General features: G+C 52.5%; 23 protein-coding genes and 1 pseudogene. 12 read left to right on the top strand and 12 right to left on the bottom strand.

Going from position 1 to position 42548, the window contains the following annotated elements:
• Positions 1-126 precede the first annotated feature (126 nt).
• A pseudogene (locus tag KOR42_RS28140) lies at positions 127-273 on the top strand (IS5 family transposase); the annotation flags it as partial.
• A gap of 20 nt (positions 274-293) precedes the next feature.
• Here KOR42_RS28140 and KOR42_RS20745 read toward each other — a convergent pair.
• Positions 294-1325 carry a DUF1559 domain-containing protein gene (locus tag KOR42_RS20745; RefSeq protein ID WP_390620908.1) on the bottom strand — a complete coding sequence of 344 codons (1032 nt, stop codon included), beginning with the start codon at positions 1323-1325 and terminating at the stop codon, positions 294-296.
• Positions 1326-1658: 333 nt separating this feature from the next.
• Here KOR42_RS20745 and KOR42_RS20740 point away from each other — a divergent pair, with 333 nt between their 5' ends.
• The 4 genes from KOR42_RS20740 to KOR42_RS20725 all read left to right on the top strand — a co-directional run bounded on the left by KOR42_RS20740 (position 1659) and on the right by KOR42_RS20725 (position 8687).
• Positions 1659-3029: a sensor histidine kinase gene (locus tag KOR42_RS20740; protein WP_146511748.1), complete on the top strand. Its 1371-nt coding sequence runs from the start codon at positions 1659-1661 to the stop codon at positions 3027-3029.
• A 198-nt stretch (positions 3030-3227) separates the two neighbouring features.
• Entirely contained in the window at positions 3228-4634 is a 1407-nt protein-coding gene (locus KOR42_RS20735) for a sigma-54-dependent transcriptional regulator (protein WP_146511747.1), read from the top strand.
• A 215-nt stretch (positions 4635-4849) separates the two neighbouring features.
• Positions 4850-7279 carry a DUF1553 domain-containing protein gene (locus tag KOR42_RS20730; RefSeq protein ID WP_146511746.1) on the top strand — a complete coding sequence of 810 codons (2430 nt, stop codon included), beginning with the start codon at positions 4850-4852 and terminating at the stop codon, positions 7277-7279.
• 121 nt (positions 7280-7400) lie between these two features.
• Positions 7401-8687 (top strand): DUF1501 domain-containing protein, encoded by a 1287-nt coding sequence (locus KOR42_RS20725; protein ID WP_231741046.1) that lies wholly within the window; start codon positions 7401-7403, stop codon positions 8685-8687.
• A gap of 865 nt (positions 8688-9552) precedes the next feature.
• On the opposite strand, the gene KOR42_RS20720 is transcribed toward KOR42_RS20725, so the two are convergent.
• Positions 9553-10947 (bottom strand): DUF1501 domain-containing protein, encoded by a 1395-nt coding sequence (locus KOR42_RS20720; protein ID WP_146511753.1) that lies wholly within the window; start codon positions 10945-10947, stop codon positions 9553-9555.
• A gap of 141 nt (positions 10948-11088) precedes the next feature.
• A complete protein-coding gene (locus tag KOR42_RS20715) occupies positions 11089-14094 on the bottom strand; it encodes a PSD1 and planctomycete cytochrome C domain-containing protein (RefSeq protein WP_146511752.1) in 3006 nt (1001 codons plus the stop codon).
• A gap of 342 nt (positions 14095-14436) precedes the next feature.
• Here KOR42_RS20715 and KOR42_RS20710 point away from each other — a divergent pair, with 342 nt between their 5' ends.
• From KOR42_RS20710 to KOR42_RS20690, 5 genes are all read left to right on the top strand, one after another.
• Entirely contained in the window at positions 14437-15639 is a 1203-nt protein-coding gene (locus tag KOR42_RS20710; RefSeq protein WP_146511744.1) for an AraC family transcriptional regulator, read from the top strand.
• A gap of 363 nt (positions 15640-16002) precedes the next feature.
• Entirely contained in the window at positions 16003-16902 is a 900-nt protein-coding gene (locus tag KOR42_RS20705) for a ThuA domain-containing protein (protein ID WP_146511743.1), read from the top strand.
• An 87-nt stretch (positions 16903-16989) separates the two neighbouring features.
• Positions 16990-18234, top strand: a complete 1245-nt coding sequence (locus KOR42_RS20700) for an SGNH/GDSL hydrolase family protein (RefSeq protein ID WP_146511742.1) — start codon at positions 16990-16992, stop codon at positions 18232-18234.
• A 137-nt stretch (positions 18235-18371) separates the two neighbouring features.
• The gene (locus KOR42_RS20695; protein WP_146511741.1) at positions 18372-21791 is read left to right on the top strand and encodes a PVC-type heme-binding CxxCH protein; all 3420 of its coding nucleotides are present in this window, start codon (positions 18372-18374) and stop codon (positions 21789-21791) included.
• A gap of 197 nt (positions 21792-21988) precedes the next feature.
• The gene (locus tag KOR42_RS20690) at positions 21989-23461 is read left to right on the top strand and encodes a sulfatase family protein (RefSeq protein WP_390620907.1); all 1473 of its coding nucleotides are present in this window, start codon (positions 21989-21991) and stop codon (positions 23459-23461) included.
• 145 nt (positions 23462-23606) lie between these two features.
• On the opposite strand, the gene KOR42_RS20685 is transcribed toward KOR42_RS20690, so the two are convergent.
• Positions 23607-24233 carry an SOUL family heme-binding protein gene (locus KOR42_RS20685; protein ID WP_231741043.1) on the bottom strand — a complete coding sequence of 209 codons (627 nt, stop codon included), beginning with the start codon at positions 24231-24233 and terminating at the stop codon, positions 23607-23609.
• 238 nt (positions 24234-24471) lie between these two features.
• On the opposite strand from KOR42_RS20685, the gene KOR42_RS20680 reads away from it, so the two are divergent.
• A complete protein-coding gene (locus KOR42_RS20680) occupies positions 24472-28800 on the top strand; it encodes an outer membrane protein assembly factor BamB family protein (protein ID WP_146511739.1) in 4329 nt (1442 codons plus the stop codon).
• Positions 28801-28871: 71 nt separating this feature from the next.
• Here the strand turns inward: KOR42_RS20680 and KOR42_RS20675 are convergent, their stop codons facing one another.
• The 8 genes from KOR42_RS20675 to KOR42_RS20640 all read right to left on the bottom strand — a co-directional run bounded on the left by KOR42_RS20675 (position 28872) and on the right by KOR42_RS20640 (position 40077).
• Positions 28872-29519, bottom strand: coding sequence for an ATP-binding cassette domain-containing protein (locus KOR42_RS20675; protein WP_146511738.1), 648 nt, complete (start codon positions 29517-29519; stop codon positions 28872-28874).
• 13 nt (positions 29520-29532) lie between these two features.
• On the bottom strand, positions 29533-30426 hold the full coding sequence (locus KOR42_RS20670; RefSeq protein WP_231741042.1) for an ABC transporter permease: 894 nt from the start codon (positions 30424-30426) through the stop codon (positions 29533-29535).
• Positions 30426-32105: a molybdate ABC transporter substrate-binding protein gene (modA, locus tag KOR42_RS20665; protein WP_146511737.1), complete on the bottom strand. Its 1680-nt coding sequence runs from the start codon at positions 32103-32105 to the stop codon at positions 30426-30428. Before modA ends, KOR42_RS20670 begins: the two co-directional genes overlap by 1 nt.
• The gene (locus KOR42_RS20660) at positions 32089-32829 is read right to left on the bottom strand and encodes an ABC transporter ATP-binding protein (RefSeq protein ID WP_231741041.1); all 741 of its coding nucleotides are present in this window, start codon (positions 32827-32829) and stop codon (positions 32089-32091) included. The genes modA and KOR42_RS20660 overlap by 17 nt, the downstream gene beginning before the upstream one ends.
• Positions 32826-34184, bottom strand: a complete 1359-nt coding sequence (locus KOR42_RS20655) for an ABC transporter permease (RefSeq protein ID WP_146511736.1) — start codon at positions 34182-34184, stop codon at positions 32826-32828. The genes KOR42_RS20660 and KOR42_RS20655 overlap by 4 nt, the downstream gene beginning before the upstream one ends.
• A gap of 101 nt (positions 34185-34285) precedes the next feature.
• Entirely contained in the window at positions 34286-35500 is a 1215-nt protein-coding gene (locus tag KOR42_RS20650; RefSeq protein ID WP_146511735.1) for a hypothetical protein, read from the bottom strand.
• Between the two features lie 382 nt (positions 35501-35882).
• Positions 35883-37289: a DUF1552 domain-containing protein gene (locus tag KOR42_RS20645; protein ID WP_146511734.1), complete on the bottom strand. Its 1407-nt coding sequence runs from the start codon at positions 37287-37289 to the stop codon at positions 35883-35885.
• 82 nt (positions 37290-37371) lie between these two features.
• Positions 37372-40077 (bottom strand): DUF1592 domain-containing protein, encoded by a 2706-nt coding sequence (locus tag KOR42_RS20640; RefSeq protein WP_197441401.1) that lies wholly within the window; start codon positions 40075-40077, stop codon positions 37372-37374.
• Between the two features lie 518 nt (positions 40078-40595).
• Here KOR42_RS20640 and KOR42_RS20635 point away from each other — a divergent pair.
• Positions 40596-42320 (top strand): potassium/proton antiporter, encoded by a 1725-nt coding sequence (locus KOR42_RS20635; protein WP_231741040.1) that lies wholly within the window; start codon positions 40596-40598, stop codon positions 42318-42320.
• Positions 42321-42548: the final 228 nt, after the last annotated feature.

Here is a 42548-nt window from a genome sequence, read left to right as displayed (position 1 = left end):
ACCCACAACTCACCCTGAACTTCCGATTTCCGTCGCCCCAACGCCATCGTTTCCTCCTTGATCAACTCCAACTGCTGAAAGATAATTCATCTCCCCCATCAATGCGAGTTTTTCAACGGGCTGCTAGGGCGCTGGCGACGCTTGAGTCGTGACTATGAACATCACACCAAATCGAGCGAAGCCATGATCTATGTGGCTTCCATTGGTCGCATGCTCCGCCGCTTAGCTCCTTCACCCAACCAAGCTCCGTTCAAATACCGACTTACAGCATGAAGAGGATTCCGGATAGGCTCTTAGAACTCGCCAAGAATTTCCCCGCCTGCTCGGGTTCCTAAACCTCGCCAGATACCGAGGTCGATGTTTTCACTGATCGTGCGAGCGCCTCCATCCATGAGCACAACTTGAACCGTGCCCGTGTGAAAGCTACGAGAGGTGATGGCTGCGTATGTCGGATTTCCATTCACGCCATCTTTTCCTTCCTGCCAGGAGTTGTAGTCCATCTCTTCATGTTCAGCGCCACCATTGTTGTAAACAACTCGCGAATTCGGCGCGAGCGTCGTCGTGACTCCCGAGTGATGAACACGACCGTCCGGCCACTCGGTATGACCAGTATCTTTGAACTGAACTCCGGAAGCGACGGCAAGCTCAACTTCGGCCTCATTCTGAGGAATCGCCACCTGCGGAGGTCCTCCGTTTCGTTGATAGGGGGTCCACGCTTTCACTTCGGCCGCGAGGAGAGTGTTGGACGATCCATCAGTAGCGTCCCGAAAACTCCAACTCGCGTTCGGTGCAAAGAGCCCGTCTCCTTTTCGCCTGTTGGAAGGATCAAAGACGAACCATGATCCGTAATTGAATCCGTAGTTCGTGGGATAGAGTGTCACTTTTCCGCCGCCGGGATCACGGGCGCGATCGCTTCCCGGGTCACTCGGACAGGCATACACCGGGATTTTGACACCATCAATCGCCGCTTGAAAATCCCACGCGGTCGACAAATCTACGCCGTTATACAGATTCCCCTGTTCCAAATAGGGGAGGATGCGGCCATGAACTCCCCATGACCCGTTGTTCGCGGTATTGGTCACAGACAGATCGATGGACGCACCCGGGGGAAGAAAGCGATTCACGTCCATATAGTTGTGAACAGCAAGACCGAGTTGTTTGAGATGATTCTTGCACTGTGTTCGTCTCGCCGCTTCTCGCGCCTGCTGAACGGCGGGAAGGAGCAGGGCGATCAGGATCGCGATGATCGCAATAACGACCAGCAGTTCAATGAGAGTAAATCCCTTTTGTCTTGTTTTCCGAATCAACAATTCATCGTACTCCAGGCTGACGAGCGTTCGTCGGTCGGCTCGCAATTTGTAAGGTGGGGAATTCCCGGCACGTGAAGTCACTCCCAACAAATACCGTTCCGCAGGCGGGAAAATGATCTGACAGTGGAATATGCCTGACTTTCGCGTTGAGCTGTTCGGTTGATTCGTCGAAACACTCTTCCCAATGGCGAACTCTTCGCCACCGTGGCGAAAAACTCTTCAACAATTTTCTCCCGGCCACTCCATGACCAGAATGCGTAAACGTCGATGATTCCCTGTGCAGGCTCGTGAGAATCCGTCAAACTCACTCGAAGCTGCTTGAAGAAATTCACCGGAAACGAGACTCCAATGCGTTGGCCGATTCGAAATCAGATCCTGGTTCCTTTCGTTCTGATTCAGATTGTGACCATTGCCATCGTCGCTGCCTTTGCTGTGTGGACAGCCATTCGCCAGGTTGATCGCGAGTTGCATTCCCGACTCGACGGAGTCACCGCCACGATCGAGTCAGCCAGCTATCCACTCACGCCAGCGATTCTCGAAGAACTGCACCGATTGTCGACGGCTCATCTCATCGTTCTCGACGACAACGGAATGATCGTCGACACCACTCTGAAGGCTTCCATCCAACGACTACAAAAACAGATTTTCCAGCCACAGCCACAAGAATCTACTGTCATCAAAACAATACTGGGGCAAAGATATCTTTCCCGATTGGTGACACGAAAGGCGGGCTCGCAACGCAACCGAGTTTTGATCCTCTATTCAGAAAGTCGATTACAGGCTGCTCGAACACAAGCGATTCTTCCTCCTATTCTCATCGGTGTCGTCCTTCTATTCCTGACGACAATTTTATCGTTGTGGATTGCCAGTCGATTTTCAAATCGAATCCGTCAGTTGCAGTCACAGGTTGCGCGGATCGCCGACGGAGACTTCACACCGGTCCCGCTTTCTCCGCTCAACGATGAACTGCGTGGACTGACAGAGTCGATCAACAGCATGTCATCCGCGCTGGATCAGTCTCTCAAACAACTCAAGGACACCGAGCGATCGTTCATGCTGACTCAACTGGTCGGAGGACTCGCTCACCAGCTGCGGAATTCTTTAACTGGAGCGCGTGTCTCTCTCCAACTTCATCAGCGTCGATGTCCACAATCCGACGATCAATCGATTCATGTCGCATTGAAACAACTCTCCCTGACAGAGGAGCAGATCAAAGCCCTGTTGCGGGTTTCGCGAGGACAATCGACGCAAACACTTTCCGGACAATTGGGAGATCTTCTGACCGACGCTGTTTCGCTCGTCCAACCGCTGTGTGCTCATCAGCAAATTGAGCTGACCTCCGACGCAGCTGACATCCGCTGTTGCGTTCCTGATTCCGATGCACTCCGCGGGGCGTTCTTAAACATCCTGATCAATGGCCTCGAAGCGACAGGACCGAATGGATCTGTCAATGTCCGCACGGAAGTCCATCCTCAGCAGATTTCCATCGAAATTTCGAACACTGGTCCGCCGATTCCTCCGAAGGTCAGCCAACAGATGTTTCAGGCGTTTTTCACTACCAAACCGGAAGGAGCGGGACTTGGACTGGCACTTGCGCTCCAGGCAGCTGAAGACAACGGAGGCTCACTGGAATACATTTCAGGAGAACGGACGACGTTTCGATTCGTCCTTCCGTGCACTTCTCAAGATGAGGTCATAGACCAAACGGAGAATTGCTAAATCCTGAAAAACGCCCGGCGGATCGAGAAGGTTCTGCGATGATCCTTAAAGAAATATCATGCGAGACTTCCGGACGCCTGAATTCCAACGTCACTTGGAACCCGTTTGCAGTTGCCTTTCGACTCCCCGAAAGCTTCCCTCAGTCTCCCAGTCAGAAGATCATGGCGGGTACTTAACCACCACTCAAAGAACATTTTTATGAGTCGTATTCTTGTCGTTGATGACGAACCAACAATCTGCTGGGCTCTTCAGCAGGCATTGTCCGAAGACGGTCACACTGTCACCGTCTCATCGACTGCGGAAGAGGCACTGCAAAACCTCGAACAGTTGTCCCCCGATCTTGTCATGCTCGACGTGCGTCTTCCCGGAATGGATGGCCTCGCCGCACTCAACCACATTCGAGAGAGAGCAGCGACGACGCCAGTCATTGTGATGACTGCATTCGGGGATCTGGAGACCGCCGTCCAGGCGATTCACCGTGGCGCCTTTGAATACCTGCTCAAGCCTTTTGACCTCGATCAGGTCACGCATGCGGTCAATCGAGCACTGACGCATTCTTCATCGGAAACCCCCTCTACTGAGACCGCAGGAAACGTAGCAGAAACGGGTCAGCTCCTGGGATCTTCTCCTGCGATGCAAGCCATTTATCGACACATCGCTCTTGTCGCCGATCAGGATGTCCCCGTTCTCATCACCGGGGAAAGCGGGACAGGAAAAGAACTCGTCGCTGCCGCGGTTCATCGATACAGCAAGAGAGCCAAGCAACCGTTTATTCCGGTCTGTATCCCCGCATTCAACGAATCCGTTGTCGAAAGCGAATTATTCGGACATGCGCGCGGAGCATTTACCGGAGCTGTCGATCATCGAATCGGGCTTCTCGAAGCAGCAGATCGTGGCACCGCCTTCTTCGATGAAATTGGAGACATTTCCCCCTCGCTCCAAGTGAAACTCTTGCGAGTCCTCGAATCGAAAGTCATTACACCGGTCGGAAGCAACGAGCCACGTCAGACCGACTTTCGGTTAATCGCAGCGACAAACAGAAATCTCGAAGCGATGGTTGCCGACCAGTCATTCCGGGAAGATCTCTACTACCGACTCAATGTCTATCAGATCCAGATTCCGCCGCTTCGCGAACGGACGGAAGACATTCCAATTCTCGCGAACAAATTCATGCGAGCGGTTGATCCTCAAGGACGCGTCACTCTTTCCGATTCAGCGGTTGAAGAATTGACCAAACGCCCGTGGCACGGGAATGTCCGCGAACTGCGAAATGTCATTGAACAGGCTGTCCTTGCCACTCGCTCCGGACAATTAACAGCGGACTGCATTCCTGTTGTCTCTTCATCAATCAAGCAGCCGCGTGAAGCACAACCTCTCGACAACCTTGAGCAGACTGTGCGCGACTGGGTCAGACATTGCGCCGATTCTCAAAGCGACGGCGAACTCGACTCGGGTCTCTACGACGCGTTTCTGGAAACAACAGAACCACTCCTTTTCGAGGAAGTCCTGCAGCTCTCGAAAGGAAATCGACAGGAGGCTGCCAAAATTCTCGGAATTCATCGTCAAACGCTTCGTGACAAGATGAAGAAGCACCAAATGGACTGACCGTCTGTCGATCGGTTTCGCCGTTTCTTGACCTTCTGTAGCACTTGTCGTGGGCCACAAAAGCTGACGGATAATGGCTTGTGGCTCTCGATTTCTGACTGACGCCCCGAACAAACGGAACCACATTCTTTTGAATCAGAGATTACAACGCTCAATGTCGAAGATATACTGATCGCAACTTTTTGATTCGTTTGACATTGGAAGTATTCACAACAATGCGATTTTGGGCGAACCAATTTTCGATACTGGCCTTGATCAGTTTCTCTTCAGGCACGTGCAGTGGTGTTGATTTCGAGAAGGATGTCCTGCCGATTTTTCAGGATCATTGTTCCGACTGCCATTCTGCAGACGATCGAAATGGCGGCCTGAGTTTCGATGATCGAAAGTCTGTGTTTCACGAAGCGGATTCGGGAGAAATGCCGGTTGTCCCCGGAGCCCCTGAATCGAGTGAAATCCTTCAGCGAGTTACAACTTCCGCCGAAGAATTGCAAATGCCCCCCGATGGGGACCGTTTGTCAATGTCGCAAATTGAAATTCTGCGACAATGGATCATTGAGGGCGCAGACTGGTCGAAGTCGGTCGATCCGGACAACGAAGAAACAGAAGCATTGTCCGACCACTGGTCGTTTCAACCGATTCGCTCTCCGAATCCACCTGAAGTGAACGACGAATCGTGGGCATACTCTCCGCTCGACCGATTCCTTCAGGCGCGACGAGAATCGGAACATTTGCAGCCCGTCCCGGATGCTTCTCCCATCGTTCTGATTCGAAGAGCCACTTACGGACTTACCGGACTTCCGCCGACTCCTGAAGAGATCGATCATTTTCTCCAGTCAGTGGAAGAGCAGGGCAAACGCACCGCATTCGCACAGTTGGTCGATGGTCTTCTTTCTCGGCCTTCGTACGGTGAGCGATGGGGACGACACTGGATGGACTGGGTCCGCTACGCAGACACCGCGGGCGACAATTCGGACTTTCCAATCCCGCAAGCATTTCTGTACCGCAACTACATCATCGAGTCATTCAACAATGATCTCCCGTATGACCGTTTTCTCACTGAGCAGATCGCTGGCGATTTATTGCCAGCAGAGACCATTGAGGAACAAAATCGACAACTGATCGCAACGGGCTATCTCGCGATGTCCCGAAGATTTGGTTCGCTCGTCGAACGATATCCGTGGCACCTGACAATCGAGGACACGATCGACAATCTCGGTCGCACCGTCCTGGGCCTCACCATCTCCTGTGCCCGCTGTCACGATCACAAGTTCGACCCGATCTCGACTCGGGATTACTACGGGCTTTATGGAATTTTCTCAAGCACGCGCTATCCCTTCCCCGGACTGGAACTCTTCCAGACACAGCACGACCTTGTTCCGCTCGTTGCCCCGTCCGAAGTCGAAGCCATCACCGGACCATTTCAAGAGAAAACAGTTCAACTCGAGAATGAACTGAAAGCTCTCCTCGACGAATGCGAAGAACGGTCGATCCAGAATGCTTCCAAGGCACTCACAGCAACTGTTGACGAACAGCGAAAGATGCGCGACGAGCTTGATGCAATGCTGATTCGTGCTCGTCGGGCTGGCGAGAAACTCGCTGCTCACCTGAAAGAGATTCCACCGGTTCCTTCTGCATATGCGGTGAAGGATGCCACTCCACACGACTCACGCGTTCAGATCAAGGGCGAACCTGACCGACTCGGGGCTGTCGTTCCGAGACACTTTCCCGAAGTCCTCGGAGGCCAGACGCTGAGCGAGTCTGTTTCGAACCAGGAGAGCGGACGTCGACAACTCGCTCAATGGTTAACCGACGAGAACAATCCTCTCACGGCACGAGTGATTGTCAATCGGGTCTGGCAACGTCACTTTGGTGTGGGAATTGTATCAAGCACCAGCGACTTTGGACTTCGAGGACAAGTCCCCAAGCATCCCGAGTTGCTCGACTGGCTGGCAACAGACTTTATGAATCACGGCTGGTCGATCAAACACCTCCATCGCAGGATTATGAATTCGCGAGCTTACCAGCTCTCGAGCGAAGATCTCGAAGAAAATCTCAAGACTGATCCTTCGAATACCCTGTACTGGAAATTTCATCGCCAACGTCTCGATGCAGAGTCCATCCGCGACACGCTGCTCATTCTCTCCAACGCGCTGGACACTTCTCCACAAACCGAACCCTATGCGATTCCTCCGTACTCAAAGTGGAAATACACCCAGCATCACCCATTCAAAGACGACTACCCCAGCAACAAGCGCAGCGTCTACCTGATGACTCGGCGTCTCACCGCCAAGCCGTATTTCCAAACGTTTGATGGTCCCGATCCAAACGTCTGCACCAGCGACCGGGACGAGTCGGTCACACCGCTGCAAGCTCTCTACTTCGTCAATGACGAATTTCTGCATGAGCAGGCAGAAAAGATGGCTGCAATGTGGACGGATGAAAACGACTCCGAATCAGCGGACCTGCGCCATATTTTCAAGTCCATCTTGTGCCGCGATCCATCACCGGAAGAACATCAACTCATGCTGCAACACCTCGAAGCAGTGCGAGACGCAATTCCTTCGGGGGCTGAGCAGGAAAAAGTCGCCATGGCGAGCCTTGTGCGAAGCTTACTGCGGCTGAACGAATTCCTTTACATCGATTGACTTCCGCTGACAGCTGTTTTTCCGTGCCAGAATTCAAACACACGTCAATTTGATTGATATGCAAACTCACAACCTCCACCGCCGAACCATGATCCGCTCACTCTTCGGTGGATCCCTTCTGATGCCGGGAGTCCTTTCTCAGCTTTTGGCCGAAGACAATCCGACTCAGCCTCGACGCTCACATCGTCCGGCACCGGCGAAGTCTGTCATCTTCATTTACGCGACGGGAGGGGTCTCTCACATTGACACCTTCGACCCGAAATCGACGTCCAATGGACGAGACGGCTCCGGAAAAGACAAGTTGATGGGCAATCTCTTTGGAGCGAAACCCAACCGAGAGTGCGGAACAGAAGTGAGCAACATTTTTCCGCACTTGCGGGACATGATGCACGAAGTCTGCCTCATCCGGTCGATGAGGGCCTCTCACTTTGATCACTCCGAAGCAACACTCGGAATGCACACTGGTTCGCCGACGTTCGCGAGACCGAGCATGGGATCGTGGATTAGCTACGGGTTGGGAACCTTCAATCAGAATCTTCCAAGTTTTGTCGTGATCGCTCCTCACTTGCCATATGGCGGAACGCAGGTTTACGCAAGCGATTTCTTGCCAGCGGTTCATCAGGGAACCAGAGTCATCCCGGGTGACAATCCGATCGCCAATCTGAAAGCTCCCGGTCAGTCCGAGTCACTTCAGCATCTTGAATTTGACCTTGTTCGCTCCATAAACAAGCTGCATCTCGATTCGCGAGAGCATGACACAGCCCTCGCTGCGCGAATTAAATCATTCGAAACCGCTTTCCAAATGCAGCATTCCGCTCCGGAAGCATTCGATCTGAACGATGAACCGGAACACATTCGCCAGCTTTACGGAATTGACCGCAAAGTGAAGGGGCCCGGAGCTGATTTCGCCTGGCAATGCCTCGTCGCTCGGCGTCTCGTCGAACGCGGTGTCCGATTTATCGAATTGATCGACACCGGATCGCGTCCGAACTGGGACTCCCACGGGGAGATGAACGAACACAAAGATCTCGCGTACAACGTCGATCAACCGACCGCAGCCCTCCTTGCCGATCTCAAACAACGCGGCATCCTGGATGAAACAATCGTCTTGTGGGCGACAGAATTTGGAAGGACACCCACTCGGGAAGGAAGCAACGGTCGCGGACATCACCGTGACTGCTTTAGCGTCTGGCTTGCCGGGGGAGGCTTCAAGCCCGGTCACGTCCACGGGGTCACTGACGAAATCGGGAAGTACACCGTCGAAGATCCAGTCGAAGTCCACGACCTGCATGCCACAATCCTCCACCAGCTCGGAATGGACCATGAACGGCTGACTTTCCGCCATGCTGGCCGAGATTTCCGCCTGACGGACGTCCACGGCAACATCCTCCACTCACTCATCTCGTGAGCAAGTAAGGACGGCTCCCCAGAAAAAGCCCACTGGAGCCCAAGACCGGTGAACGATTCGGAAAGCCGGAATCCTTTGGAATTTCGAGTCACATGCCCGGAGATTTCCCAAAAGAGCGATTGAGAAATCCAATCAGCTTCGATGCTGGTCCGAGTTCTTTGGCGTCTTTCTTCCTCGAAATCGTTGCCCCACAGTCGAAAATCGGGCATTGCAAATTGAATTTTTGCAATTTCAAGGAATCTTGTCATTTTCGTGGCACATTCCAGCCGTGAATCTCGCTTGGAATAGTAGAGGCGGTTTCAAACACCTTTTGAATCGACAGTTGGTGTCCCCAACAAAGAATGGTTTGAGGTTTCGAAACTTCCTCACAAAAACATTTGGAAACAAATTACGATTGAAAATGACACTGTGATTGATCTGCGACCCGGGCCGGGGCGCCGGTCGGCTGACATTTTGGGAGTCAAAGTTTGGACTTAGAGACTTACGATGATTCCGACGTCAGATCCAGTGAAGTGGGCCTTCTTTCCGTCCGGAGAAATCCGGGCGGAAAGTTTTTTGATACTTTGGGCATGATCGTTAACGCGTTCTGCCACGCGAGCTTCAGAAGTTGACTCGCAATTCTTCTAAGTGGGGCGGGCACAGCATTCCATCGAAATGCTCATTCTTTCTTCTGATGACGAAGTGACTTGATTGAAAAGCGTGAATTGATTGAGCCGCGTGGCATGGCTCAACAACGCAATTCCCTTCAGCCGGATCGTTGTCATCTCTTTTCTTCACGATTTCGCAGATGCGAACGCACCATTCACCGGGAGCGATCAGCAACTGTGAAGCGTGCAGGCGGGTGCGTAGAGACCTTGAAAATGGTCTACGCGATGACATCGTGGATGACGTGTCCCTTCACGTCAGTGAGCCGCATGTCTCGCCCACCGAAGCGGAACGTCGAACGCGTATGGTCGACGCCCATGAGATGCAGCATCGTTGCATGCAGATCATGAATCTCGGCACGGTTCTCGATCGCCTTGTATCCCCAATCGTCCGTTGCCCCGTAGATCGAACCGGGCCGAACTCCTCCACCAGCCATCCAAACCGAAAATCCGAACGGGTTATGGTCTCGACCATCTTTCCCCTGTGCGAAGGGTGTTCTTCCGAACTCCCCAGCCCAGACAACCAGCGTCTCATCGAGCATTCCGCGTTGGCGAAGGTCTTTGAGAAGGGCGGCGATCGGCTGATCGACTGCGCGAGCGTTGTTCTCGTGACCCTGCTTGAGTTTTCCATGCTGATCCCAACGATCACCGCCAACATTTGGGCAGGTCAATTCGATGAACCGCACACCTTTCTCAACCATTCGTCGGGCGATCAAACACTGAGCGGCGTAAATCCGAGTCGGTTCATACTCGGATTCCATCCCGTACATCCTCTGAAGATGTTCCGGTTCGTCGCTGAGCGACATCACTTCCGGGACAGCCATCTGCATCGCGTACGCGAGTTCATAGTTCTTGATTGCTGATTCGAGGCTGTCGTGGTACCCGTATTGATCGATGACCAGCTGATCGAGTCGGTCGATCAAATCCAATTTGCTACGCTGCTGATCAGAAGTCGATTCCGTTCGTTCGATATTGGCGACACCACTTCCTGAAGGTTTGAAAACCGACCCCTGATAACTCGCCGGAAGAAAACCACTCCCGAAACAATCCAATCCTCCGGGAGGAATCAATCCGCCATTAAGAACAACAAAGCCGGGGAGATTCTGGCATTCGCTTCCCAGCCCGTAATTGACCCAGGCTCCCATGCTTGGTCGTCCCTGAAGACCACTGCCTGTGTGAAGAAAGTAGTTGGCAAACGTGTGCTCAGGAAATTCCGAGACCATCGAACGAATGACTGCCAACTCGTCAACGCACTCGGCCACATTCGGAAAGAGACTGCTCACGGGAATCCCGGACTCCCCATGCTGTTGAAACTTCCACGGGCTCGCCAGAACGTTTCCATTGTTATTGAACTGAGTCGGTTCGACTTCGAACAGTCGCGAGGGATCTTTTCCATTGTACTTGTCGAGCATCGGCTTCGGATCGAAGGTATCGATCTGAGAAGGCCCACCATCCATGTACAGGAAGATCACATTCTTCGCCCGCACTTCGTGATGAGGTCCGTGATCGGCTCGGCCGAGTTCGTCGCCACCTTCCAGAATGTTGCCAAACGCCGGGCTGCTGGCCAGTCCTGCCAGAGCGACTGCCCCGAATCCACTGGCACACTGCAGAAGCATCTCCCGCCGGGTTGTGGGTGTTTGTCGATAACGTTGGCAAGGGTAAGGCAAATGAAGTTCTGACATGTTATTTCACCAACTCTGTCGAGCGTGTCGCTCTCGAAATGAATATGTTCAGCGTCGATCTCAGGAACGTGATGGTTAGCGAAGGAAGATAAATTCCTTGGTGTTCATCAGTGCGTGTGCGAAATCTTCCCAAGCGGTTTGTTCACTCATGACATCTCCGCCGCTTGAGTTCGAAGCCGTCAAAAATTCCATGGCAACTTCTCTTTCACGCGCGTTCGAGGATCGGCTAAATGCTGTCTGATACAACCAGTCGAGTCGTGAATCCATCGAATCGTTTTCCTCGATCGCCCGTTGAGCCCACAGCTTGGACTGCTCAACGACAAACGGATCGTTCATCAGGATCAAAGACTGAGCCGGAACATTCGAGACGTTTCGTCTTCCCATCGTGCTGAACGGAGCAGGGGTGTCGAAGGTCAACATAAATGGCGAAAGGAAATTTCTTCGAACGGCGACATAAATTGAACGTCTCCCATCGCCATCCAACGGCCCACTATTCTTAGGACGGCCTCTTCCATCCATGAATGGCGTCAGATGAACCGGAACAGGTTCTCCGTAGAGTGTGGGGTCGAGCCGTCCGGAAATTGACAAAATCGCGTCACGAATGACTTCTCCTTCGAGACGTTTCGGCGGACGAAAATGCCACATTTGATTCTTGGGATCGGCCCGAAGTGATTCCGCCACGGGAACGCAGTCAAGTTGATAGACGCGTGAGAGGACGATTTCGCGAATCAGTTTCTTAATGCTTCGACCATCATTCACAAATTTCACCGCCAGATGGTCCAACAACTCCGGATGAGTGGGACGTTCTCCGAGGACTCCAAAATCATCGGTCGTCGGTACGATTCCTCGGCCCATCAGGAAATGCCAGATTCGATTGACTGCAACCCGGGCTGTGAGCGGATTGTCAGCGGCGTTGATTTTCTCAGCAAGTTCCAGGCGGCCACTTCCAATGGGGATTTCCATCACTTCCCCTCCGTTGACAGCTGTCAGGAAGTGCCGTGGAACCTGATCTCCCGGCTTTGAGGAATTTCCCCGAATGAGGATTCTCCCGTCTTCTCCCGTTCCGTCCATCATCGCCATCGCGAGCTGTGAACGAGTCATGATCTGACTCTGAAGATGTTCACGTTCCGTTTTCCAGTTGGCAATCAGATCACTGACATCTTCGTCGAGAAAAGATTCGACAGCCGCCACTTGTTCTGCGGTCAATTGGTCCGAGAATCGACGACCAAGTTCTTGACGCTGTTCGGGAGTGGCCCCCCGAGTAACGAGAGAAACCTGTAGCTGTTTTCCCTCGGAAGGAGTGAATTCAAGGTGAATTCGATGCCCCACGTATCGCTGCAAATTAAGATGAGTCCATTCGCTTCCCGGCTTGATTTTCGCAATGGTTACACCGTGAAGCGGCCCTGCGATGAGTCGATGAGAATCGACACAGGCCACGACGTGCCCCTCTCCGCGCACCCGGCAGGCCACATTACCGTCAGTCACAGCAAACGTTGGTGTTCGCAAGGTTCTCCCGCTTCGGGGGAAGGTGACTAACCGACTTTTGTTGTGAACACCTTTCTCCCACACGGACTCAAGTTCATTCCAGATTGGATCGCTGATGGCGGCATCTTCAGTGCACATTCGGAGCGACAACTCTCCGCCTTCGTCCGACCAGTAAAACTCACCGGCACGCTTCGGACGGGCACCGTAAATGAATCCGTCCTGCATGAATTCGGAAGAGGAAACGTTTCCGTAGTCCAAAACGACGAGATGTTGCAGCGATGAGTCCACAGGTTTTGAAGTTGGTTTCGCGAGATTTCGCGTGCGCAGCTCATTCTCGATTTTCTCTTGATAGTCTGCATCAAGTTGAGCCAACTTCTCTGCGACAATTCGATTGTGTTCGATCGATTCGAATCGAACCTGACGGTAGTCGCTACTTTCGAGGAATCCGGAGAGCGAGTAATAGTCGGCCGTTGAAATGGCATCGAATTTATGATCGTGACAGCGTGCACACGAGACGGTCATGCCAAGGAAAGCTTTCGACATCACATCGATCATGTTGTCAAACCGATCGGACTCATCCTTGCGAATGTCGACGGGTGAGTGCACCCACTCTCCGAGGAACCAGAACCCGGTTCCAAGTATCGACTCATTAAACCCTTTGTCGGGATTCAGTCGCGGGTTGGGGAGCAAATCACCCGCGATGTGCTCCCGGATCAGTTGATCATGAGGAATATCTGAGTTCAGAGCACGAATGATATAGTCGCGGTACTGAAAGGCATTCGGAGCATCGTTATCGAACTCATGCCCGCGCGACTCGGCATAACGAACAAGATCAAGCCAGTGTCGGCCCCAGCGTTCCCCAAAATGCGGTGACGCCAGAAGCTGGTCGACGAGATCTTCGACCGCTTGCGGAGATTTGTCGTTGACGAAAGCGGCAACCTCTTCTGGAGTGGGCGGCAATCCAATCAGGTCGAAATACAAACGTCTGATCAACGCAGAACGGTTCGCATCACCAGCTGGTTGCAGATCCGCATCTTCCAGACGAGAGAGGATAAAGTGATCGATCGAATTGTTCGGCCACGACTCCCGATCAACCTTGGGAATTTCCGGAGCGTGAATCGGCTGCCAAACCCAATGTTCAGAACGACGAGATTCGAGATCAAACTTTGGCTGAACCGCATCGGCAGTCGGAGCTTCCTCTTGGGGCCAGGGAGCTCCCATTCGCACCCAGTCTTCAAGTGCTTGAATGTCTTCCGAAGAAAGCTTCCCTTTGGGAGGCATCTCGTAGGATTCGTATTTGACAGCTTCAATCAGCAAGCTGGAGTCAGGATCTCCGGGAGTAATGGCTTCGCCCGAGTCTCCGCCGGCAATCAGAGCGGCACGACTGTCAACGAGCAGGCTCGCTTGGATTTTCTTTGCCTCAGCGCTGTGGCAAGAGTAGCAATGCTCCGCCAAGATTGGCCGAATTTTCTTTTCGAAGAATTCGAGTTCTGTTGGTGCAAACTCCTGGTCATCCGCACGTAAAGCCTGAAGAGCAAGCAGACCAGTACTCACGCAACACAAAAGGCAAACAATTCTCGTCCAGACCGAATGCATGAACGCTCCAAATTGAATGAACTGCGACAGGACTCGCATGGCGGGGATTCTGAGTTTCAAACTCGAGTTGGTTCCAAAGTTTTTGAAGTCGATTTGCGTCAGACCATTTTCGCGGCTGTCAGTACTCGGAAGAACTCGTTTGTTTCGAGGACCACCAAACCTGCTCGTGCGATTCGCAACGAACGGGAGACGAAAACGATGCCGACAGTTCATCAAATTCAAATACGATTATCGAAACTCTAGAAAGTTTAGCACTCGCGACGGGAATGCGTCGAGGATAGAATGCGACATCACATTAATAAAATGCGACATCATTCCCGCTTCTCGATTTGAGAGCAGAACATGAGAGTCCTTTCTCGACCGAAAATCGGCTTATTCGTCGAGTCATCACGATCATACGGGCGAGATCTCCTCCGGGGAATCTCTGATTTTGCCCGAACCCGCACAAACTGGTCATTGTTGCACCAGGAAATGTCGATTGACGCAGGACTTCCGAATTGGTGGCAAAACTCATCACTGAGTGGAGTCATCGCCCGAGTCGACACCCACACCATCCTTCCGCTGCGAGCTTTGAACGTTCCGATCGTTGATGTTCGGTGCCGGCGTCTGTTTGAGAACATTCCCCAAATTGAAACCAATGATCGAGAAGTCGCACGTCTCGCATTTACGCATCTCTGGGAGCGAGGATTTCGTCGATTCGCGTTCTGTGGTTTTCAGAACGCCCACTATTCCGAGAACAGATTGCGACACTTTCAGGAATTCGCATCAGAATCTCGTTGTCCGTTCGCTTCTTATCAGTCTCCCGGCTCAATCGACAAGACTCTGACAGACATCGAGCAAACCGGACTGGCTGATGTCGACCAGATGTCTGCCTGGTTGCGATCTCTGAAGGTCCCAACAGGCCTGTTCGTCTGCAATGATATTCGAGGTCAGCATGTGCTCAACCTTTGCCAAAACCTCGAAATCGCCGTCCCGGATGACCTCGCGGTTATCGGCGTTGATGACGACGACGCGATTTGCCCATTGAGCGATCCACCCCTTTCGAGCATCCGTCCAGATGCACACCGCGTCGGATTTCGAGCGGCAGAGACACTCAAACGCATGCTGGAAGGAAACACCCAAATCGCCCCCGTCGAACTGGTTAATCCCGCCAGAGTGGTGCAGCGTCTCTCAACTCAAGTCAATGCCATCGACGATCGCGAAATTTCTCGAGTGTGTCGCATCATTCGTGAACATGCGTGTGAGGGAATCAAAGTTCGGGACGTTGTTGAATATACGAACCTGTCACGTCGCCAACTCGAACGACGGTTTCGCAATCTGCTGAACCGTTCCATTCATGAAGAAATCACAGCCACACAAATCGCTCGTGTTCAACAACTGCTTCGCGAAACGACACTCACTCTTGAACAGATCGCCCCACTGGCGGGATATCGCCATAAGGAACGGCTGTGCGCCGTCTTCAAACGCGCAATCGGTCACACTCCCGGAGAGTACCGAAACAATCACAAACACCTCGAGCCCTTGAATTCTCGCAAGTCACCATAGCCTGACAATCAACGATTCGGAACATCGTGACCAACGAATCACGGCTGCCTACAAACGCACAGTTGAGATTTCTGGACGGGCAGCGCATCGCCTTTTTCACAAGATTCGGGGTGAGAATTAGATTTCTGGCATCACAGTAACGTGTCTTGCGACAAGGATCTGTAAGGCAACTTAGCGACATACACGCTTAACGCGATGAAATCGCAAATTTTTGCTGTCGGCAACGGGAGTAAGGTTGGAGCCTCCATCGAGAGAAGCGAGAATCATTGGAGTGATGAAGAAGTCGTAGCCCGTGAGTTTCGTCGTCGAGGAAAACTCTCAACCAGTGTTTCCCTCGCCGATACAAACAGGAAATGCAGACCTATGAAGCAGCATGGAAGAAGTGGCCCAGCTCTCACCGGAATCGCCCTGTTGCTGTTTCTGGGAGGATTGTTTCCAGCAGTTGCGCTAGCTGCGGATGATGAAGCACCGCATGCTGTGATCGTAGTTGGCACGCTGCACTATTCTCCGGAACTGACGATGCCGGTCTTGGCGCAAGAGCTTGAGCGGTTCGGATTTCGAACGACCGTTGTTATGGGGGAGGGTGATCCGGAAAAGAAAACGGACGACGTGCTTCCAGGAATTGAAGCACTCGCCGACGCGGATCTTGCAATTTTCTTCCTGCGATTTCTCAAGCTTCCGGATGACGAATGGCAACCCATCGAAGATTACATTACCTCAGGAAAACCGGTGATTGGACTTCGCACCGCCAACCACTCATTCAAATATCCGTCCGGACACCCACGCTTTGAATGGAACGACGGATTTGGTCGACGGGTCCTGGGGACTCCATACGTTGTGCACCAAACGAGCGAAACAGAGATTCGTGTCGTTGAAGAAGGGTTAAGTCATCCAATCATGACCAACGTCCCGAAGAAATCCTGGGTCTCTCCCGGGACACTTTATTTGACGCGATTGGAAGAAGGGTGCCTGCCACTAGTGGAAGGCTCAGGAGATGGTCGAGCGAGAACGCTCAATAAAGCCTTTGGAACCATCGAAGTCCAACCACACGAGTCAGACGTTGTCGCTTGGGCATGGGAAAACGAATGGGGGGCAAAAGTCTTTGGGACGTCATTTGGGCACCCCGGAGATTTTGCCGAGGAATCCTTCGTACGAATGCTCGTCAATGCGGCTCACTGGTCACTCGATCGCCCTCTTCCCGGTGCTGAAGACGAAGTTTCGACCTGGAACATTGAACGCGTCGATAAGAAGCTGCGACGCTAAGAACAGGACGCACCACTTCTCTTGTGGCGGTTCTTCTTGTGTCGATCGCTCCTTCTTCAATCAAGCAATCGGAATGACTCCAGATTCATGCTCAGATCTCCCTTCATTCGCACATTTTTGATCTGTCTCTTCGCCACTTCCGCAGCGGCATCTGAATCTCCGATTCAACCGGGTGATCGGATTGCCATCATCGGGAATACATTCGCCGATCAGCTTCGGATCCATGGCTATCTGGAGACGTTGCTCTTACAGCACACAGGTAAAGACCCGGTGAGCATTCGCAACCTCGGCTGGGGTGGCGATATGGTTTCCGCGCGTGATCGCCCGACCGGATTTCCAACTGAAGAAACAACACTCCGAGAACACAAGACGGATGTGATTATCGCCTGTTTTGGAATGGGCGAGTCTTTTGCAGGCGAAGCGGGTCTCGAAGACTTTAAAACCCAGTTAAAGAACTTAATCGCTTCCTATTCAGGGCAAGTCTATAACGGAAAATCACCGGTTCGAATCATCCTCGTTTCGCCAATTGCCTGCGAAGATCATGGCAGCCTGACACCTGAGTGCGATCAAAGAAACCGGGACCTCAGCGATTATCGATGGGCGATGCAAGAAGTGGCGAAAGAAGCCAATCTTCACTTCGTCGATCTCTTCGAGATGTCCCAATATCTCATGGACGAGTCGGAAGGCCCCAATCTGACGAACAACGGAATTCACCTCAACGCCTACGGATTCTGGGCGATGAGCAACACGTTCTTGAATCAATTGATTGCAGAGGATCGTCCTCAAAACTCACAATCCTGGACGTTGCGAATCGATGCATCGACGCAAGCTCTGGACTCACAGGGTGTCGCCATCACCGACTTGTCGACCGACGACTCCGAGATCTGCTTCCGGGTCCAGGAACTGACTCCTCCCCGATTGCGACCTCCAACGGATCAACCGCTGCCTCCACAACTTGAATTCCTTCGTGATCAACTGATTGTCGAAAATCTTCGCCCCGGAAATTATCAATTGACAATCAATGAAGAACCAGTGGTGCTGGCAACGGCCGAAGCCTGGGCACAAGGAGTCGCCATCGATTCTTCTCCAGCACATCAGGAGATGGATCGTTTCCGTTCACGTGTTAACGACAAGAACCTGCAATTTACTTATAGCTGGAAAGCACTGAATCAGGTTCACATCGTCGGAGAACGTCGCTCCTCGCCAAGTGGTCGGGCACTGCCGCAGGAAGTTCTCGAATTCAACCGTCTTGCCAATGCTCTCGACAACAAGCTACGTGATGGAACCGAGCTCAAAACACGAGATTGGTGTCTTTCACGCATTCCTGACTAAAAGATCATAAACCCAGCAACGCCTCCTCAATCGCTTGTTGTGAATCGACACGATTGTCGAAGTCGAAGACCATAAACTTGATCCAAGTAAGTGCCCACGCAAATGCAACATGCTTTAACGAAGCACCGATAACAAACATGAATCGAACATCACACACGTTGGTCGTACCCGTTCTGCTGCTGCTCGTGGAGTTCGGTCTCGCAGCAGTCGCATTCGCTCAAGATGCCGCTGGTATTAAATCAGCCAATCTGAAGGGTGCGGATATCGATCTGATGAACAATCATGATCCCGCATCGCAACTTGCAACGTTCGATCTGCTCCCTGACTATCAGGTCAATCTCTTCGCGGCCGATCCGATGTTTGCGAACCCGGTGCATATGCACTGGGACTCGCGCGGGCGGTTGTGGGTCGCATGTTCGTGGGCCTATCCGCAACTGAAACCCGGCGAAGTTGCAAACGATAAAATCATCATCCTCGAAGACACCGACGACGACGGGGTCGCAGATAAATCGACAGTCTTCGCTGACGGTCTTTATCTTCCGACGGGAATTGAACTAGCCAACGGCGGTTGCTACGTCGCTCAGTCTCCGGATGTCTTTTTCCTGAAAGACACCGATGAAGATGATGTTGCCGACGTGAAAGAACTTGTGCTGACCGGGTTCGGAATCGAGGACAGCCACCATTCCATCAGTGCGTGGCGTCGTGGTCCCGGTGGATGGATTTACTTTCAGGAAGGAATTTTTCTGCACGCTCAAGTTGAAACACAATACGGAGTGCTTCGAAATTTTAATGGTGGTGTGTATCAGTTTAATCCCCGCACGCTTGAGTTAAGGATGTTCTGCCGGGGAACCGGAGGAAATCCGTGGGGCCATGTTTTCGATCGTTGGGGCCAGTCGTTTATGGTCAATAATCCGCGCATCATGTATCTCTCTCCCGCGACAGGAAACAGTGGCGAAGCGGTTCGGGTCCAACCGCTTATCAGTACTGAGAAACAATGTGGCGGTGATCTCGCGACGGGAACGCATGTGGGCGACGATCTGCGTGGGCAGTTGCTGACGGGTCGCTTTAAAAGCCGGACCGTTGTGCGGTATCAACTCATCGAAGATGGGGCGGGATTTCGCGCGAATGTGCTGGAGCCGTTGATCAGTTCGCGTCATCCGAATTTTCGTCCGGTCGATGTCAAGATCGGCCCAGACGGAGCGATCTATGTTGCCGACTGGTACAACTCGATCATCAACCACGCACAGCACGACTTTCGAGATCCTCGCCGCGATCACGATCACGATCACGGGCGAATCTGGAGAATCACTCACAAAGAAAGACCGCTGGCTTCCAAACCGAAGTTGGTCGGCATCTCGATTGAGGAACTCATTGAAAACCTGAAGAGCGAGGAAGCCTGGACTCGCCATCAAGCGAGGAAAGAATTGAGCGAACGCGACCCAGACGAGGTTCTGGCTGGTTTGGAACTCTGGGTCGAATCGCTGGATCGTGACGATCCCAACTATGACCATCAGATCGTGGAAGCGATGTGGGCTTGCCAAAATGTCGAGCGTGTCAGCGAAGATATTTTGAAGCGTGTCCTCGCAGCGAACGATGGTCACGCAAGGAGTGCGGGTGCAAGAGTGATTCGCTACTGGCACAGTGAGTTGTCCGATCCAGTCGGAATGATCGCTGTGGCAGCGGCCGATCCGTTTCCTCGTACTCGAATGGAAGCGGTTCTATCTGCGGGATTCATTCCGCGCGCCGATGCATTTCTGGCTGCTCTCAATTCGCTCGACCATCCAGGTGATCCGGTCCTTGACCAGGCACTCCCACAAACAATGGCCGCTCTCGAACCCTATTGGCAACCTCTTCTTGATGCTGGCAAGTTGCGGTTTGCGAAGTCCACACATCGCGATTTCGTGGAACGGAATGCAGGGTTGGGTTTCCAACGCCGTCTTCGAGAGTATCTCAACGATGAGTCCCCCTCAGATCCGGACACCGCGTCGATTCAGTCACAACTGCAAAGAGAGGGGAGTGACGACGACTTAATAGCAGTGGTGAACGCTTTAAGTCGCGATGGAGGGTTAAAGTCCGAAACAGCGACGATCGCAATGCTCGAAACGTTGCAGCAAATGTCGACTCGTGATGCTTCGAGATCGCTTCGAAGAGAGTTTCGCGGCTTAAGAAAACTAATCGCTCACGAAAACGAATCCATTGCAATTCGTACAGCGGAGACACTCGGAAGCTGGCGGATCGCCGGTCGAGACGAACTCTCGATGCTGCAGAATGATGACGTTCGCTTTGACGTGAAACTGGCTCTGGCCGTGGCTCTCTCTACCACCAGTAAGAATCGTTATGAAAAGCCACTTCTCGACCTGATAGAAACCGGAGACATCGATACTCGCTACGCGGCTGTCGCCGGGATTGCTCAAGTCGATCTCACTCAAGGTGTTGCCGCAGCGGCGAATTTATTCGAGGAAGATCCACAACACGTGGACGCTGCGAGACTCATTAAATTCCTGTTGCTCCGTCAAAATGGCGGACGACTGTTAAGTGAAGAACTGCAAGATGTCAAAATTCACCCAGAGTTTCTAGCCAGCGTCAGCAGTTTTCATCGAGAGACGGGATTGCTTCCCGGTGAACTCGTCGACCTCTTCTCGACGTTGAAACCCGAAGAATCGCTGACCGCTATGCTGCTCGCAGAGGATATCGATGGACTCGCTTTGGAAGCTGAGAAATCTGGAGATCCAGCGAGAGGGGAGCTTATCTATCGACGTATGAGTACTGCCTGCACACGTTGCCACGCAATCGGTTCCGCCGGTGCGGAGATCGGTCCGAATCTTGTGGGAGTTGGGGCGGCAGCGAAAACGAAGTATCTCGTTCAATCGATCCTTGAGCCCAATGCCGCGATCGCTGAACATTACGAAGCCCGCACGTTTCTCCTCGCGACTGGCAAGGTGCTTACCGGAATCGTCACTTTCCGAAATGAAGATGAAGTCATTATCCGCGACTCTTCCGAATCTGGAAAGGAAATCAGAATTGCGACAAGCGACATCGAAGATGAGGTTCCTTCGACGTCTCTCATGCCAGGGGGGCTTGCAGACCAGTTGCGGGACCGTCAAGAGTTTCTCGACCTCGTGAAGTTTCTATCTGAACTCGGCAAACCGGGTCCATATGCCAATGACGAAAGTCCAGTCATTCGAAAGTGGCAAGTCGTGACCAGTGACGAATCTGATGACGTTCCAAGCAGTGACGCTGAGTGGACAACCGCATACAGCAAAGTTAACGGAGAACTCCCGCTCGACGACTACACAACCGACGGAAAAGTCTTTCTTCGCGGCACTGTGAATGTTCTCGTTCCGGGAAATGCACAACTGAAACTTAACTCATCCAAAGGTCTCGCCCTCTGGATTGACGGATCCGAAGTTAACGACGTTGATGCTCCGATTGAACTCGCCAAAGGACGCTGTTTACTCGTCTTCTCGATTGATCGCGAGAAACGGCAAACCGGCCTCCGAGTCGAATTGCAATCGCTGAACGGAGAAGGAGTCTTCCAACCCGAAGGTGGCTTCTAAAGAGTGGCCTCTCTGACCAGCAGTGAATGGTTTTGGTGCGGATCACTCTTGTGTGTGCGCGAAGTCCATTTCAATGTATGCTTTGAGTCGTTAAGCATCATGAATAAAGATATGCAACGATGATCAACGTCTCGTCCATCCAAAGTGAGTCGCTCGAAATGCTCAATTCTCTTCGATTCCATCTCGCTGTCGCGCTGATGATTCTCTCCACGAATTTTCTTCAACTCGACTGCCGGGCTGAGGAGACCGACACGCGTCCGAACATTGTTTTCCTCTTCGCTGACGACCAGTGCACTTACTCTGTCGGATGCTACGGAAACGAGGATGTTCAGACACCGAATCTCGATCGACTCGCTCAGGATGGCGTCCTGTTCGACAAGCATTACAACACGACTGCGATCTGCATGGCGAGTCGGGCAAACGTCTTTACCGGGATGTATGAATATAAAACCGGTTGTAATTTTACTCATGGAGACATGCACCCCGACGTCTGGGCGAAGTCTTATCCAGTGCTCTTACGTGAGGCGGGTTATCTCACAGCGTTTGCGGGGAAGTTTGGAATCAAGGTTGAAGGCAAGGGACTCTGCGAAGACGACTTCGATTCTTGGGGAGGAGGGCCCGGCCAAACCAACTACCAGACCGCTAAGAATGAGTCGATGCAGAAGTATGCCAAAGAATATCCTCATTCAACATTGTCATACGCTGCCTTCGGACAAGATGTCATCCGTGAAGCTGCGAGTCAGAACCGGCCATTCTGCCTGTCGATCAGCTTCAAAGCTCCGCACAAGCCAGCAACTCCTGATCCCCGATTCGACCACATCTACCAGGGCAAAGAGTTCACGAAACCAGAAAACTTCGGCCGAGAATTTGGCGAGCATCTCTCAGCTCAAAGCAAGCGGGGACGACAGTATCCCCGCTTCACAGATTGGAACTACGACGCCGATTACGATGGCGAGATGGCCAAGTATCATCAGCAGGCGTTCGGAATTGATGTCGCTGTGGGAATGATCCGTGATGAGTTGAAGAAGCAAGGTCTTGTCGAGAACACAGTTGTCATCTTTACGAGCGACAACGGATACATTTGCGGATCACACGGATACGGATCAAAAGTCCTTCCGATGGAGGAATCGTCTCGTGTTCCACTTTTGATCTACCACCCGCAGAGTCCTCTCAACGGAAAACAGGTTCGTTGCGATCGATTGACCGGGAACATTGACTTCGCCCCCACGATCCTCGAACTGGCAGGGATTCCGATTCCGTCAAACATGGACGGGAAGAGTTTGCTCGGGCTTTTAGAGAATCCTGACGAAGGTGGACACGAACAGTTGTCGTTTATCAACGTCTACGGTCCGCTCCCAACTCACAGCCTGAGTTGCCTGACTCAACAGTATAAGTATACGTACTGGTGGTACGGAGACGACGAAATGGAACCGGCCGAAGAATTATTCGACACCCAGAACGATCCGCTGGAATTGAGAAACCTGGCGGCCAGCACTGAAAGTACTGCAACCCTCGAAATGATGCGATCGAAGTATGACCAACAACTCGAACACTGGAAGAATCACGCGGTTGATTACAACGACTACCAACGATTCGGGGAATTGTTCGACAGACACATTTCGATCGACGACAAAGATTCAGAGAGCCCCAAACGTTCCAAGTCGAAATAGTTTACTTGCGATGATTCGTGCAATGAATTTGATTCACTCGCAGCGATGATTCAACATCACGACTTTGGTGTAAGTTGGATCAAAGCTGTGAGAGTGTCTTTGCTAATAATGAATTTCTACTCTTCGTGGTTGCTCAAATAGGTTCTTAGTTGCCTTCGGTTGTCTCAGGTAACTTTTCGGAAGTCGATTCAGGTTTCAGCCGAATCAGAATTTCATTACGACGAAGAGGGCCGGGGACGAAGGGGGCATCGTAGCCGGCACGCTCCGCAGAGTCTTCCGCATCAAGCCCGCGGGACGTCAGCCATTCGCGAAGAATCTTTTCCTGAGCGTCGGCCTTTTTCGTGTTCATGATTCCAGAGAAGCGAATCACGGCGAAACGTCCGCCTTTTCTCGTTGAGATAGAGACGTCCGAATTTTGAGGTTCCGGAGCACCTGCCTCTTTCACATCCTTCGGAATGACGAAGCCCATCTTCCCCTTTGAGTTCTCGTCGCCTTCTTCCATAAATACCGGAGTCGTCATCTCAATTTTCTGATTCCCTTCGTTGTCTCCGCTGATGTAGCGAAACAACTTCATGAAGCTTCCATCCTGGCCGCGCTTTTCAACCTCGGACTGCGTTGAAGCGAGCATCAAATCGGGGTACTCTCGAATCTCGATGTTTCCGTCTGATTCGATGACCTCGTATGGTGCGGATTCATATCCCGCTCGTGCAGAAACACTCCATGCTGAGACGCACAGGATTGCCAAAATACTGACACCGAACAGATAGAACATTGGGATCTTCATTTGGAACTCGCATTCTCAATTGAGTGAAATCGCCGATACACTTGATTCTAGACAGGACTTGCAATGCGACCACAATCGCTGCCGAACGCAGATTGATCAAAAAGAGAATTTGAGATCATTTTCAGAAACCGCACGATGTGGTTTACGTTCTCTTCATTTGACTTGTTTAGACTTCATCCTGTTGTCGATGCGAACTCACCAATAAGCGTGGAATGGAATAAACGGAATGAGCATCCCCAAACCAACACTGATGGTCTTCCTGTTTCTGTTGTTGACGAACCTGCCGTGTGCCGTCGGATCAGACTGGCCCATGTGGCGAGGTGACGCGCAACGCTCAGCGTCCACTTCCGATGGACTCCCCGAGCAATTAACACTGCTTTGGAAACGGGTTTATTCGCAACGCGAACAAGCATGGGACGACCCTCTCAATCTCGACATGATGACCTATGACCGCGTCTTCGAACCGGTCATTCTGGATGGTCGTTTGTTCATGGGATTCAACGACCGCGACAAGTTCGTGGCGTTCGATGCTGATTCTGGAGATGAACTGTGGACATTCTTCACAGACGCTCCGGTACGCGTTCCACCTGCTGCATCAAACGGGAAAGTTTACTTCACTTCGGATGACGGAAACCTGTACTGCGTGTCCGCAGACAAAGGGGAATTGATCTGGAAATTCGGTGGGGCTCCCAGCAACCAGAAGGCGATCGGAAATCAGAGATTTGTATCGGTCTGGCCAGCACGCGGCGGCCCTGTGATTCGAGACAACACAGTTTACTTCGCTGCCAGTATCTGGCCGATGATGGGAACATTCATCTATTCACTGGATGCCGAAAGCGGAGCAGTCCAATGGCTCAATGACAGCACCGGTGCCCAGTACATCAAGCAACCACACAGCGCTCCATCTTTCGCCGGAGTCGCTCCACAAGGTGCTCTCGTTGCAACTGAGAATCACCTCATTGTCCCTGGTGGACGATCAGTCCCAGCCGTTTTTGATCGCGATTCAGGAACCCTCAAGCACTTCGAGATCAATTCCGGAGGAAAGGGAACCGGCGGAACATTCATCGCTGCCGATGAGTCGCGGTTCTACTTGCACACCCGTTTAAAAGGGACACGTGCATTCGATATCGAAAGTGGCGTCAAAACGGCATTCATGCCTAACGAGCCGGTTCTGGCCGACGGAATCGTCTACTCAGTGATGGTCAACGAAGAGACGCCAGTCATTCGGGCGTTCGGCGAGGGTGACAAACTTCTCTGGGAAATCGAGTCCGATGGTCGCGGAGACATGATCCTCGCGGGCGATCGACTCTACGCCGCCGGGGAAAACGAGATCTCCGTCATTCAACTTCCAACTCCTCAAAGTGACGCCAAGGTAATCGCGGCGATTCCAGTTGATGGTCGAATCGAACGCCTTCTTGCAGGCGATGACAAACTGGTCGCTGTTACTCTCGACGGGTCAATTCTTGCATTTGGCGAAACTGCCGAAGACGCGCCGAGAACGATCACCGAAGAGAAACAGCCGCTCCAGCTTGATGATGATTCTCAAGCCACTGTGGCGAAACTTGTTTCCGATTGTGACACCAGTGGGTATGCACTCTTTTTCGGAGCGACAGACGAATCACTTGTCATGACGATGGCGGAACAGCCATTCACACAACTCGCAGTGATCGACTCCGATTCCGAGCGGGTCGAACGACTCCGATCACAATTGGATGCTGCGGGATTGTATGGACGGACGACAGCACATGTCGGAAACGCACAGACATTCCTCGCGCCAAGCTATATCGCTCATCTGATTGTTGTCGGAGCGCAACAAGCAGCAAATGCTTCGGGCTCCGAGATCGAGACCATTTACGAATCCGTCCGCCCCTACGGTGGCACACTCAGATTGCTCGCCGAAGACAATCATGCTGAACTCGCTGCACGGGTTCAGTCTCTGAATCTTGAACAAGCTCAAGTGACGATTGATGACGATTTCGTGACGGTTCAACGTATTGGCGCTCTGCCTGGATCGGCAGACTGGACTCATCAACACGGAGATGTGGCGAATACAATTAAATCTGATGATCGCCGCGTTAAACTTCCATTGGGTGTCTTGTGGTTCGGCGGCAGCAGCAACATGGACGTGTTGCCTCGACATGGACACGGCCCACCGGAGCAAGTTGTTGGTGGTCGCTTGTTTATTCAGGGAATGAACAGCCTGAGTGCCCGAGATGTCTATACCGGACGAGTTCTGTGGAAGAGGGAATTCGAAGACCTGGGAACCTACGACGTTTATTACGATGAAACGTACGAAGACACTCCCCTCGATCCCAAATACAATCAGGTCCATATCCCGGGTGCGAACGGTCGCAGCACGAATTACGTCGTCACTGACGATCGTATCTATATCGTCGAAGGGAGCCGTTGCCACGTTCTCGACCCCTCCAGCGGAGAGACGATTCAAAAACTCGAACTCCCGATGAATGACTCCGGCGAACGTCCGCAATGGGGTTACATTGGGGTCTACGAAGATCTGCTGCTCGCAGGATACGGTTTCGCTTCTTATCGTGATCGTTTGAACCTGAAGTTCAGCTCCGACGAGGAACTTCGTCGCAACCGGGCTGGGTTCGGATCCAAGAGCCTCGATCGAGCGGCCAGTATGAGTCTGATCGCATTCGACCGACACACTGGGGAACTTCTTTGGAAGAACGATGCGGTCCACAGTTTCTGGCACAACGGAATTGTCGCGGGTGGGGGAAGAATCTATTGCCTCGATCGAACCCCTGAACTGATTGCGGCGGCTCTTCGTCGTCGTGGTGTTTCCAACGCCGACACTTATCGCATCGCCTCATTTGACGCAAAAACTGGCAAACTCAACTGGGAAATCACTGATGGGGTCTTCGGAACCTGGCTGGGATACTCAGAAGAGCATGACCTGCTACTCCAAGCGGGTGCCTCTGCGAGCGACCGACTCTATGCCGAAGTTGGGCAGGGGATGGCCGTCTATCAAGCAGACAGCGGAGATGTTCAATGGAAGAACGATTCCATTTCCTATGCGGGGCCATGCATTCTTCACAATGACTGGATCTTCACGAATGCGAATTCATATCGAGAATCTGCCGGGGCATTTCATCTTGTCGATGGTCACCCCAAGCTCGTTGCGAACCCGTTGACCGGAGAACTCCAACCATGGAAATTGACGCGGGCCTATGGCTGCAACACGGTCATTGCCAGTGAAAACCTTCTCACGTTTCGGTCAGGAGCAGCAGGCTTCTACGACCTTCTCAGCGAGAGCGGAACGGGGAACTTCGGAGGATTCAAGTCCGGCTGTACTTCCAATCTTGTGGTTGCCAACGGTGTGCTGAACGCTCCTGACTACACGCGAACTTGCAGTTGTGCCTATCAAAATCAGACCTCACTGGCACTTGTTCACATGCCTGACCTTGAGTTCTGGACGATCAATCCTGCTGTCGGAATTCAGGAGACCACTGGTCGATTGAAAGACGGCGGAATCAATTTCGGCGCACCCGGAGACAGGTCGGACGAGAACGGAGTCGTATGGCTTGAACATCCTCCTGTTGCTGGTCCATCGGCTCCCATCAATATTCAACTCAACGACGATGCAAAGATTTTCAGCCATCACTCGACTTCAGTTGGTGCGGCCGAACCGGCATGGGTACTGGCATCGGGAATTGAGAACGTGACAGATTTGACCATCGACTTAAACCTGAAACAGCGTGTCGACCTGAAATCGGGAATTCCCGTCGGCCATGCAAATGACGATGTCGAAGAAGCTGAGTCAGGCGACGTGAGTTCAGGCAGCAGCGATCTCGAAATTGTGGAAGATGGCGGAAACCAGACGGTTGGCCTACGCTTTACTGACATCCCACTGGCTCGAGGAACTACGATCCGCTCGGCCTATCTTCAATTCACGTGTGATGAGGCTTCGGATGTTCCCACATCGGTTGTGATCACAGCCGAAGCGACCGGGAATGCGAAAGAATTCGAAAGCAATTCGCACAACGTTTCTTCCCGAGCCCAAACGGCCGCCAAAGTTGATTGGAAACCAGAACCCTGGACACGACCGGGGGCTGCAACCGAAGCGGAACGAACTCCGGATCTCTCGGCGCTGATCCAGGAGATCGTCAACCGCGAAGACTGGAAGCCGGGCAATTCAATCGCTCTGATGATTTCCGGAACGGGAAAACGTGTTGCCGTCTCCTCAAGTGGACGGGGCCAGAAAGGGGCCGCCCGCTTGTTGATCGATGCCGAGGAAGCAGACGACTCCCAAGGAGAAGGCGCAGTTCAAAGACAATATGAACTCTCGCTTTACTTCGGTCTTCCGAGAAACGCGGATTCGAATCGCCGTCGGTTCGACGTCGCGATTGGTGATGAGGTTGTGCTTCACGACATCGCTCTTCAGCGGAACGGAAACGCCGATCAAGAGGCGCAAATCCACCACATCAAAACATGGGCTCCGTCAGACCGATTAAAGCTTCGTTTTCTTCCGAAGGAAGGACAACCGGTCCTGAGCGGAATCGAAATTCACGAAGTGGTCGAGTCTGAGGAATAAGACTCACCGTGCCACCATACTCGGGCTTAGCAAGTTCACCGAGTTCAGCCCCGACGGAAATGTCGGGAACGTTATTCGTCGCCGATGGTGTGAATCGCACCATCGGCGATTTTTAGAACCTGAGTTGCCAGATTCGATGCTTCCGAGACATGGTGCGTCACGTGAAGAGCAGTCACCCCGGTTTCTTTCCAGACGGTCTTTAACAGGTCGCACATCTGGGAATGAGTTTCCTCATCGAGGGCACTGAGTGGTTCGTCGAGGCAAAGAATTTTGGGGCGAAATGAGATCGCACGCCCGATCGCCACTCTTTGTTTTTCGCCGCCGCTGAGTTTGTCGGGAAACCGATCGAGCAGATAAGTGATCCCCAGCATCTCGGCCAGCTCATTGACTCGGCCATTAACAACCTGCTTGTGACATCGTCTGACTTGAAGCGCGAACGCGAGATGACTGCGGACGCTCATGCTTGAAAACAATGCGGCATCTTGCGGAACGTAGCCGATTCCGCGAACAGCTGGGTTCATCTTTGTAACGTCTTTGTCGACGAGCGTAATTTGTCCTCGAGCGATCTTTCGGAAACCAAGAATCGCTTCCAGGATCGTCGTCTTCCCTGATCCTGTCTTTCCCATCAGAACCGAATAGGCTCCACTCGGAACCAGAAAACTGATGTCGTCGAGCCGAAACTTACCCTGTTGAATCGATACGTTCTGGAGCGAAATCAAAACGCGGCTCCTTTCAAAGTTCCGACTGCCCGAAAACTCTGGTCAAGACCAGCACGATCACAGCTGCGAACACCATAATCAGCGAAACAGCCACGGCCCCCTGAAGATTTCCAACGTTCATTTCGAGGAAGACCGTCGTTGAGAGGACTTCTGTTTTCATTCGAGTCGCACCGGCGAAAATCAATAAGGGGCCAAACTCACCCAGCGATCTTGCCCACGCCAGAGTAAAGGCTGTGAGAATTCCTCGACGCGCTTCCGGTAAAACGACGCCACCGAACGCCTGAGCCTTTGAGCATCCCAGAGAAATTGCGACTTGTTCACATCGAGGATTGATGTGATCGAACGTCGATTTCATCGTCCGAACAGAGAACGCGCATGCCACGGAAAACTGGGCGACGATGACAGCCGGAACCTGATACACAACCTCGCGGGCAAAGTATGCAAACGGCGGAAACTGAAACAGGATCAGAAGGCTTAACCCGACGACAAGTGGAGGAAGGACGATCGGGATATCCAATATCGCATCGACCAAACCATGCCCAGGAAATCGATAGCGAGACATGAGGTATCCCATCGGGACAGCGACAAGCAGGCTCAATAGTGCTGAGAATGTACAAGACGTCATGCTCAGCCAAATCGAATACTGGACCTTCGGGTCGCTTAAGGATTCGACGATCGGATTGCTGCGCTCCGTGACAACAGTTGACGATTCGGAAGAATAGAATTCCTGGTCAGCGCCGGTCTCCCGGACCATGTATGCAAAATCCGCAGACAACATTGCCAGGATCAGAACGACGTACGATGCGCCCAGAATCGAAAGCGTCAGAAAGAACATTGAGTTTGAGAAGGAAATCACCGGCTGAGAGATCGTCAGCTGTTTCTCCTCTTTGTCGCTCCGCGTTTTCATCAATCCTGGCTCTCAGCAACCGGAACTCGCAAAGCCGTCGTATTGAGAAGGAAATTGAAACCGGCTGCTTCGAATGCTTGCTGTGACTGATGAATTTGAGTCATCAATCTCCGAGCAAGTTGCTTGTGATGGCTTGATCGCGAGATGCTGAAGGGTTGAATGGCGTGCCGATGGGGAGAGGTGAGCCGAATGACGTCGACATCCTCGGAGTTTTGCATCACATCGGTCAGATAGGCGATGGTCGCATCCACATGCCCCGTGACGACATCCGGAACAAGCATGGCTGAAGACGGTTTCTCAACAACAACATCAGTCGCAGACTGCTGCTTCGACATCAATGCTTCGTAAAGTCCTTCTTTCTCGAGCAAGCGCCGGGTGAGGGCTCCGATCGTGCACTGAGTCCCGTCTCCGATCGAGACCCTGACTCCCGGTCGGATAAGATCATTCAGCGTCTTGACCTTCTCGCTTCCTTTGGGAACAGCGATGACGATTTCGGTATTTGTGACGTCGACATCATCCTGAAACCAACTGGCAACGTTGTCGAGATAGTATCGATCGCATGCCATATAGATGTCGGGAAATCCCAAATCCGTCGATTGTTGATCAATGTTCTTCATTCGTCCCGTCAGGATGCCACATCCATCGTACACCGTGTTGATCGTCACTCCCTCTCGCTTCTGAAAAGCTTCAAGAACAGGTTCGATTCCGCGTCGATTGACTGCACCACAGAAGAAGTTCAGTTCCGGATGAGGCTCCCAGACATCACCGTCAACAGGCTCCATACCGTAGCTCGCAAATGTTTTCAGTCCGCGATCCCGCGCGGAGAGGTAACGTGCGAATTTGAGTGCTTCGACGGGCTGTTCTGAGGAGTTGAGGACACAGACGGAAACCAACTTCGGGTCAGTTGCCAACTCGTCAAAGTGAATGGCTTCCAACTCTTCTCGAAGATTGGGCATCATGACGGTCGAGTCCCAAACAATTCCGGCATCGACAGCACCAATCATGATGTCATTGGCGACTTCATTCACGGTCGGTTTGAAAACACCATGCTCGGTGACGTGTTTTTCGAAGGCGTTCCAGAAGTTCGATTTCCCATAAGAAATGTTCTCAAGTGCCTTCTGTGTTGCTTTGCCGATTGCTGCCTGATCCGGACTTCCGACAGAAAGTGAAACACCTTCAGCGAGAAGATCTTCGAGCGACTGAAATGTTTTGCCTGAGTCTTTTCGAACCGCGATCACTGGCCTTAGATAAGCAATCGGAATTTGTTCCTGGGCGAGCCCGAGTTCTCGTGCTTTTTCCGTGTAAGAGTCATCAGCTGCCAGATAGAGATCAGACGTGTCAAACTGGTTGACCTGAATCTGATTCAAGAGTGAGTTCGAGCCTCCATAACGCAAATCGACATGAACTCCGTACTCGCGTTCATAGTCGGCTGCAATCTGTTCCACCGCGACGCGCATCCCGGCAGCGGTCTGCATCACGATGGTGTGAGTGGGGCTTTGATCAGACGAATTGTTTGAGTGCGTCGGCTGGCTTCCTCGTCGCATCACAACGAACAGCACGCCACAGAAAATCACAATGCCGAAGAGCAGTTGCCAATGCAGGCTTCCACGGCGAGAAGACCGGGCTCCCGGAATCAATCTCGTGAACTCGCTCTTCGGTTGATCAGTTTGATTCAGCATGACCAGTCTCTTCCATCAAGATCCGACCGTTCGACATCTTCAACGTTCGGTCCGCGAATTCACTGTTTCTAAGATCGTGAGTGACCAGCAAGACGGTCCCACCTCTTTGTGCAAAGTCGGCGAGCGATTTCATCACGATCTCGGCATTGACTTCGTCTAAATTTCCGGTTGGCTCATCAGCGAGAAGGAGGCTTGGATTGGTCACCATGGCTCGTGCTAACGCGCAACGCTGTCGCTCTCCGGAACTGAGTTGGCTGGCCAGATGGTTGCTGCGATCGCTCAGCCCGAACTGTTCCATCAGGCGAATGGCATCGTCTTTCGAAACGTGCGGATTCGTCAGAGCAGGAGCCTGAATGTTTTCGAGAACGCTGAGATAGGGAACGAGATGGAACTGCTGAAAAACGAATCCAATCTTATCGGCTCGAAATCGGGCACGATCATCATTCGACAAGTTGTAGGGTTCCTTTCCTGCGATGCGGAGCGTTCCGCTGTCCGGTCGCAGCAGTGTTCCAATCGTCAACAGGAGGGTCGTTTTCCCCGAACCACTTGCACCACGAATGACAACAAACTCTCCCGCATGAAGTTTCAGGGAAACGTCATCGAGTGCTTTGATCTCCTGCTGACCGGTGTACAGCTTCGAGAGTCGACTCACGTCGACCAGAGCCGTTTCCGTCGCTTCCGGAGTCTGTTCTGTATCTTCGTTGGTTTGCATCGAAGTGCTCATGTCGTCTCCTTCTGCAAAATGACTGCCGCATCGAGTCGAAGCGCGACAAGGGCCGCGATCCAACTCGCAAGACCCGCCAGAAGAATTGCTGTCGCAGGCCCGCTGAGGAGCACCATTCCCAGATCATCTGCAAACGTCTTCACAAATGTTCCGGGAGTTTGTCCGAGATCGCTCAGCAACCATCCAATGAAGAGTCCAGCAGCCGATCCCAGTAAACCACCTGTCAGTCCCAACAGAAAAGCCTTGCCGAGGAAGACTCCCAGAATTTGTTTGCTTGTCGCTCCCAAAGCACGCAGGATTCCGATTTCACTCTGTCGCTGAAATGTGTTCATCAGGGCGAGCAAGGCAACGAGCGAAGCTGCCGCGAGATAACTTGTCGGCACGACGACAGCAGTCAGGCTCTCGTGCTGGGCTTCTGTGGTCGCTCGGGCTTCCTTCAATTGGGTCAACAATGTTTCGGCCGATTGCTCTTCTCGCTCGAGAGCGAGTTCTGCCATTTCCTTGGCCTGAGTTCTTGCTTCCGCTCGAGTCACTGCCTGGGAGTACCGTTCGATCACCTGCGTTGCTGGCAGAATCCCCGCAATCTCTTCGCGAATCACAGCGAGTCGATCGCCCGCGCACTCACATTCGAGTGCGAGAATCGCGTGAATCAAGTTTTCCATTCCGAGGAGTTTCTGTGCGGTTTCAAGATCGATCCACACGGTGACGTCGTCTGCTGAGCCTCTTTGCGGATGCACTTGTGAGATGGTGAATTCCTCACCCATCAGTTTCACGACATCTCCCACCTTGAGATTGAGTTGAGAGTGAATACTGTGCCCCACGACCATTTGTCCCGGTGCCACAGCATCGAGCAAAGGTTTCTTCATCGCGCGATGCATGATCGGAACTTCGCCTCGCGTGCCATGCAGGACGACCTCAATATCTTTCTCGGGCCACACGATCCGCTTGGTCACCGCGGGGAGTAGATGGTTCACCGTCACGATCGACGACTCTGCAAGCTGTTCGACATATGACTCCGGCATGACTGCCGACAACGTCCCGTTCAGGTGCAGCTCGTCCAGGTCCTGCGACTCAGGCAGAATCAAAAGGTTGAATCCCAGCTTGAGCATTTGTTTGCGAGTTGCGTCCTCCAACGCCTTTCCTGCTTTCTCGACATCCTGGCGACGCTGAGCGATGGACGATTCGAAGCTGGCTTGCTGTTCATCGAGAAGTTGACGAGTCAGGATTTGATCTGATTGAAGGATCACTTCCGCAGCGACGAATGTGGCTGTCGCGACTGCAATCGCCAGCATGCCGAGTACGAATCCACCGCGCCGAAATTTCAACTCACGCCAAATTAAGTGAAAGATATTCATGGAACCATCGTTGCTGAGGACACTGCCTGTCGTCGGCCTGACACTCTCTGTTTCAATCTGTGTTGCCCTTTGAAAAATTCAACGAGCGCCCACTCCCGCTGTCATGACCGGAACATGACTCCCAGCGAAGCGATGCAGACGACTCCAGCAATCATGCCCAACAACGCCCAGACACCGAATGTCGTGCCAGTGACTCGGTTCTCTTTCTGAACAGCTGCTCTCTCGTTCTCAGAAGTCGATTCGACATCGATGATCTCGACAGTTTGAGCTTCAGATTGAGGAGCCGAAGAAACGTCGGTAGAGACTGGGTCGGGCTCCATCTTTGAAACCATCTCATCGTTAGCAGCCAACGCATCGCCTTGAAATCCAGCAACTCCGGTCAGTTCAATTTCGACTTCCTCGGGTTCTGTCACCTGAATTGCCTCACTCCAGTTCCGGGAGAGAAGTAAGTCCACCCCGGGGTTATCAGCTTTGACTGTGCATTGGCATTCGCCGACGAGAAACCGTGAAGCTTCTTCAATGGTCAGAGGTTGAATTCCGGCACCAATCAGGGTGTAGAGGACTCGCCCGCGACCAAAAATAGGGAAGGCCATCGGTTCAGTGAGGTAGGTCAGTTCTCGCAAATCGGGTTCGCTGGCCAATAGAAGATTCACCAGAACCTGCTCTTGAGGATCGTCGCGGGAAAGCCTGAGGAGTTGGAAATCAATCCGGATATCCTCTGGCCGGGCTTTCAATTCCTCGAGATCGTCGCTGTCGATCTCCGGAAGCTTTAGCTCATTCTGATGATGAGCCAATTCTTTCTTCAAGACTTCGAAGCTGGCGTCGTCTTTCTCCGGGATTCCGCACTCGAGAAACACCCAAACTGCCGAGGCGCCTCCCACAAGCTGATCGGTAATCTGATCCCGAACCGCCGACGACACGAGAGTCTCAGCTTCCAAGTCTGCAATGGAACCAGTCGAGACAAGTTGAGGCGGATAGGTTCCCCCTCCGGGATTGATCAACATAAAGGCGGGGTATTCGGTGATCTCCGGATTATCGAGAAGCCATTTGTCCTGAGGAGGGATCTCGCCGTGAACATCCAACGTTGAAACGTGAATGTTTGCATGCTCTTTCTCGAAAACCTCTTTCCACTTCCCAATCTGCTCAGTGAGTTGGGGGGAAATTTCGTTCTCGTAAATGACGACGAGGCGATAGGCATCCGGTTCCCACTGCTCCAGTGCATATCTGAAAACTGGAACGGAGCAAGCGTCAACCTGATTCAAGGAGGTAAGTAAGAAGACGAACGAAGCCAACAGACAACGGCTTATGATACTCATTCTCGCAGACCTTTCCTCGCAAACTTTCATCGGCGGTCATTCGCCGAACCGTTGCTTCGGCAGTGTCGACAATCGGTCTCAATTTGCAAGCGGCAGATCACGACCAACCAACAGATTGAGTCCTCACATCGAGAAATGTGAAGCCAGCGAAATTTCTTTGCAAATAAACGGCAAAACAAGACGACGAAACGAAAGGCTTGCCGTCGCTGACAAGTTGCATCGACGATCTTTGACGTGTCGACATTGTGACCGGGCATCCACGGAATCAATTCGATGGGAGAATTGATCCAGAACACCGCATCGTTTTTTCGTCGATTGGGAGGTCAAGGCGATCACGGAGATGGATTGCCGGGATTGATCGCCGGTTCACTCTCTTGAGGACTTAGCTCAGCAGTTCCGGGAAATTGCCAGTGGCTCCAGCGAAGCTCTCGGTCTCCATTCCCAATTGCTGCAGCATGGTGACAAACACTCTGGTCAGCCGCTGATCGTCGTGAGTGATTTCTTTCTGGTACGGCTCGATGCCACCTTTCCAGGCTCCGCTCATCGGATTCGCTCCTGCGTAGTTCAGGTAGCGTCCGTGTTTGAACCCCATGTTCTTTCCACCTGCCAACACAAGTGGATAGTTTCGTGAGAGATGGAATGCACTCGACGCCGACCCAAAGAGCAGGAGCGAATTGTCCAGCATTGTCCCTGTCCCTGCAGGCTCGGGGGTTTCTTTCAACCGAGTTGCGAACCGAACAAATTCCTCATTGAGGAACCGGCAATATTTCCCGAGGTTCTCCCACCCTCCAGGAAACTTCGTGTCATGCGTCAACTTGTGAGCGAGGTTGAAACCGACCGCTCGAGCAAGTCGGTCACTCACGCCAGCTCCGTTCTCGCGCCCGATCTGATAAGTGGCAACCCGCGTCGAATCAGTCTTGAACGCGAGATAGATCATGTCAAACATCGATTGCAGATAGAGCCGAGGAGACTCCGGAGAGATATCATCTTCGAAAAGAGCCTGATCAACGACCGGAAACGGCTTGTGAACCCACTCCTTGGCTTTCTGGACGCGGACTTCTGCTTCGCGAACGGAATTCAAGTATTCGTCGAAGCGTTCTTTGTCTTCGGCGGGAAGCGTTCCGCGCAGATCTTTCGCATCGGCGAGCATCTCATCCAAAGCACTCTGACTCATTGCCAGTCGACGGGCTGCATCGGCATCCTTTTTGACGAACAACATGTCGAAGATTCGCTTCGGGCTTTGCTCTGCCGGAATTGGCCGTCCCATCCGATTGAACGAGAGAGTTTGAGCTGCGCACGGCGTGCCGATTCCTCCGTCGGTCGACATCACAAGCGAAGCAAACCGCGTCTGATCTCCAATTTGTTCGGCGTAAACCTGATCGAGAGAGATTGAATTCTTGTACGTGACATCCCGACGAATTTTTGCAGCTGTCAAGAATTGGTCGGCATTGCGATGACCGTGAACTCTTCTGGCATGCGGATGCGAAAACCCCGACAGGATTGTCACGTCTTGAATCACTGGTTCAAAAACGTCGGTGCACTTCGTGAATTTGAATTCCGTTCCCCCACCATGCGGAAACCACGACCAGTCCTCGTAAGCTGGGTCTTCCCGAAGTGGCATTGGAACTCCATCGGGAAAATAAATGCAGGCAAGTCGCTTGGGGTTGCTCTCTCCATCGGGAGTCGCTGCTGAGAGTGGAAGACTGGAACTCAACAGCGGAAGTGCCAGTGCAGTCCCTGCTCCCCGGAGGAATCGTCGACGATCGAGCCGATGGAAGTTGTTAGCCATGAAATTTCACTCCAGTCGGGATTTAGGAAAGTCTCAAATGTACTGACCAGCTACTTTCGTCGTGTGCGACACGTGTTCCTCGTCACCGTGATTGGAAGAGATCACTCGTCACAAGACAGATCACCAGTGTTCGAATTCCGCCGCCAGCTTCTCTCACCCTACGGGTGATGTCGGTCACTTCCGCACGATCCCCGAAATCAAGCTGTCGTCCCAGCGCAAAGGATGCCATTTTTTCGACAGTTGCCCGAACAAATTGTTCCTCACGGTCCTGCGCCAGGTGCTTCTTGAGTCCGGCTATTCCGTTGAGACTGATATTGTTGGGTAAAACGCTTGTCGCATCAATGCTTTTCCCGTCGACCTGCTCTCGCCAGCGTCCCAGTGCATCGTAATTCTCGAAGGCAATTCCCCAGGGATCAATTTTCTGATGACACGAAAGACACGCAGCATGGTCGCGATGGTCTTCGATGCGTTCCTTCAAACTGAGCTTCGCGATTTCAGGGTCAGACAAATCGATCTCAGGAACGGCAGGCGGAGGAGGCGGGGGCGGATCGTTGAGCAGATTCGTCAACAGCCAAACGCCTCGCTTCACTGGATGTGAATCTTCACCATCGGAATTCATCGTCAATAGCCCGGCTTGAGTTAACAGTCCTCCCCGGTTGAACTCATCCGGTAATGCAACCCGCCGGAAATCATTCCCCTGAACTCCGGGAATCCCGTAGTGGCTGGCGAGCCGTTCGTTCACGACGAGATAGTCTGAGTCAACGAAATCCAAAATTCTCGAATCGTTCCGAATCATGTCCGCAAAGAGGGCGATGGGCTCTTCTTTCATCGATTCAAGTAACTCTTCATCGAGACCATTTTCACCTCTCGATGGGCTCAAGTATTCAAGCGGTCTCATCTTCAGCCACTGTTGCACGAAGTGTTGAGCGAACCGCGATCCTTTCGGATCGTCGAGCATTCGGTTGACCTGTTGCCGCAAGACTTCCGGATCAGTGAGCTGCCCCGTGGAAGCCAACTTCAGCAACGTTTCATCGGGAACACTACACCAGAGGAAGAGAGACAATCGTGCCGCGAGTTCAGCCTGTGGGAGCCGGGCAACTTCTTGATCGGCTCGTGATTCATATTCACCTGACGACACGTAAAGAAATTTCGGCGACGCCAGGATCGTGGCAAGCACGTCAATGATTGCTTCCTGAAAGTCGAGGCTGCCCGCGCGGATGTGTTGGAACAACTCCACCTTTCGATCGATTTCAGCGGGAGTCACTTGCCGCCAGGCGCGTGACATGAAAGTTGTGATGATTTCCCGAGCATAGGCAGTCTCGTCGTGCGCGAGATCGCTTTCAATGAAGAGATTCTGGTGTGTTCGAGGTGGCCATTCGTCATAAACCGGTGCTGCAACTTCAACGTAGTCGATCAGAATCGCAGGACTCTCCGAATCATCTCTTGATCGTCCAACGGTACTGTTGACGAAGCGGATATACTCAGATGGATTGGGCTGCTGACCCAGTTTCATGCTTCCCCGATATGTATTCCGGTATTCAATTTCACTTAACGGAATATCCCACTCATAGATCTCGGGGCTGCCATAGGGCGCGAGAATCTGGACGTCTCGCTGGCTGACGCGTTTGATCGATCGCCCCTGATCCGTCGCCTGAAAACCGAAGTAGAGCTGCAAACTTGGAACACGTTGCGTCACGCCCTCTGCTCTCGATGCGCGAATGCGAACTCGCATTGTCCCGACATCGGGAAGCCTGTCTCCGAGATCAACGGTAAGAGCCTCACGACTTCCCGGATGCACAACTGCAAAAGAAGATCTCGTCGCCGGCATCGATGGAACTTCGTCGCTGGCCTCGAAGGCATACTTCGCTTGGCGATAGTTCCACTCGAACTTCGCCCTCATTCCAGTCGCTAAATCTGAGTAGTGGGAACGATCATTCGATGCCTGAAATTGCCGATTGAGCCGCTCAAGCTGGGACGATTGTTCCTTCGGATCGTCCTCAAATTTCTTTCTGGTCGATTCGACGGTGTCGTCGTGCCATTTCTTTTCTCGTTGAAAAGCCTCCTCCATCGATATTCCCCAGTAAACGACGGGGGGACGTTCACCTCGAACAGTCACTCGCTGCAGCGCTTTCAAAGTGAGTTGGTAATACGTCTCGACCTGTTTGGCCGAAATCAGCAGGGACTCCGCGTTATTCTCAAAGCCATCATCTTCACTCGCTTCTTCAGGAAGATCGTCTGCGAACGTCCAGGGAACACCCAGCAAGTCCTGCAGCGCATAGTTGTATTCGTAGCGGGTCAGTCGACGGAACGATGATCGACTCCCACTGGACTTTCTTAGTTTCTCAGCCTTTTGAATCTCGGCAGAAAGCCAGTCGACGATGAAGATTCGGTCAGCATCTGTCAGTTCGCTTGACTCAGGCGGCGGCATCTCACCTTTGCTGAGAACAGAGTACACCTCTAACCACCAGGTGATGTCATTTCCCCCAGCGAAATCGGGATCAAGCTGATCCGCTCGAAAATTGCCCTCAGAGTGCTCTTCACTATGACAGTCGAAACACGCCCATTTGAGAAGGGGTTCGATTTTTGTCTTATACTTCTGGAGATCGGGGCGCTCAGGAACATTGACTTCAGTGTCGTTAGATTCATCTTCAACGACAGAACCGAGTTCGGTTCCTTGATCCCTGGGATCCTCAGCAATCAGGGCAGTTGAGTTCAGAGCAAAGATGCACACACCCACAAAGAGAGCCACCTGCCAACGCTTGATGTAGCCGTGAGGTTTGGCATTCACTCTGCAGTTCATAGATAGCGGCCGAGTGAGTTGATTTTGAATCATGGCAGTGGAGGTAGGAAAAAGGGGGGAAGCTTCACCTCTGAGTATACTGCGGCGCCGGATTCCCTCCTAGCGAAACCATAAATTGTTTCTGATTTCTGATCCTTCCACCAACGTCGTAACAAGACAAACTTTGCGACCGCACTTGCCCTCTCCGGCAACGTCGCTGGGGCCGCCCGGATTCTCGGTGAGATCGAAGGGGAGGACAACGAGCAAGTTCGTGCACTCCGCCAAGCGATCGAAACCTGGCAGAAAAGCCTCACATTGTGGGAATGGATCCAATGGAAAACCGGGATCGCCATCGACCGTGCCGTGCAACTGGAGTTTCCGCCGGGAACATTGATTTAATGACGAAGGGATCGAATGATTGTCCGCGACGCCTCCAATCACTAGAAGATGGAGCAACTCACGAAACACGTATGAGTCGTTCGTTTCCATTAACGTATTAACATCCGTTTGATTGCTACTCCATGTTCATGGTTGACCGATTAATCCTCGTTTGTGGAGTGTTGTTACTCCTTGGGATTGCATCGAACAAGTTGTCGTCACGCTGGGGAATTCCCGGGCTGGTCCTCTTTCTCCTGTTGGGAATGCTTGCCGGTTCCGAAGGCATCGGTGGGATTGAATTCGAGAATTACGAATTAGCGCATGGAATCGGAACTGTTGCGCTGGTCATGATTCTCTTCGACGGCGGATTGAGCACGCGATTTTCCGCAATCCGCGTGGCCTGGAAGTCGTCGATTGTCCTGGCGACTGTGGGTGTGTTCATCACCGCTGCGATCACCGGTCTGGCAACGTCATGGATTTTGGAAATCACTCTTATGGAAGGGTTGCTGCTCGGGGCAATCGTGAGTTCGACCGACGCAGCAGCCGTTTTTTCCATTCTCAGATCAGGAGGTGTCAGCCTTCGTAAACATCTGGTGTCCATCCTGGAACTCGAGAGTGGATCGAATGATCCGATGGCGATTTTCCTGACCGTCGGATGTATCGAAGTTCTCGCTCACAAGATGCCCATCGGGATCGAACTCTTCGGCTTGTTCGCCTCCCAAATGCTCATCGGAACCGCCTTCGGGTTGGGAATGGGACGATTGGCGATCTTGATCATCAATCGGATCGAACTCGATACCGCGGGTCTCTATCCAATTCTCGTCAGCACATTTTGCTTGCTCACTTTCGGCGTAACAACTCAATGCGGCGGAAGCGGCTTTCTGGCTGTTTATCTCACCGGGTTGATCCTGGGAAACAATCGTCTGGTCTTCCAAAGAGGAATTCGTTTATTCCATGACGCCAGTGCGTGGCTTTCGCAGATTGTGATGTTCGTGATGCTGGGGATTCTGAGCTTCCCCAGCCGGTTGCTCGAAGTCGGTTGGAAGGGTCTGCTGATCGGATGCGTTCTCATGCTGATTGCTCGACCTGTTGCGATTATGCTGTCGCTGGCTCCGTTTCGCTTCCCATGGAGAGAACAGCTATTCATCTCGTGGGTTGGTCTGAAAGGTGCTGTTCCGATCGTATTGGCAACGTTTCCGTTGATGTTGGGAACGCCCAGAGCGTCTCTATTCTTCGACATCGTTTTCTTTATCGTCGTCCTCTCAGCAGTCCTTCAGGGAAGCACGTTGCGACTTGCAGCCCAGTGGCTCGGTCTCACAACCACACCCGATCCCGTTCCGCCAGTGACGCTCGAAATCAGTTCTCTTCGAAACGTCGAAGGGGACATCGTTGACTATCTGGTGAGTGAAGACTCGCGAGCTGCCGGTCACATGGTGAAGGATCTTGCTCTTCCCGAAGGTGTTGTCATCGCGACTCTCGTTCGAAACGAACAATTGATTCCCCCACAGGGAAAGACAGTCCTTCTTCCCAGCGACCATGCAATTGTTGTGCTTCGTCCGGAACGACGCGCCATCGTGAACTACATTTTCGCGTCACACGATGCCGTCGTCGAAATCCCGAAGGCTTTCGAATTCCCAATGCGGCCGACAACAACACTTCGCGAGCTGACTGAGTTCTACGGGGTCGCTCTCGACGAGCCACTCGACATCACGCTGGAAGAGGCCTTAAAGAAAGCACTCGGAATCGAACACGTGCTCCCTGGAAACGTCGTTCAACTTGGCCCGCTCTCCTTCCGAATCCGTAGTATCGACCGAACTGGTGGCATCGAGGCTGTCGGAATGACGATCCAAACGGAAGAGCAAAGCAATTCTTAAACACGAGCAGAGCAGGGTACTGCTCTCGACGGATTTGCCTTCACACTCGCTTCTCTCTTAATAACTCAACTCTTAGAGGCTATCCGGAAACTGAGGTTTTGTGAAAGTCTGGTTTTGTTCACACTTTGCGGTTCATCAACGCAAAGGAGTGCACGGTGTCCGAGGCGATTCGAAAAGCGTACCCAAGTGACCTGACTGACCTTCAGTGGGAGATGATCGAAATGATTC

The organism is Thalassoglobus neptunius (genome assembly GCF_007859735.1).
In the GTDB taxonomy this organism is placed as follows: Bacteria; Planctomycetota; Planctomycetia; order Planctomycetales; family Planctomycetaceae; genus Thalassoglobus; species Thalassoglobus neptunius.
This window is presented reverse-complemented; position numbering and strand designations above follow the sequence as displayed.

Bases quoted from the DNA above. Each gene is read 5' to 3' on its own strand.
- KOR42_RS20695 (WP_146511741.1), top strand. From the start codon at position 18,372: ATGAATCGAACATCACACACGTTGGTCGTACCCGTTCTGCTGCTGCTC.
- KOR42_RS20655 (WP_146511736.1), bottom strand. From the start codon at position 34,184: ATGAATATCTTTCACTTAATTTGGCGTGAGTTGAAATTTCGGCGCGGT.
- KOR42_RS20660 (WP_231741041.1), bottom strand. From the start codon at position 32,829: ATGAGCACTTCGATGCAAACCAACGAAGATACAGAACAGACTCCGGAA.
- KOR42_RS20635 (WP_231741040.1), top strand. From the start codon at position 40,596: ATGGTTGACCGATTAATCCTCGTTTGTGGAGTGTTGTTACTCCTTGGG.
- KOR42_RS20735 (WP_146511747.1), top strand. From the start codon at position 3,228: ATGAGTCGTATTCTTGTCGTTGATGACGAACCAACAATCTGCTGGGCT.
- KOR42_RS20740 (WP_146511748.1), top strand. From the start codon at position 1,659: ATGCGTTGGCCGATTCGAAATCAGATCCTGGTTCCTTTCGTTCTGATT.
- KOR42_RS20700 (WP_146511742.1), top strand. From the start codon at position 16,990: ATGCTCAGATCTCCCTTCATTCGCACATTTTTGATCTGTCTCTTCGCC.
- KOR42_RS20680 (WP_146511739.1), top strand. From the start codon at position 24,472: ATGAGCATCCCCAAACCAACACTGATGGTCTTCCTGTTTCTGTTGTTG.
- KOR42_RS20725 (WP_231741046.1), top strand. From the start codon at position 7,401: ATGCCGGGAGTCCTTTCTCAGCTTTTGGCCGAAGACAATCCGACTCAG.
- KOR42_RS20720 (WP_146511753.1), bottom strand. From the start codon at position 10,947: ATGCTTCTGCAGTGTGCCAGTGGATTCGGGGCAGTCGCTCTGGCAGGA.
- KOR42_RS20710 (WP_146511744.1), top strand. From the start codon at position 14,437: ATGAGAGTCCTTTCTCGACCGAAAATCGGCTTATTCGTCGAGTCATCA.
- KOR42_RS20670 (WP_231741042.1), bottom strand. From the start codon at position 30,426: ATGAAAACGCGGAGCGACAAAGAGGAGAAACAGCTGACGATCTCTCAG.
- KOR42_RS20715 (WP_146511752.1), bottom strand. From the start codon at position 14,094: ATGCATTCGGTCTGGACGAGAATTGTTTGCCTTTTGTGTTGCGTGAGT.
- KOR42_RS20730 (WP_146511746.1), top strand. From the start codon at position 4,850: ATGCGATTTTGGGCGAACCAATTTTCGATACTGGCCTTGATCAGTTTC.
- KOR42_RS20690 (WP_390620907.1), top strand. From the start codon at position 21,989: ATGATTCTCTCCACGAATTTTCTTCAACTCGACTGCCGGGCTGAGGAG.
- KOR42_RS20650 (WP_146511735.1), bottom strand. From the start codon at position 35,500: ATGAGTATCATAAGCCGTTGTCTGTTGGCTTCGTTCGTCTTCTTACTT.
- KOR42_RS20705 (WP_146511743.1), top strand. From the start codon at position 16,003: ATGAAGCAGCATGGAAGAAGTGGCCCAGCTCTCACCGGAATCGCCCTG.
- KOR42_RS20685 (WP_231741043.1), bottom strand. From the start codon at position 24,233: ATGTTCTATCTGTTCGGTGTCAGTATTTTGGCAATCCTGTGCGTCTCA.
- modA (WP_146511737.1), bottom strand. From the start codon at position 32,105: ATGCTGAATCAAACTGATCAACCGAAGAGCGAGTTCACGAGATTGATT.
- KOR42_RS20645 (WP_146511734.1), bottom strand. From the start codon at position 37,289: ATGGCTAACAACTTCCATCGGCTCGATCGTCGACGATTCCTCCGGGGA.